Below are 56,409 nucleotides of genomic sequence, written 5' to 3'. Positions count from 1 at the left end.
AGCGCACGCCACTGCGGGGGGTCTCGGTCAGGACGGCACGCTGGTGGCTGAAGGTGCGGAAGCCGTGCTCGCCGTGGTACGCCCCCTGCCCACTGGTCCCCACCCCACCGAACGGCAGGTACGGATTGGTCAGGTGAATGATCGTACCGTTCACTACCATGCCGCCGCTGGTGGTCTCACGCTGCACCCGCTCGATGACCGCCTGGTCCTCGGCAAACAGGTACAGCGCCAGCGGGGGGTCCAGCCGCCGGATCAGATCGAGGGCCTCGTCCAGCGAGTCGTAGGCCAGCACCGGCAGCACCGGTCCAAACAGCTCTTCCTGCATCAGGGGCATGCCGGGCTTCACGTTCGTGACGATGGTGGGCGAGATGAAACGCGCAGCCGCATCGAAGTCTCCACCCACTGCCACCTGCGCACCCTGCGCCACACTCTGCCGGGTCAGCTGCTCCAGTCGCCCGACGCTGCCGGCGTCCACGATGCGGCCATAGTCTGTGCCGAAGCGCAGCCGGGCCGCGTCGCCAAAGCGGCGCGTAATGACTCGCCCGATTTCTGCAACCAGTTCCTCCTGCAGGGCGCGCGGCACCAGGGCGTAGTCCGGGGCCACACAGGTCTGCCCGGCATTCAGGAACTTGCCCCAGGCCAGCCGCTCGGCGCTGTGGGTCAGGTGCGCGCTGGAGTGCAGCAGGGCCGGGCTTTTGCCGCCCAGTTCCAGCGTAACGCCGGTCAGGTTCTGTGCGGCGGCCGTCATGACCTGCCGGCCCACGGCAGTGCTGCCGGTAAAGAAGATGTGGTCGAATGGCATGGAGGTCAGCGTGCGGGCAACCTGGGCATCACCTTCTACCACGGCGACCAGCTTGGGCTCGAACACGCTTTCCAGCAGCATTTTCAGTGCGCAGGCGACGTGGGGGGCTTTCTCGCTGGGCTTGAGCACCACGGTGTTTCCAGCCGCCAGACTGGCCACCAGCGGGGCCAGAGCCAGGTTCACCGGGTAGTTCCAGGGGCTCAGAATCAGCGTAACCCCACGGGCCTGCAATTGGATCTCGCTGTGCGAGCCGACCAGCATCAGCGGCGTAGGAACCCGCCGGGTGGCCATCCAGCGTGGCAGGTTCCCAATGGCGTGCCGCAACTCTTCCAGGATGGGATGAATCTCGGCGATCTCGGACTCGGCGCGGCTTTTGCCCAGATCCAGAGCCAGCGCCCCGGCCAGTGCTTCACGGTGGGCGCGCACTGCGTCGTGCAGCCGGCGCAGGATGATCCGCCGCTGGGAAGCGGTGGTCTGGGCCGCGCGCCAGCGCCAGGCCCGCTGCGTGTCGAGCAGAGCCTGTAGATCAGCTGAGGTAGGGAAGAGGGGCGGGCTTGAATCGGCAGTCATGGACAACCTCGCTGGGCCTGGAGTGGCGAAAAGGAAATTGAACCCAGTCTAAGTCAGCCGAGGTGCAGCGATCGCAGGTTCCGTGCCTGATCTGAGGTCTCCGGGATGAATTGGTGGGCGCGTGGAGACTGAGTGCTTTCCTCCCATGCCATGGTTGACCCTGTATTCGTACCTACTTCCAACGCCCCAGGTGGCACTGGAACAGCCCACTCTGGTCGTGCCTGCTCTGTGGCCTGGGATGTGCCGGCCAGCCTTTACGCTCCGTTGTGTTTACCTATCCAAGCAAGGCAACGACGGGAAGCTGGAGATTCGACGCCGTGGCGTTTCGCCGAACCTGGACCTCAAGAAGCTCACCGGGGACACCGCAAAGAGCTTCGACCGCGGACGTCAGATCCGTTCCATCAAGACGGTATCCACCGACTGCAACAACCTCATCTCCAGGTTGAACCTGTGTTCGAGTGGTGGTGTGCGCAGCCTTGCTGACTGCGGTTACGAAACACTGCGGGCCCTGAGTGTGCAGGCACAGGCCAAGCGCCTTCAAGTCCTGCCCGCAGTCCGTCTGCTCCGGTCGAACATGCAGACGTTGCCGCTGATAGTCAATAGTCAGGCACAGGTGCCGCAGCACGTTTCCCGCAAGTGCTCCGACGATCGGTGCCGTCATCATCGAGGACATGTACCGTTCAAACACACCTTCGGGCCGAGTGACAAACCCCGGGTTGCTTAACCGGATATCACCCAGGGTTGCCTCCGGCACACGAATCATGCCCAGTTCACCCTCGTCGGCACTGCCTGTCATCTGGGCATATCCATAAGCCCCACGGGTGGTGGGCCAGTGGGAATGGGCTGCATGCCAACGCTGCCACACGGCTTCAGAGATCATGCTGTACGACGCGCCGGTGTCGAGCAGAAAGCCCAGGCGCTCGCCCATAATCTCGAGTTCGACCCGCACGAAAGCGGTGGACGGATAAATGGCCGCCCCGATACCTCCAGCCGCATCAGGCATGCCTTCGGGAGCCTCCAGACGCAGGCGACGTCCTGGGTAATCGAAGGTCACGGTGAATTGACGGAAGAATCGGGCGGGCAGGAACGCCGGTGCCTGGAGCGCGGCTGGGCCAACGCAGGGCCGGTCGACCACTATGGCCGGAGCGTCACTGAGCGGGAGTTCTATGTCGTTCGCAACGAGAGTGGGAGCGCGAACGGGTGTGTACCGTGCGCCTTCTTCAGCAAAGGGTTCGCCCGTTGGTTCGAGATGCAGGGCCCGTGCCAGCTGATTGCCGAAGATGACGGAGCCACCTCCAGTGTCCAGCCAGGTCCAGGCCGACAAGGGCCCATGTGCACCGTAGCGATACTGCAGCTCAATGAACGGCCGGCCATGAACGACATGAAGAGGGAGTTCCATGGTGACCATGGCTTCAGCATAGAGAGATGCGGCACGGCTTCAGGGCAAAGTTGCTGGTAAGGCCCCTGCATTGATGCGGCCCAGTGTGAGGTGTCGCGCAGGTCGTGCTCCGGCCACACGTCCTAAAACCCGAGCATCGTGCGGTAACTGCGGATGATCTCGTCGCCCCATATCAGCGCCACGAGCGCGCCCAGGGCCAGATACGGCCCGAATTTCACGCGGTTTTCGCGCTTCATGGCCATCTGAACGACGCCCAGAATGGCGCCGGCAAACACCGCCACCACCAGGGCCACCAGCAGCCGTTCCCAGCCCAGGAAGGCACCGATTACGGCGGCCAGCTTCACGTCCCCGAAGCCCATGGCGCTGGCATCCACGTTCTCGTCGTTGGCAGAGGTGTCGTCTTCGCGGTGCCGGCGCCAGTGAATCCACCAGTAGACCCCGCACACCAGACTGACTGCGCCCGCTGCCGCCAGCGCGCCCTGAACCATCAGGATCATGCCGGGACCCATACCGGCGCTGCCCAGCATGACGCTGACCAGCAGGCCGCCCAGCGTCAGCAGTTCTGGAATACGCACCACTCGGCGGGCCAGCAGATTGACCGCTGCAGACGCCAAACCCACGCCCGCGCCCCACCAGGGTCCCAGCCACGCACCGGCCAGCAGGCCCAGGCTGATCTGCTGGTAGCCCAGCGGGAATTCCGGGAAACGCCGCTCACGGAAGCGCCGCAGCACCCAGGCTCCCAGGTTGTTGATGGTCACCAGCAGCCCCGCACCCAGCAGCGCGCCCTGAACCGCCTGCGCGAAAGTCGGCAGGCCCGAATCCGGCGCGTTGCCCAGCGCGAACAGCAGCCCCAGCACCACCCCGGGCAGGGTCAACTCGTCTGGGATGGTGTAGGTATCGAGGTCGATGGCGCTGCTGACCAGTAGCAGCGTGAACAGCACCATGAGCCCCAGCGTGCCCCAGCCGAAAGCCAGCGGCGGAAACAGCAGCGCGATCAGGACATAGCCGGCGCCGGTCAGCAACTCCACCAGCGGGTAGCGGCTCTTGATCGGGGCGCGGCAGTAGCGGCATTTCCCGCGTAGCCCCACCCATGAGAACACCGGCACCAGATCGCGCGGTGCTAGGCGGTGATCACAGTGCGGGCAGTGACTCGGCGGAAAGGCGATGTTCTCTCCGCGTGGCAGCCGCCAGATCAGAACATTGGAAAATGAGCCCACCAGCAGGCCAAGCACGCCAGCCATCACCACAAGCAGCACGTCAGGAATCACCCAGGGAGTGTATGTCGGGGCGTGTCACTGCACTCTGGCGGCCAGGCCCGATGCACGCCGGGCTTTGCACTGCGTTCAGATTCGGACGTTGTGAAGCCGACATGCGGGAGACTGGGAACCCATTCTGGCCCTTCCTCTTTTCTGCTCTGGCCACCGGCCACGCTTCACACAGGACCTTTCCATGACCATATCCACCACCACACACCACGATCCGATTCCCGTCACCACCCCGCTGCCGCGCATCATCCAGGGCGGCATGGGCGTCGCCATTTCCGACTGGCGGCTGGCCAAGGCGGTGTCCAGTATCGGGCAACTGGGCGTGGTGTCCGGCACCGGCATCGACAACCTGATCGTGCGCCGATTGCAGGACGGTGACCCCGAAGGGCACACCCGCAGGGCCCTGGCTCACTTCCCGGATCAGGAGCGCGCCCAGAAGGCCATTCAGGACTATTTCCTGGAAGGCGGCCGCGCCCCGGGCCAGGCCTACAAACGCGTGCCCCTGCCTACCCTGACCCGTCAGGACCCCGCCTGGGGGCTGGCCATCCTGGGTGCCTTCGTCGAAGTCTGGCTGGCCCGTGAAGGCCATGACCACCCGGTGGGCCTGAACCTGCTGACCAAGCTGCAGCTCCATACCATGCCTGCCATGTACGGCGCCATGCTGGCTGGGGTGGACACCGTGATCATGGGCGCCGGCATTCCGCGTGAGGTGCCCGGTGCGCTCGACGCCTTCAGCCAGGGCCAGCCCTACACCTTCCGCGTGGACGTCAAAGGGGACGGCCCGCCAACCGCGCCGCTGACGCTGGACCCGGCCGACTACGGATTCGGCGGCGTGCCACTGCGGCGCCCCAACTTCTACCCGATCATTTCCTCGCACGTGCTGGCCGGCGTGTTGACCCGCAAGTCCACCGGCAGCATCCAGGGTTTCGTGATCGAGGGGCCCACCGCCGGCGGTCACAACGCTCCGCCGCGTGGTCAGGTGGCCTACGACGAGAGCGGACAGCCCATCTACACCGAGCGTGACGTGGCAGACCTCAGTGAGATGCGCAAGATCGGCCTGCCGTTCTGGCTGGCTGGAGGCTCGGGCAGTCCCGAAGCGTTGCAGACGGCCCTGGCTGAAGGTGCGACCGGGATTCAGGTGGGCACCCTGTTTGCCTACTGCGCAGAGAGCGGCATGCGCGACGACACCAAGGCCCGCACCCTGGATGCAATCCGCGAGGGGCAGGCCAGCGTGTTTACCGATCCTCTGGCCTCGCCCACCGGGTTTCCGTTCAAGGTCGTACAGCTCGACAACACCCTGTCTGAGCCCGAGCTGTACGCCGAGCGCATGCGCATCTGCGACATCGGCTACCTGCGCGAGTTCTACTGGACCGGTGAAGGGAAGACGGCCCTGCGCTGCGCCGCCGAGCCCGAAACCGACTACGTCCGCAAGGGCGGCAAGATTGAAGATACCGTGGGCCGCAAGTGCCTGTGCAACGCCTTGATGGCCGACGCCGGTTACCCCCAGATCCAGAAGAACGGTCAGATCGAGCAGCCGCTGATCACCAGCGGGGACGACGTGGTCAAGCTGTCCACCTGGAAGCGTGGCTACACCGCGCAGGACGTGGTGCAGTACCTGCTGGGCGAGTAAAGCAGTAACAGCAGGCGGGCGAGGCTGTGATGGCCTCGCCCGCCTGCTGTTACTGCTCAGTGCTTACCGAAGTGGCCGAGCTGTGGCACGTTGGGTCTCCACTCGGGCTTTTCGACAACCTCACCGAACAGGTCGTACTCGTCGCTGTCCTCGATGCGGGCGCGGACAATATCGCCGATCTTGATCTGCCCGGCGAAGTCGCCGGCGTACAGGTAGACCTGACCGTCGATGCCCGGCGCGTCGCCCTTGGTCCGGCCGATCAGACGGGTGCCGGGCTGGTCGTCCTCGTCATCGTTGAACTCGTCGATGATCACGTCCATCACGCGCCCGACCTTCTCGGCCAGCTTCTCGGTGCTGATGCGCTGGGCGACCTCCATGAAGCGTGAGAGACGCCCCTGTTTGACCTCTTCGGGTACGTGACCCGGCAGGGCGCGGGCGTCTGCCTCGTCGACGTCGGAGTAGGCAAAGGCACCCACGCGGTCCAGCCGGGCCTCTTCCAGAAAGGTCAGCAGTTCCTGGAACTCTTCTTCCGTCTCGCCGGGGAAGCCCACAATGAAGGTCGAGCGGATCACCAGTTCCGGGCACAGCTCGCGCCAGCGCCGGATGGTGTCGAGCTGCCTGCCTGCGCCAGGGCGGCGCATCAGCTTCAGGATGCGCGGCGAGGCGTGCTGCAACGGCACATCCAGGTAGGGCAGAATCTTGCCCTGACCCATCAGTTCCACCAGTTTCTCTACATGTGGGTACGGATAGACGTAGTGCATGCGCACCCAGGCTCCCATCTCGCCGAGCTTGACGGCCAGATCGGTCAGGTGGGCGCGGACCTGCTCGCCCTGAAACTCGGACTCGCGGTAACGGATGTCCACCCCGTAGGCACTGGTGTCCTGCGAAATGATCATCAGTTCCTTGGTGCCGCCCGCAATCAGGCGGAAAGACTCGTACAGCACCGAGCCAGCGTCACGCGAGACCTGCCGGCCACGCAGCTTGGGAATGATGCAGAAGGCGCAGGTGTGGTTGCAGCCTTCGGCGATCTTCACGTAGGCGTAGTGGCGCGGCGTCAGCTTGACGCTGGGGGCCAGCACATCGCCATGTCGTGAGGTGGTTTCCGGCTGCTCTGCATCGGCGCGCATCCCGGGCGCCGCGACTGGCAGCAGGCCCGTAAACGCGTCGGTCTCGATGGGCAGCAGCTCGCGGACGTGCATCATCACGTCGTCCACCGCCTCAGAACCGGTGATGGCCGCCACCTTGGGGTGACGCTCCAGGATCTTCTCGGGGCGCTCGCCCAGGCAGCCGGTCACGATCACCTTGCCGGTCGCGTCCAGCGCCTCCCCGATGGCCGTCAGCGACTCCTCCACCGCCGGGGTGATAAAGCCGCAGGTGTTCACGATGACCGCGTGGGCGTCCTCGTAGCTGGGGGCCACCTCATAACCTTCAAAGCGCAGCTGGGTCAGAATCCGCTCGCTGTCGACCAGCGCCTTCGGGCAGCCCAGGCTGATAAATCCCACCTTCTTTACGTCTGCCGTGCCGGTGCCGGCCGGCCGTTCCATCATTTCCGTCATCCTTGCTCCCCTGGCCCCCCTGCAGCAGGGCCGTTCCAGCGTTGCTCACGCGCCGCGCCCGCTTGTGCGGGGGCGCGAGGCTCACAGCCAGGCAGTCTACAGGGGCGGGGTGGGGGAAAGGTAGGGGAGAGGTTTCGTTTTGGGGGAGGCTGGGGGATGGGGATTTCTTGTTTGTCTTTCTTATTTGCTCCGGTTGCCCCGCCCCCCAGCCCCCTACCCCGGAGGGGCAGGGGGAGCTTTCGTTGGCACTGGGCAAGGAGGGAGGATAAGTAGCAGGGATGCTCGTTTCGTCAACCGTTCCTGCTTCGACGCCATGCTCTGGGATCACTTAATGACCCGCGCGCTGCGCGCACGACGGCCCGGGTTGCCATGACAGTAAACGGGCTGGATATCTTGGTGAATACGGCAGGATTCTACTGAAAAAGAAGGAAAAGCTTTTGCTCTTCATTTCCTGCCTTGCCCGGATTCAGGACCAGCCATGGAAGCCGTCGTGCGCGCAGCGCCCGGGCTCTTCCAACGGGCAGGGATGATGGCGTCCAGGCCAGACATGTTGACTGGACCAGCAGCCATATCGCGCCAGTCAAATCTCTTGCCAAGTGCAACGTAAGCTCCCCCTGCCCCTCCGGGGTAGGGGGCTGGGGGGTGGGGCAATCGGAGCAAACAAGGCAGAACCCCACCCTCATCAAAGAACAGAATCCCGCCCACCGCCCCTCACTCCCGCGCGCTACACTGCCCCCTACATGGATGCCAAGGTCATCGTCGTCACTTCGGGCAAGGGTGGCGTGGGAAAAACCACCACCACAGCGAACATTGGCGCCGCGCTCGCCAAACTCGGGGAAAAGGTCGCGGTTATTGACGTGGACGTCGGTCTGCGTAACCTCGATGTGGTCATGGGCCTGGAATCCCGCGTGGTGTTCGATCTGATCGACGTGCTGGAAGGCAAGTGCCGCATGAACCAGGCGCTGATCCGCGACAAGCGTGTAGAGAACCTGTTCCTGCTGCCCGCCTCGCAGACCCGCGACAAGGACGCCCTGGACCCGGAGGTCTTCAAAGGTGTGATCCGCGGCCTGATCGAGGACGAGGGCTTTGACCGCATCCTGATCGATTCGCCGGCCGGGATCGAGTCGGGCTTCAAGACGGCAGCTGCGCCTGCTGAGGGCGCCCTGGTGGTCGTGAACCCCGAGGTGTCCAGCGTGCGTGACGCGGACCGCATCATTGGTCTGCTTGAGGCGCAGCAGGTCAGTGAGATCCGGCTGGTCATCAACCGCCTGCGTCCCAAGATGGTCGCCAGCGGCAACATGCTCAGCGAAGGCGACATCCTGGACATTCTGGGCGTCAAGCCCATCGGGATCGTTCCGGAGGACGAGGGCATCATCGTGAGCACCAACGTCGGTGAGCCGGCGGTGCTGGGCAAGACCAAGGCCGGCGAGGCCTTTATGGCCACCGCGCGGCGCCTGAAGGGCGAGGACGTCCCGTACCCGAAATTCGAGGAAGAAGGCGGGTTCCTCTCGGCCCTGCGCCGTCTGTTCGGGGGTGCCTGAGATGTTTTCCTGGATGAAGCGCGGGCGCACCAAGGAGACCCTGAAAGACCGCCTGGAACTGGTGCTGGCCTACGACCGGGCCCAGATTCCGCCCGGGAAGGTGGACGCCCTGCGCAACGACCTGCTGGAAGTCGTCAAGCGGTACTTCCCCACCGGCAACAGCAGTGTGGAGATCGAGCAGCGCGGGGACATGGTCGTGCTGATGGCCAACATTCCCATCGACGACACCCCGCCCGCGCGCAAGTCCTGACCTTCACGCGTTTCACCCCGGCAGCTTTTAGGCTGTGGGGGTGATGTCTTTGTGCGGTGAGCTCTTTTGAAGTACGACCTGCGTTTCCCGGTGGTGGTGGCGGCATTGCTGGTGGTGGGCCTGATGACGGTCAGCACGGCGGCGTTGTCGCCCCGCGCGTCCAGCGGCATTTTTACCAAGCAGATGGTGGGTGTGCTGCTGGCAGTGGTGCCAGTGGCGGCCCTGTGGTGGGCTGGGCGTGACCGCATGTACAAGGCCGCGCCGTGGTTCTTTCTCCTGGCCCTGCTGCTGCAGCTCAGCACCTTTGTCATCGGCAAGGAGGTCAACGGGCAGCGCAACTGGATCATGCTGGGGCCCCTGCAGTTCCAGCCGCTGGAAATCCTGAAGTTCGCCATGATCCTGATGCTGCCGGTGGTGCTGCGCGGCGGCTACCGCGGGGTCATGACCTACGTCAAGGCCCTGGTGATTTTCCTGCCGGCGCTGGCCGTGGTGGTGTTACAGGACTTCGGCGGGGCCATGGTCCTGAGCGTCATGTTTGGCGTGATGCTGCTCGCCGCGCGCATTCCGTGGTGGCATGCCCTGGTGGCTCTGCTGCTGGTCGGTGCCGCCGTCCCGACCCTGCTGTATCCACGGCTGGAGCCCTACCAGCAAAAACGCCTGACCATCTTCCTGAACCCCTATGAGGACCCCAGAGGAGCCGGGTATCAGGTGATCCAGAGCACCATTGCCATCGGGTCCGGCGGGGTGCAGGGCAAGGGGTACAAGCAGGGCTCGCAGTCGCACAACGGTTTCCTGCCGGAGGCTCACACCGATTTCGCCTTCAGCACCTGGGCGGAGGAACAGGGGCTGGTGGGCGCGCTGGCCGTGCTGGTGCTATACGGCTTTCTGTTCTGGGGTCTCGCCGGTATGGCCGCCGAGTCGCCCCGCCTGCAGGATCAGATCCTTTTTGCCGGAGTACTGGGGCAGATTGGGTTTCAGGTACTGGAGAATATCGGCGCGGCGCTGTCGCTGCTGCCCCTGACCGGCATCACGCTGCCGCTGATCAGCTACGGCCTGAGCAGTCTGGTCAGCACCCTCGCCACCCTGGGGCTGGCGTACGTGGTCTACCGCGACCGTTACGACGGAACGATCTAGAGCACAAACGGTCAGGCGGGACTTGCCAGGGCGCCGTACGCTGAGGAGGCATGACCGACCGGGTGGATCTCCTGCTGCGCCTGCTGCTGACCGAACTTGGCGAACCTCGCCGGGGAAAGGACCTGGCAGAGGAGGCACATCTGAGCCGTGCGCATGCGGCGCGGGCCTTCCGCCGGCGCTTCGGTGAGTCACCGGCCGCCTTCCGGCGCCGCCTGCGGCTTGAACGTGCCGCCTGGGCGCTCCGGCGGACCAGCCAGAGTGTGACGGACACGGCGCTGGATGCTGGCTTCGACTCGCTGGAGGGCTTCACGCGGGCCTTTGCCCGGGCATTCGGTGTCTCGCCCAGCCTGTACCGCCGCAGCGGTCTGCGTTCGCACCTGCTGCCGGCCGCCAACGGCATTCACTTCCAGCCCACCGGTCAGGCCATGCCCACGGAGGTACGAATGGATATCCTCAGTCACCTGCTGGCGTTCGACGAGGCGTTTGTCCGCCAGGCCATCACCCAGGCTCGCGGCCTGCCGGAGGCGACGCTGGATCAGCCGCTCGGCGAAACCCAGCCCCTGAGCTTCGATTCGCCAGACCGGACGCTGCGGGACCTGCTGGACAAGCTGATCTTCAACAAGGAAGTCTGGCTGGGGGCGGTGCGCGGGCTTCCCTTGCCGGCTGAACCGCGCGACCGCAGCCTGGACGCGCTGGAAGGCCGGATGAATGCGGCTTTCCCCGCTTTCGCGCAGCTGGCCCGTGAGGTGCAGCAGGAGGCGAAATGGCAGCAGACCTTCGTGGACGCCCTGTGTGAGCCGGCCGAGGTGTTTCCCTACGGCGGCATGCTGGCGCATGTGCTGACCGTGGACGCCCACCGCCGTCACGTGCTGAGCAGCTGGTTGTGGCTTCTGGGCGTCCGGCTGGAGGCTGACCCGATGCATTTCGGGATGCAGCCGGAAGGAAACCCGCTGGGCCCCCGTTCCGGTACGGGTGTGGGCCTGTGACCGGCAGGCTTGCAGGCAAGGTGGCGCTGGTCACAGGCGCGTCCCGCGGGCTGGGCCGTGCGGCGTCCCTGGAATTCGCACAGGCCGGCGCATGGGTCATCTGCACGGCCCGCAGCACACGCGGCCACAGCACGCAGCCACGGCTGCCGACGGCCACCATCGAAGACACGCTGGACGCCATCCGGGCCGCCGGGGGGCAGGGTGAGGCGGTGGCCTGCGACCACACCGAAGAGGTGCAGGTGCGCACCCTGCTGGAGGGCATCGCAGCGCGTCATGGGCGGCTGGACGTGCTGGTCAACAACGCCTGGGGCGGCCATGACCCGGTGGAGGGAACCCCGCGCCGGCCGGTGATCTGGGACGAGCCGCCCGGACAGCTGCGCAACATGCTGCTGGCCGGAGCGTACGGGGACTACGTGACCAGCCTGCTGGCACTGAAGCACCTTATGGGTCCGGCGGGCCGGGGCGTGATCCTGAGTACCACCTGGCACACCGACGAACCGCCCGGCTGGCTGCCGTACGAGGTCAGCAAGGCGGCCAAGAACCGGCTGGTGTACGCCCTGGGTACCCAGCTGCGTGAGCAGGGGATTGCGGTAGTGGGCCTAGCCCCCGGCTGGATGCACACCGAGCTGATGGAGCTGTACCACACGCCCGAGGAACTCTCCGGGCACACCGAGACGCCTCATTACGCCGCGCGGGTCCTGGTCGCTCTGGCAAGTGACCCGGATGTGTTGCGCCATACCGGGCAGGTTCTGGATGTCGGGCCGCTGGCCCGGCTGTACGGCTGCACGGATCTGGACGGGCGTCAGCCGGACTGGAATGCCCAGCGGCGTGCGGCGCAGGGTGCATAGACCCTCCGTTCAGTAACGGTAGCGTTCGTCGTACTCGTCCTGAGCGGCCTGCTCGGCCAATCGCACGAAGGGCGTGAGTTCAGCGTCGATCTGCGCGGCGCGGGCGGCGCTCAGGGTGATCCTGGCCGCAGCCGGATAGGCGCGAATGACCGCCAGCCGGTCGGCCGTGGGCGGGTGAGTGGCATCGAGCTGTGCGCGCTCCTGCAGGTAGGCCTCGCGGGCCTGCGCGCGCTGGCCGGGCAGTTGACCCAGCCACAGCCGCCGCAGTTCCAGAAACGTGTGTGCTGCCTGGGGGAGGTGCTTTTGCCGTTGAAGTGCAGTCTCCAGCATGGAGGAATGGTTCAGGAGGTGCACCGTATCCAGAGCGCTGAGGGTCGCGTCGTGTCCGGCCACCTGCGCGGCCAGCAGGTCCGCGCGGAATTCGGCCCGCTGGTGTTCGGCGCCCACCAGCTGCAGGAGCAGGGTGTACAGCCCCACAGGCCCCAGGGCCAGGCCCCTCATCACCAGATTGGACAGCGCTGCCATACCACCCTCTTCGTGCTCACGGGCCTGCATGATCGCGTCAGGGGTCAGCAGATCAATCACCTGCCCCAGCACGTTCAGGGCGGTGGCGATCAGGCGTCCGCGCACCGGATCACGGTTTTTCTGGTGGGCCAGCTCATGGGCGATGATGGCCACCCGCTCCTGTGGAGCCAGGGTGTACCACAGCCCCAATCCCAGACCCAGGGCTGGTCGGGGCGGAAAGCCGCTCTGACCCATGAAGGCATTCACGTCATGAATAACGGTTACTCGCTGCGGTCGCGCCGCTTCCATCGTTGTGGCGATCTCTGCGATCAGGGCGTGGAGCTGTGGTGCATCGGTCTGGGTGACGACCTGCCCAGGAGTCTGCGGGAACACCGGGCGGGCAATCCAGGCGAAGGCCAGCAGTGCCGCACCGACCAGTCCGGGCATAAACCGCTGCGATGGACCCTGGTCCCCCAGCAGACCCAGTGCTCCGGCCAGCAGCCAGATTCCGCCCAGCACCAGGGCGACGTATCCCAGCAAAATCAGCCCGGCGAGCACCGCAGCAATCAGCGACCTTGGCCTGGGACGGGTACTGTGGTCCGCGATAAAGCCCTCGCGCAGCTGCTGTGCTTCCCGGTCGGCCATACGCTGCCACGCTGTACCAAGCCGACCAGCAGGTGAGAGAGACATGAGCATTAGCATAGCGAACCGTGCAGACCTGAGCGAACAGGTCTGCACCCGATGCTTTGGGATTTAAAGCAGGCTGGAGTAGATTGGGCCGCATGGAATACCGGAATCTCGGCAGGAGTGGTTTGAAAGTCAGCGAAGTGGCCCTGGGTGGCTGGGTCACCTTCGGGCACAGCGTGCACGACGAGACGATGGTCCACGACATCGTGAAAAAGGCCTACGACGAGGGCGTGAACTTTTTCGACCAGGCTGACGTGTACGCCCGTGGCCGCAGCGAGGAGCTGATGGGCGCGGTGCTGCGTGACCTTCCACGCCACACCCTGGTGATTTCCAGCAAAGTGTACTGGCCCATGAGCGACGACGTGAACGACCGTGGGCTGTCGCGTAAACACATCCTGGAAAGCGTGGGCAAGAGTCTGCAGCGTCTGGGGACCGACTACCTCGACATCTACTTCGCGCACCGCTATGACGAGACCGTCCCGATGGAAGAGATCGTGATGGCTTTCGATCAGGTCATCCGCGACGGCAAGGCCCTGTACTGGGGCACCAGCATGTGGCCGGCCGCGCGCATTGCCCAGGCAGTCGAGTTTGCCAGGGCGAACGGGCTGCACGCCCCGGTCACCGAGCAGCCGGAGTACTCGATGCTGCGCCGTGAGCGGGTAGAAAAGGAGATTCTGCCCTACACCGAGGGGGCGGGCGTGGGCCTGGTCGTGTGGAGCCCGCTGGCCATGGGCCTGCTGACCGGCAAGTACGACGCCGGCATGCCCGAGGGCGCGCGCCTGACCGAAAACGAGAACTGGGGCAAGAATTTCCTGACGGAAGAAAACATCCAGAAGGTCCGCGACCTGAAGCCTGTCGCCGACGACCTGGGCATCACGCGCGCGCAGCTGGCCCTGGCGTGGCTGCTGCGGCAGAAGGGCGTGAGCAGCGTAATTACCGGCGCGACCAAGGTCGGTCAGATCGAGGACACCGTCAAGGCCGCCGGCGTGCGCCTGACCGACGACATCCAGAGCCGCATCGAGGACATTCTCAACCCAGCCTGAGGCTCTGACCTGGACGCGCCCGGCCCACCTGCAGGTGGGCCGGGCGCGTGCAAGTTCCCTGCAACTTTCCGCTCACGACGCAGGGGCGGCATGGTCCCTATGCTGGCTGGGTGAACACTCAGCACTCAGGCCCTGAGCCCGCAGAGACAGGAGCGGCCATCGAGACGCACGAGCTCCGGAAGCTGTACCGGGGCCGGGCGGTGGTAGACGGCCTGAGCCTTCACGTGCCGCGTGGCGAGGTGTTCGGGTTTCTGGGGCCCAATGGAGCCGGCAAGAGCACCACTGTGAAAATGCTGCTGGGGCTGGTGCTGCCCAGCGGAGGAGAGGCCCGGGTGTTGGGCGGGCGGCCCGCCGACCCGAAAGTGCGGGCCCGAATGGGCTTCCTGCCCGAGCAGTTCCGCTTCCAGACCTGGATGACCGCCGAGGAGTTCCTGCGCTTTCACGGCCGTCTGGCCGGTCTGGCCGGCACCGAGCTCCGCGTGCGTATTCCACAGGTGCTGGAGACCGTCGGCCTGGGCGGGCGTGGCCGGGAGACGCTCAGCGGCTACAGCAAGGGCATGCTGCAGCGCTGTGGGCTGGCCGGGGCCCTTCTGGCGCACCCGGAACTGGTGTTTCTGGACGAACCAACCAGTGCCCTCGATCCCATCGGACGGGTGGAAGTCCGCGAGATCATCGAGGGCCTGCGCGCCCAGGGGGTCAGCGTGTTTCTGAATTCGCACCTGCTGTCGGAAGTGGAGCAGGTCTGCGACCGGGTGGCGTTCGTGAAGGCCGGCCGGGTGTTGATGCAAGGCAGCATGCGCGAGCTGATGGGCGGGGTGGTGCCGGTGACCTTGCGCCTGGACAGCCTGCCGGCCGGCCTGCTGGACACCCTCGCCCGCCTGGGTGAAGTGCGGCACACCGACCTGCAGACGCCTGGCCGCGCCGAGGTGGAACTGTGGCTGGCCCAGGAGGACCAGGTGCCGGCGGTGGCGGACGCCGTGCATGCCAGTGGAGCACGGCTCTACGCCCTGACGCCGCGCCGCCCGGATCTGGAAACCCTGTTTCTGGAGCTGAACGAGACCCCGGAGGTTTCCCGTGCGTAATGCCCTTCTGATTGCCGAACTGTCACTGCGCGAGGCCGTGCGCAAGCGCCTGATGTCGGTGCTGCTGGTACTCAGTGCCCTGTTCGTCGGGTTTTTTCTGTTCGGGATCTATAAACTGGATTCCGAGCTGGACGCCCGCGCCGTCAATGCCGGGCTGGAAGGGCGCAGCTCCACGGGCGCGGCGAACCTGCCGGTCATGTGGGCCACAGCCCTGGGGATGTACCTCGTGTTTTTTCTGGGCGTGATGATGTCGGTGCTGTCTACGGTCGGTTCGGTCAGCGCGGACATCGAGAACGGGGTCATGCAGAGCGTCGTTGCCCGGCCGGTGTCACGCGCGCAGCTGGTGCTGGGGCGCTGGATGGGTTTTGCCGCTGTAAATATGGCGTACATGGCCCTGCTCAGCGCCGCCCTGCTGGGGGGCATCTGGGCCATCACCGGGTACCTGCCGCCGGCACCGCTGCCGGCCGTCGCCCTGATTATCCTGGCGGTCATGCTGCTCACGGCCCTGACGGTGCTGGGCAGTACCTTGTTTACCACTCTGGCCAACGGGATCGGGGTATTCGTGCTGTATGGCCTGGGCTTTATGGGCGGCATTCTGAGCTTTATCGGCACGCTGTCGGACAACCAGACCCTGACCACGCTGGGCCGGGTGGCCAACGTGGTGATGCCCACCAACAGCCTGTGGCTGGGGGCCAGTTACCATCTTCAGTCGCCACTGATGCTGGAAGTCGGCCGTGTTTCGCGCGGTGCCAACCCGCTGTTCGGCACGGAGCCGGCCAGCACTGGCCTGATCCTGTGGGCCGCGCTGCTCAGCGTGCTGGCGGTGGCAGGAGGCATGTGGCGCCTCACCCGGCGCGACCTGTGAGGCCGGCGCTCTTGGGGACCTGGCCGACAGACCCTGCCCAGCCAAAACCGCTATAAGAACGGCACTAGGAGGCCGCATGAAGCTTAGAACCCTGATCCGCGTGGCGCAGGCCATCCGTACCCCAGAGCCTGAAGGTGATCACAGTACCCAGGGCAGCCCGGCCCAGGACCCTGTCCGTGGTGTGGCCGGAGCCCTGCGCAGCGACGTGCGCGTGCAACAGGTCACCAGCGGTTTGCGTGACCGGGCGCGCGACTGGCGCAGCGCCGCTTCTGCCCGCGCCGACGAGCATCTGGAACGCCTAATTCAGGAGAGCCACGCCAGACGCGGCACGGCGGCCTCCGGGCAGGTCACGGCATTGCTGGAGACCCGCCGCCATGAGCGCGAAGCCCAGGTTCGGGCCGAGCAGGCCCGCCGCGATCTGCTGGCCCAGGCAAGTACCCCCGAGCAGCGCCGGGTGCTGAGTCTGGTCGCCGGTCACACCCCCTGGGCCGGAGGCACCGCCACGCAGGAACTGCGCTACACGGCCCTGCTAGACCTGCTGGCTCCCTCAGGCCGCCCGGCCGAGGAGATGGCCGTGCACCGGGCCCTGTGGACCCTGGCGGAAGCGCGGGTGCTGGCGGTCTCACCGCATGGCGTGGTCACGGCCTGTGAGCTGCCCGTTCGCCGGACTGTCCTGAGCCTGCCGCCTCCAGCGGATTCCGAACCCACCGGGTTCTGAGGCTGCTTTCGACAGTTCTGGATTGAGTGCCCCAACGACAGGGCCGTCCGCTGAGGAGTTGCCGGCCTCCGGCCTGAGGCCATGGATTCGCTGGCGACGTTTCGCGCTGCGACAGGAACGCAGCGCAAGTTGTCTCAGGCCAGGGTGCCTGAGGACGCACTGATCCGGGCAGCCATGGTGCGAAAAGTTCGCACGATCAGGCGCTGGGCCAGACTGTCCAGCTGCCGCCCCCCGACCCGGGTAACGGTTCCGCCCAGCACGGCGCTGCCCTGCCAGTCCAGCAGGGTGGCGCCGTTTCCCTGATCCACCACGACAGCCTGAGCATTCAGTTCCACCGTGCTGCCCAGCCCACCACCCTGAACCCGCACCCGGACCAACCCCTGCGCCTGATCAGGGTCTAGTTCCAGACGGAACCTGAACTGCCCACGCAGCAGCCCCAGGCCTACCTGTACGCTGGCGTCTGCCGTGCGCTGGTCGATCACCCGGACTTCGCGCACTTCCGGCAGGCAGCGGGCCACCTGCTCCGGGTCCTGCACAAAGGCCCATACGGCCGCTGGAGGCGCTGAAACCTGTTCCTGTCCCGAATAGCTGAGGTTCATGCCCTGTGCATATCAGTTCCGCCGCAGCTGGAAAGGGCCATGCCTTACCGGCTGAAGAGAGGCTCAGGCCCTGCACCGGCCAGTCAGAAGCGTGGAGACGAACTCGGTAACTGTTCAGCCTGTGCGGCCAGCGGCTCACCGAAACGGGAGTAGCGGCCCCCCAGCTCGGGCCGCCCCGGACCACACAGGACCGTCACCTTGGGCAGGGCCTTCACATTGAGCTCCACAACCGCCAGACGCCCGGTCTCGTAGGCCCCCAGGTCCACGTACAGATGCCGGCCCAGCCGGGTGGGAACAGGCACGGGGGTATGTCCATGCAGGCTGTAGCTCACGCCCTCAGGCAGGGGAAAGGGCCCTTCGAAGGGCCGCAGCCATAGCGCCGCAGACAGCGGATTGGGATGCCGGGCATGCTTGACCGGCGGGGCTGCGTGCGACACGAGAATGCTGGGCTCAGGCGGCAGATCGTCGTGTATATGACCGTCATCGGTGACATACACCACCCGGCGCAGCACCGCCAGGTACGCTTCCAGCAGTGGTGGAAAGGCCTCCAGCGTCAGGGGACTGACCTCCCGGCGCACGGTCTCGCCACCGGCGCGCATCCACCACTGAAACCCCTCCATGCCGCGGCGGTAGTCGGCCATGTCCCCGGTGGCCTGGTACTGCCGGTACCACCGCAGGCCTTCTTGCATCATGCGCTCGTGGTTGCCCATCAGCAGCGTGGCACGGCCCTCGGCATGCAGGTCCATCAGCTGCTGCACGGTCTCCAGGCTGCGGGGCCCACGGTCGATGGCGTCGCCGAGGCCCAGAAAGTGCGCCTCCGGGTAACGGTGCACGGCCGCGCGTAGCAGGTCCGCACGGCCGTGCAGGTCGGGCAGTACCACCACGGCGCGGCCGGTCAGACCGCCAGTCATGGCTGGTCCTGTTCCGGGCCTGAAGACCCGGTCTGGTCCTGAAAGTCCAGTAGGGTCTGCTTGCTGCGCTCACGCAGGGCCCGGGCGCCACCGGGTTCAGGCGTAAAGATCACCCCGCCCTCCTGAACCGTCACCCGGTAGGCGGCGCCGTCGGCCACCCCCGGCAGCCACTCGGCTGGAAGCTGGTAGGTGCGTCCCTGGCTGTCCTCCACATCGGCGAGGCCGGCGTCCTCGTCCAGCACATCCACCACGAGGACTGCTGCGGCGTGCAGGTCGGTCTGGGACATCATGCGCGGCAGTCTAGAGCATCCGTGGCTTCTGCCTCTGGCTGGATAAAGGGCTTCACAGGCCGGGGACGGGCGGGAACCACCCGGCCTGCATCTTCCGGTGGACGCCTGCCCGGAGGCCGGTCGCCTACCCTGCACCCATGACGCCGCCCTTTGCATCGCACGCCCCCCGGCTGACCCGCCGGCAGTTCCTGCGGGGGCTGCTGGGCCTGGGGGTGAGCGGTGCCGTGCTGGGCGGTGCGGGAGCTGCGCAGGCCTACCGGTTCGGGGTGATTCGGGAACAGCAGGGCCTGCGGGGTCTGGCCACGCCTCTGCGCGCTGCGTTCCTGACCGACCTGCACTACGGGCCACTGATCGGAACCGGCAGTGTCCGGGCCTGGGTGCAGGCGGCCAACGCTCTGCGGCCGGATCTGGTGCTGCTGGGTGGAGATTATCTGGACGTGGGGCCTGGGGGAGACGCCACACCCCTGCTGCGGGAACTGGCCCGGCTGCGCGCGCCGCTGGGGGTGTACGGCGTGTGGGGAAATCACGATTACGGAAGCTTTGGACGCTCCTGGGCCGATCCGGGGTGGATGAGCCGGCGAGATGAACTGCACCGGCTCTTTGCAGAGGCCGGCATTACCATGCTGCGCAACGAGGGCCGCGTGGTGCGCGACGATCTGTACCTGGGCGGTGTGGATGACCTCACCACCGGCGACCCCGACCTGCTGGCCAGTCTGCGCGGCGCGGACGGGCGGGCCACGCTGCTGCTCAGCCATAACCCCGACCTGCTGCCGGACCTGCCGGGGCCCGTGGGGCTGGTCCTGTCGGGCCACACCCACGGCGGGCAGATCCGGCTGCCCTGGCTGGGTGCCCTGGTGGTCCCCAGCAGCTACGGACAGCGCTACGCGATGGGCTGGGTGCAGGGCGCATTCGAAACGCCCGCCTACGTGAGTCGTGGTCTGGGCGTGACCGGTGTGCCTCTGCGCATGCTCTGCGAGCCCGAACTCACCCTGCTGACGCTGACGCCTGCCTGAAAGCTGGGCAAGGTTCCCAGCAGGCATGGGGCCCATTGGCAGCGCAGGTCTTCGTTCCTGGGGCCCGGGGCACGGCAGTAGGGGCAGGACAGCACCGTGCCCTATGGCCCCCCATTCAGGAAGGTGGGTGGCAGGTGGGCAGGAGGAGGTGCTGTGCAGGCGCGGACGACCTCGCAGCCTGAACCGGGACCAGGTGAATTTGTAGTCCACGGCTGGGACGTTATAAACAACGATCCTGCATAGACATGCATCAGTGGGTAAGGTGGTTGAAGCAGCCTGCCGCGCCGCGGGGGCCAGCGAGTCACAGTCCACAGGAGTGTCGTCATGGAGAGAACAGAGCAGCGGGTGACTCCGGCTCAGAGCAGGGCCGTCCCCCCGACCGTGCATGAAATTACCCAGGCCACCGGGCAGGGCCTCTATTCGGCTGCGGAACATGACGCCTGCGGGGTGGGCTTCGTGGCCCATATCAAGGGTAGGAAGAGCCACGCCATCATCGAGCAGGGCCTGAAGATCTTGGAAAACCTGGACCACCGCGGCGCCGTGGGTGCCGATCCCCTGATGGGCGACGGCGCCGGCATCCTGATCCAGATTCCCGACGAGTTCTATCGCCTGGACATGGCGAGAGCGGGCGTCACCCTGCCACCTCCCGGTGACTACGGGGTGGGCATGATCTTCCTGCCCAAGGAAATCGCCTCGCGCCGCGCCTGCGAGCAGGAACTCGAGCGGGCCGTTCAGGCCGAGGGTCAGGTCGTGCTGGGCTGGCGCGACGTGCCGGTCAACCACGAGATGCCCATGAGCCCGGCCGTGAAGGACAAGGAGCCGGTGATCCGCCAGATCTTTATCGGCGCCGGACCCGACACCCTGGTGCCCGACGCGCTGGAGCGCAAGCTGTACGTGATCCGCCGCCGGGCGTCGAACGCCATCCTGGGCCTGAACTTCACGCACGGCGCCGAGTACTACGTGCCCAGCATGTCGTGCCGCACGGTGATCTACAAGGGCCTGCTGCTGGCCACCCAGGTCGGCGAGTACTACCCGGACCTCCAGCAGCCCGGCGTGGTCTCGGCCCTGGCGCTGGTGCACCAGCGCTTTTCCACCAACACCTTCCCGGAGTGGCGCCTGGCGCACCCCTACCGTATGGTGGCGCACAACGGCGAGATCAACACCGTCAAAGGCAACTTCAACTGGATGCGCGCCCGCGAGGGCATCATGCAGAGCCCGGTGCTGGGCGAGGACCTGAAGAAGCTCTACCCGATCTCCTTCGAGGGGGAGTCCGATACCGCCACCTTCGACAACGCGCTGGAACTGCTGGTCATGTCCGGCTACCGCATGGCCCACGCCGCCATGATGCTGATTCCCGAGGCCTGGGAGCAGAATCCCGAACTCGACCCCCGCCGGCGCGCCTTTTACGAGTACCACGCCAGCATGATGGAGCCCTGGGATGGCCCGGCCGCCATGGTCTTCACCGACGGCCGGCAGCTGGGCGCCACGCTGGACCGCAACGGCCTGCGCCCGGCGCGCTACATCCAGACCCGCGACGACCTGGTGATCCTGGCCTCGGAAACCGGCGTGCTGCCCATTCCCGAGAGCCAGATCACCAAGAAATGGAGGTTGCAGCCCGGCAAGATGTTCCTGATCGACCTGGAGCAGGGCCGCATCGTCGAGGACGACGACCTGAAGATGCACTTTGCCTCCGGCCAGCCCTACGAGCAGTGGGTGAAGAACACCCACGTGACCCTGGGCTCCGTGCCGGCCGCCGGCAAGCCCGGCCCCGAGAGCTTCCCGGACTCGCGCCTGCGCCGCCAGCAGGCCTTCGGGTACACCCAGGAAGACCTGAAGTTCCTGATGGGCCCCATGGCCCTGACCGGCGAGGAAGGCATCGGCTCGATGGGCAACGACTCGCCGCTGGCGGTGCTGTCCTCGCGCAACAAGCCGCTGTACAGCTACTTCCGGCAGCTGTTCGCGCAGGTCACCAACCCGCCCATAGACCCCATCCGCGAGTCGGTGGTCATGTCGCTGCTGTCCTACATTGGGCCCAAGCCGAACGTGCTGGACGTCAATGCGGTCAACCCGCAGATGCGCCTGGAGGTCAAGCAGCCCATCCTGGACTTCGCGGACATGGCAAAGCTGCGCGCCATCGAGGAACACACCCGCGGCAAGTTCAAGCCGGTCGACCTGGACATCACCTACCCGGCCGAATGGGGCGCGCGCGGTATCGAAGCCAAGCTGGCGACCATCAACGCCCGCGCCGTGGACGCCATCCACAACGGCCACAACATCCTGATCATCACCGACCGCCGCCTTGACCGCGAGCGGGTGGGCATCCCGGCGCTGCTGGCCCTGAGCAGCATTCATCACCATCTGGTCCGTGCCGGGCTGCGCATGAAAGTCGGCTTGGTCGTTGAGACCGGCGACGCCCGCGAGGTGCATCACTTCGCCGCCCTGGCCGGCTACGGTGCCGAGGCCATTCACCCTTACCTGGCGCTGGAGACGCTGTGCGAACTGCACGGCGGGGTGCCGGGTTTGACCGGCCTGGAGCGCATCGGCAGCGAGAAGGCGATCTCCAACTACATCAAGGCGGTCGGCAAGGGCCTGAGCAAGATCATGTCCAAGATGGGGGTCAGCACTTACCTCAGCTACTGCGGCGCGCAGCTGTTCGAGGCGGTGGGCCTGAAAAGCGACGTGGTAGACAAGTACTTCCGCGGCACGTCCAGTCAGGTGGGCGGCATCGGCCTGTTCGAGATCGCCGAGGAAGCCCTGCGCATGCACGCGGCGGCCTTTGGGGACGATCCGCTGGCCGGAAATGCCCTGCACGACGGCGGCGAGTACGCCTGGCGGGTGCGCGGCGAGGAGCACATGTGGACGCCCGACGCCATCGCGAAACTGCAGCATGGCGTGCGCAGCGGCTCGTACAGCACCTACGAGGAATACGCCCGGATCATCAACGACCAGAGCCAGCGCCACCTGACCCTGCGTGGCCTGTTCGAGTTCCGTACCGAGGGCACCGGGCCTGTGCCGCTGGAGGAGGTGGAGAGCGCCGCCGACATCGTTAAGCGCTTCGCCACCGGCGCCATGAGCCTGGGCAGCATTTCCACCGAGGCACATACCACACTGGCGGTGGCCATGAACCGCATCGGCGGCAAGTCCAACACCGGCGAAGGTGGCGAGGACCCCGCCCGCTACGAGCGCGAGATGCGCGGCGAGCAGATTGGGGAAGGCGAGTCGCTGGCCAGCATCCTGGGCGGACGCCGCGTGGAGGTGGACTACCCGCTGCAAAGTGGTGACTCGCTGCGCAGCAAGATCAAGCAGGTGGCCTCTGGGCGCTTTGGGGTCACGACCGGCTACCTTGTGTCGGCCGACCAGATCCAGATCAAGATGGCACAGGGCGCCAAACCCGGCGAGGGCGGACAGCTGCCCGGCGGCAAGGTCAGCGAGTACATCGGCTACCTGCGCCACAGCGTGCCGGGCGTGGGGCTCATCAGCCCGCCGCCGCACCACGATATTTACTCCATCGAGGACCTGGCGCAGCTCATTCACGACCTCAAGAACGTCAACCCGGGCGCGGACATCTCGGTCAAGCTGGTCTCGGAAGTGGGTGTGGGCACCATCGCCGCCGGCGTGGCCAAGGCCAAGGCCGACCACCTGGTGATTGCCGGGCACGACGGCGGCACCGGTGCAAGCCCCTGGAGCAGCATCAAGCACGCCGGCACTCCCTGGGAACTGGGGCTGGCCGAAACGCAGCAGACGCTGGTGCTCAACCGCCTGCGTGACCGCGTGCGGGTGCAGACCGACGGACAGCTCAAGACCGGGCGCGATGTGATCGTCGCCGCGCTGCTGGGTGCCGACGAGTTCGGCTTCGCCACCGCGCCGCTGGTCGCGCAGGGCTGCATCATGATGCGCAAGTGCCACCTGAACACCTGCCCCGTAGGCGTGGCGACCCAGGACCCGGTGCTGCGCGCCCGCTTCCAGGGCAAGCCCGAACACGTCATCAACTACTTCTTCTTCGTGGCCGAGGAAGCCCGGCAGATCATGGCCCAGCTCGGCATCCGCCACTTCGAGGACCTGATCGGCCGCGCCGACCTGCTCGACACCCGCGCCGGCGTGGAGCACTGGAAGGCGCGCGGTCTGGACTTCAGCCGCGTGTTCTACAGCCCCGAGGTGCCGGCCACGGTGGGCAAGCGTCACCTCGCCACGCAGGACCATGGCCTGAGCCGCGCGCTGGACCTGAAGCTGATCGAGAAGTGCCGCCCGGCCTTCGAAACCGGCGAGAAGATGCATTTTCTGCAGGACGTGCGCAACGTCAACCGCACGGTGGGCGCCATGCTGTCGGGCGAACTGGTCCGCCAGCGCCCGGAGGGGCTGGCGGACAACACCGTGTTTATCCAGATGGAAGGTACCGGCGGGCAGTCCTTCGGCGCGTTCCTGGCCCCGGGCCTGACCCTGTACCTGATCGGCGACGCCAACGACTACACCGGCAAGGGCCTGTCCGGCGGGCGCGTGGTCGTGCGGCCCACCATCGAGTTCCGGGGCAAGGCCGAGGACAACATCATCGTGGGCAACACCGCGCTGTACGGCGCGACCAGCGGGGAGGCCTTCTTCCGTGGCGTGGCCGGCGAGCGCTTCGCGGTGCGCCTGTCGGGCGCCTCGGCGGTCGTGGAAGGCACCGGTGATCACGGCTGCGAATACATGACCGGCGGCACCGTGGTCGTGCTGGGCAAGACAGGACGCAACTTCGCGGCCGGAATGTCGGGCGGCGTGGCGTACGTGCTCGACGAGGACGGCACCTTCGCCCGGCGCTGCAACACCGCCATGGTCAGCCTGGAAAAGGTGCTGCCCGAGGACCAGCAGCTGGCCCACAGCCCTGTCCACACCCTGCACCGCGGTCTGTCCGACGAGGCGCAGCTACGCGCCCTGATCGAGTCGCACCACCGCTGGACCGGTTCGGCCCGTGCCAGCGACCTGCTTGACGACTGGGAAGGTGCCCTGCAGCGGTTCGTGAAGGTCATGCCGCTCGAATACGCCCGTGCCCTGCGCGAGCACACCCTGCCGGATGAGGAGCACTTCCACAGTGGCCAGGAGCAGAGTACAGACGGGCAGGCGACCGGCAGCACCAGCATGCAGGCCGGCTCCCGCCAGAGCGGGCAGGGCACCCTGACCAAGTAACCCCCGGGTGGCGGGCGCTGCGCGAGCGTACGACCCGCCACTTTGCACTTCCACGGAGACCTCCATGAGCAAAGTCACCGGTTTTCTGGACCAGGAGCGCGTCAAAGAAACCTACGCGCCGGTCGAGGCCCGTCTCAAGCACTACCACGAGTTCCTGCTGCCGCTGGCGGCCGGCCCGGCAAGGGTGCAGGCCAGCCGCTGCATGGACTGCGGCATTCCGTTTTGCAACAACGGCTGCCCGGTCAACAACATCATTCCGGACTTCAACAATCTGGTGTATCAGGACGACTGGAAAGCGGCGCTGGACAACCTGCACAGCACCAACAACTTTCCCGAGTTCACCGGCCGCATCTGCCCGGCGCCCTGCGAGGCGGCCTGCACCCTGAACATCAACGACGACCCGGTGGGCATCAAATCGCTGGAGCTGTCCATCATCGAGCGCGGCTGGCAGGAGGGCTGGGTGACGCCGCTGCCGCCCAAGACGAAGACCGGGCACAAGGTCGCCGTGGTGGGTGCCGGCCCGGCCGGGATGGCTGCCGCCCAGCAACTGGCCCGCGCGGGCCACGACGTGACCGTGTTTGAGAAGAATGACCGGGTCGGCGGCCTGCTGCGCTACGGCATTCCAGACTTCAAGATGGACAAGGTGCACATCGACCGCCGCGTGGCGCAGATGGAGGCCGAGGGCGTCACCTTCCGCACCGGCGTGCTGGTGGGTGCCATGCCTGAAGGCAGCCGCGTGACCAACCTGGCCAAAGAGACCATCAGCCCGGAGCAGCTGCGCGCCGGGTTCGACGCCGTGCTGCTCTCGGGCGGCGCCGAGCAGCCGCGTGACCTGCCGGTGCCGGGCCGTGAACTCGACGGCGTGCACTTCGCCATGGAGTTCCTGCCGCAGCAGAACCGCGTCGTGGCCGGTGACAAACTCAAAAAGCAGCTGCGGGCTGATGGCAAAAATGTGGTCGTGATCGGCGGGGGAGACACCGGCAGCGACTGCGTGGGCACCAGCCACCGTCACGGCGCCAAATCGGTGACCCAGTTCGAGGTGATGCCCCAGCCGCCCGAGCAGGAGAACAAGCCGCTGGTGTGGCCCTACTGGCCCCTGAAGCTGCGCACCAGCACCAGCCACGAGGAAGGCGGCGTGCGCGAGTTCGCCATTGCCACCAAGGAGTTCATTGGTAAGGGCGGCAAGGTAACCGGGGTCAGGACCGTACGGGTGGAGTTCCGGAACGGTCAGCTTCAGGAAACCGAGGGCAGCGAGGAAGTGTACGCGGCCGACCTGGTGCTGCTGGCCATGGGCTTTGTCAGCCCGGTGGGAACCATCCTGGAAGCCTTCGGGGTAGAGCGTGACGCACGCGGTAATGCGCATGCCACCACCGACGAGCAGGGCGGTTACGCGACCAGCCTGGAGGGTGTTTTCGCAGCCGGTGACATGCGCCGCGGCCAGAGCTTGGTGGTCTGGGCCATCCGTGAGGGCCGGCAGGCGGCGCGCGCCATCGACGAATACCTGATGGGCGAGACGGTGCTGCCACGCTGAAAGGGTAAAAATCAGGGCCCCAGATTCCGACTGGGGCCCTGATCTTATTTGACTCGACTCCTGCTCAGGGCAAAGGGAAGCGGCTGGCGAAGTCATGCACTTCAGCCTTCACGTCCTCGCCCTTCAGCGCCCGGTCGATCAGGCCGGCGATGACCTGCATGTGTTCCTCGGTCATGCCGCGGGTGGTTAGCGCTGGGGTCCCCAGGCGGATACCGCCGCCGTGCAGGATCTTCTCGGTATCGTAAGGCAGGGTGGACTTGGAAATGGTGATGTGGTTGGCGTCCAGGCGCTTGGTGGCCTTGGTGCCGTTCAGACCCTGGGCCCGCAGGTCCAGCACCAGCAGGTGGTTGTCAGTGCCGCCCGAGACCACGCGGTAGCCCCGCTGCTGAAAGGCCAGGGCCAGGGCCTGGGCGTTGCGGATGACCTGCCGGGCGTAGTCCCTGAACTCGGGGCGCAGCGCCTCGCCAAAGGCCACGGCCTTGGCAGCGATCACGTGCTCCAGAGGGCCACCCTGGTAGCCAGGAAAGACGGCACGGTCAATCCTGGCCCCCAGTTCGGGATCGTTGCTCAGGATGATCCCCCCGCGCGGTCCGCGCAGCGTCTTGTGGGTGGTGCTGGCCACCACGTGGGCGTGGGGCAGGGCGTTGGGGTGCTCGCCAGCGGCGATCAGACCGGCGATGTGCGCGATGTCCGCGAACAGGATTGCACCGACCTCATCGGCAATTTCACGGAAGGCCGCGAAGTCGATGGTGCGCGAGTAGGCGCTGGCCCCGGCGATGATCATCTTGGGACGGTGCTCGTGTGCCAGACGCCGGACCACGTTCATGTCGATCAGTTCGGTCTCGGGGTTCACCTGATAGCCGACGATCTTATAGCGCAGCCCCGAGAAGTTCACCGGGTTGCCGTGCGTCAGGTGTCCGCCGTGCGAGAGGTCCATGCCCAGCACCGTGTCGCCGGGCTCGATCAGCGCGTTGTACACCGCGAGGTTGGCACTGGAGCCCGAGTGCGGCTGCACGTTCGCCCAGGCGGCCCCGAACAGCTCCTTGACGCGCTCGATGGCCAGCTGCTCCACCTGATCCACCACCTCACAGCCGCCGTACCAGCGCTTGCCGGGGTAACCCTCGGCGTATTTGTTGGTCAGCACGCTGCCCTGCGCCTCGCGCACCGCGGCGCTGGTGAAGTTCTCCGAGGCGATCAGTTCCAGCCCTGAGCGCTGTCGCTCGGCTTCCTGGCGGATCAGGTCGAATATGGCCGTGTCGCGCGTGGAGGGGGATTCGGCAGTCGTCATACAGGTACGGTAACACCCCCGCCTGAGGGTGCTGGCGGGGGTGTCTTTGCAAGGGAGACGACGTTTACACGAACCCTGCGGTGGGTAACAGACGCGACTGGGCAGAGCAGGTGATCAGGCAAGACCAAACGCCAGTGATGCAACAGTTCTGAAGGAGCGTTCCAGTCCCCGGCGTGTTGACGGGAGGTTGCCTGGAGATATGCAGCCCGTCTTACAGGTCGCCGGCCAGCCAGCGCACCACGTTCTTGCCCAGCGTGGCGTTGCTCAGGTTGGGCCAGTTGTTGTAGCTGCCCGAGGTGCCGTCCGAGTAGGTGTTGTCCCCGAAGGTGCTGCTGTCACCCCACATGGCGACCCGTCCCTTGCCGACGCTGCTTACGCCCAGATAGGTCTTGCCCCCGCTGCCCATCAGAGCCGAGCCGTTCAGCACGTCCACGCTGGTGCCGACATAGACGCCCGCGCTGCTGACTCCATTCAGGATCGGGTGGGTGGTCACCGGGGTGGCCGTATATACCGGATCACTGAAGCTGGAGTTGAACGACGCTTTCAATCCAAAGATCACATCGCTGTTCAGGCTGGCCTGCAGGCTGGTGCTGACGTTGGCCGGGGTGCTGCCGTCCCAGCCGTTGAAGACTTCCGGGCTGTCCCAGCCGTTGTTGTTGCGGTCGCTGACGCGGTGATCCGTGATCATGAAGACCCCACCGCCGTTCTGCACGAAGTTCTGGATGGCCGAGCGCTCAGTGTCGCTCAGCGGGTTCTGGGGTTCGGGAATCACCAGCACCGACACGCCGGACAGCGCGGTCGAGGTGATGGCCGTGCCGCTCAGGGTGCCCACGGTATAGCCCAGCCCGCGCAGCGCCGAGGCGTAATCGCTGTAGGCCCCGTCGATGCGCCAGTCGGCGTTGCCGGCATCCTCGGCCTTGGTCAGGTCGAACAGCACTTTCTTGGCGGTCGAGGTGCTACCGCCATTGTTCAGCCCGGGCGTGCTGCTCTGGACCTTGAAGTCCACGCTGTTGGCGTTCGTATCTGAACCGTCCGGCACGCGGGCCAGGGCACTCCCGGCGCCTGTGGGGGCTGCCGGGCTGCCCTCGCCCCAGCTGACGCTGGGGGTGCCATAGGCCACGGCGTCGATGACGGTCGAACTTTTCAGCAGGCGCAGGCTGGCGCTGCCGTTGTACAGGTCCGCGCCGGAGTTCACCAGCGTGCGGTTGGGCACGCTGGAGTCCTGCGCCACCACGAAATACCCACTGGCAGGAATGGTGCCTGAAAGCGTGATGGTGCGGTACTGGGTCCCAGCCGAATCGTAGGCTGCCAGGGTATAGCCGCTGAGGCTCTTGCCGGCTGGGCCCTTCAATTCAATGAAGGTGCCCGCGTCGGTACCGGCCGAGTCGTAGAACAGCTCGTTGAGCACCGGCTCACCGGCCAGCGCCTGGGCATTCAGCGGGGTGTGGCTGGCCGGCACCTGACCACAGGCAGCCAGTAACAGGGAAACGGAGGCAAGCAGCGCGCGGCTGCGGCGAACCGGAGTGATCAGAGGCATCGGCTTCGCATTCTCCTCAGCAATGTAAGGAGCATGTCATTTATGTTCTTAAGGTTTTGCCGATGCAACGCCGGTGCCTGCTGCCTACCGGCAGTTGTTCACGGCTTTCAGCGCCTGGGTAAAGCCCCTGACCGGGAACATATAGGTCAGTTCCCTTCCGCCGCTGCGGGTCACGCGCAGCGCTACGCGGGTCTGTGCGTTGCGGAAGACACTGAGCATCAGGGCATCGTTTCTGTCGGTGACCGCGAGGCTGGTTAGGTGCGTGTCGTCGTCCATGTCCTCAGCTTCCTCCAGCGATGCGGCAGGGACCACCCGGGCCGTCTGGCTGTCGACGCGGTAGGTCAGGGCAGGGATCTTGTCCTGATCATATTCGGCCTGGGTCATCAGCAGATTGCCCGTGTGCAGGTAGAACACCGGGATCCCGTCGGTGCAGACGAACTCGACATAGGTGTCACTGCTCTGCTCGTCCAGGTAGATGCTGCTGGTGTTGCGGTCGGAGATGGGGTCCTTGGTGACCTCGTACGACACCCTGGTGTTGGGAATGGTCACCTCGGCAGCAGACACAGAGATGGGCAGGGTGCTCAGGACCAGCAGGGACAGGAGGCGGCGCATGGCGCGAGTGTAGGTGACCCCCGGTTCAGCTGCGCGCAGATATGACCAGAACTGAGGGCTGCGCTGACCCCGGGCCGGTCTGCTACCCTGGGCGGCATGACGCCCCGCGCTGGTACACCTTCGCCGTTTCCCCGCAGTGGGGTTTCGCTCGCCTGAAGACAGGCTGAGCGCGTCGCCCCGCCTGTTCCAGGGCGGGGTTTTTCTTGTTTCAGGAGGACACATGCAGCAGCAAGCCATCAGTGAAATACAGGCGGCCGAGACCCTCGACACCCTTCAGGCCGTCAAGACGAAGTATGTTGGCAAGAGCGGGCTGGTGACCCGTGAACTGGGTAGCCTGGGCAAACTCCCGCCCGAGGAACGCAAGGTCCGTGGCGCCGAGATCAACGCCGTGCGTCAGGCCATAGACGCCGCTCTGACCGAGCGCGAAGGTACGCTGAAACGCGCTGCGCTGGACGCCAGACTGGCCGGCGAGGCCATCGACGTGACCCTGCCGGGCCTGCCTCTGCCTGCCGGTGGCCTGCACCCGATCAACCGGGTCTATGAGGACCTGACCGGCATCTATGAGCGCATGGGCTACACGGTCATCGAGGGCCCCGAGGTCGAGGACGAACACCATAACTTCGAGGCTCTCAACGTGCCCTGGTACCACCCCGCCCGGGACCTGCAGGACACCTTCTGGCTGGAGGACGGGCGGCTGCTGCGCACCCATACTTCACCGATGCAGATCCGCTACATGGTGGACCACGAGCCCCCGCTGAAAATTGTGGTGCGCGGCAAGGTCTACCGCTACGAGGCTACCGATGCCACCCACGAGGCCATGTTCCACCAGCTCGAAGGCCTGGTGGTGGGTGACGGCATCAGCATGGCGGACCTGAAAGGCACCATCGCCGAAATGGCGCGTGGTCTGTACGGCGCCTCGGCCAGGGTGCGCTTCCAGCCCAGCTATTACCCGTTCGTGGAGCCCGGCGCTGACTTCGCGGTGTGGTGGGACAACCCCCGTGGCGAAAGCAAGTGGCTGGAACTGGGCGGCTGTGGCATGGTGCACCCCAACGTGTTCCGGGCGGTGGACGATCTGCGCGAGGCCCAGGGCAAGCCACGGATCTACGAGGGCAAGACCGGCTTCGCCTTCGGTCTGGGGCCGGAACGCATCGCCATGCTCAAGTACGGCATCCCCGACATCCGCTACTTCTATGCCAACGACCCGCGTGTGATCGGACAGTTCAGGGGTGAGCTGGGGTGAGGGCCCGCGCCGTCGGCATTCTGTTCAACGAGCAGCAGGACGTGCTGCTGATGCGCCGCCGCAAGGAGGGCCGCGTCTACGCCACCCTGCCCGGCGGTGGGATTGAGGAGGGCGAAACGCCCGCCCAGGCCTGCGCCCGGGAACTGCTGGAGGAAGTCAACCTGGAGGTGGACGTCCTGGAAGAAGTGCTGACCCTGGAAAATCAGGGCAACCAGGAACATTACTTCCGGGTGGTGTGGCGCAGCGGTGAGATGCGCCTGGGCGACGGCCCCGAGGGCGTGCGCCACAGCGAACAGAACTGGTACAACCCCGAGTGGGTAAGCGTGGACGACCTGGACGGGGTGAACCTTGTGCCCGCCGAACTGCACCCCCTGATCCGCACAATGCTGGAGAACGCATGAAACTTCCCTATTCCTGGCTTCAAGACCTGATTCCTGCCCTGCCCCCCGTAACCGAGCTGGAGCCGGTATTTGCGCAGCTGGGCCTGCCGCTGGAAGGCATCGAAGAGGTCGCTGCCCCGTCTGAAGGCGTGTTGCTGGTGGCTGTGACAGCAGCTGAGCCCATTGAGGGCACGGCACTGACCAAACTGACCCTGGACGTGGGCCCTCACGGCGAGAAGACGATTGCCAGCGGCGCCCCCAACGCCGTGGACCTCCCGGCCGGCACCATGGTCGCGCTGGTCGCGCCGGGAACCACACTGGGCGACATGACCTACGGGGTCCGGGAACTGCAGGGCGTGGAGTCCTGGGGAATGGCGGCCAGTGCCAAGGAACTGGGACTGGGCGAAAGCAGCGCCGGACTGATGCTGTTCCCGGCCGGCACCGCCGCGCCCGGCACGCCCATGCACAACCTGTGGGCCGCCGATCAGGTGCTGGATGTCGAGATCACGCCCAACCGCGCCGACGTGCTCAGCGCCCTGGGGCTGGCGCGCGACCTGGCCGCCTTTCTGAAGCTGGAACTGCGTGAGCCGCCAGCCGGACCAGCAGCCACTGGACAAGGGGAGATCCGCGTGTCGCTACCCACGCGCGGCCTGACGCTGGAACGCGATCCCTCCCGCAAGCTTCGCTTCGGGTGTGACCACTTCGCGGCCCGCACGGTGGGCGGACTGACCAACGGCCCCGCGCCGCTGTGGATGCAGCGCCGCGTGACCCTGGCCGGCATGCGCCCCATTGATCTGATCGTGGATACCAGCAACTACGTGATGCTGGAACTGGGCCAGCCGACCGCGCTGTATGACCGCCGCGACGTGCAGGATGACCAGATCCTGGTGTCGTTCGGTCTGCGCCAGGGTGAGGTGGTGCGCGACCTGCTGGGCAACGAGCACACCGTGGGACCCGAGGACCTGCTGATTCTGGACGGCCGTGGGCGGGCCATTCCCAGTGTGGCTGAGGCGTTCACGACTGCCCGGCAGCCGCAGCAGGGCTCAGGCGTGCTGGGCATTGCCGGCATCATGGGCGGCGACCACGGCCATGTGCGGGCCGACACCCGTGACGTGGTGATCGAGTCGGCGCATTTCGACCCGGTTCTACTGCGACGCACGAGTACCCGCCTGGGCCTCAAGACCGACGCCGTGTACCGCTACGAGCGCGGTGTGGACCCGCTGCTCTCTCCCCGCGCCGCTGACCGGGTCGCGGACCTGCTAGCCGAGCATGGCCAGGGCGTAGCCCACCCTGGCGTAACCCTGGTCGGGGAGCCGGAAGTGCCCGGCCCCATCGAGGCCACCGGCGAGCAGATCCGCACGCTGCTGGGTATGCATGTCGACACCGCCGAGATGCGCGCCATCCTGACCCGCCTGGGCTGCCGAGTAGAAGGTGAGGAGGACATGCTGCGCGTTACGCCGCCTTCCTGGCGGGTGGACATGAGCATCTGGCAGGATCTGGCCGAGGAGGTCGCCCGCCTGCATGGCTTCGGGGCGCTGCCCGAGACTCTGCCGACCCTGCGCGTGCACGAGAGCAATCTTGGTGCGGCGGCCGAGAGCACGGCGCGGGCCACCCTGCGCCGCACGCTGGCTGGTTTGGGCTTCCAGGAGGTGGTGACCTACACCTTCACGAGCGACGAGGAGGCCGCCCGAGGCCGCACCGAAATGCCGGGTGTGCGTCTGCGCAACCCGCTGAGCGCCGACCGCACCGGCCTGCGCACCGCCCTGTACCCCAGTCTGCTCAAGGCGGCTCAGGCGCACCCGAAAGGCGAGCGGGCGCTGCTGTTCGAGATCGGTCGTATCTTCCCGGCTGCTGGTGAGACCGAGCGTCTGGGCCTGCTGATGCGGGGTCCATTCGCCGCCAGCACACATCAGCCAGGGGTGGCCGGCGGCTTCAGCGTATTCAAGGGACTGGTCGAGAGCCTCGCGGGTACGCTGGGTGACCGCTTTGAACTGCGTCAGCTGCGTGGTGAGGCCGTGCCGGGTGCGCTGCATCCTGGCATCGCCGGCGAGATCGTCTGGAACGGGCATCCGGTGGGCTGGCTGGGTGCCCTGCATCCGGAAATAGCGCAGGAGTTCGGGCTGAAGGGTGACACCTTCTTGCTGGAGGCGGCGCTGCCCCTGCCGGGCAGAACGTGGAGCTTCCGCGATCCCAGCCGTGCACCGGCGGCATGGCGTGACCTCGCGGTGATCGCGCCGCAAGGTGTCAGTTACGGTGAGATCGCCGGGGTGCTCAAGCAGGCCGCGGGTGAGCTGCTTGAAAGTGTCGAGCCCTTCGATGTGTATGTCGGTGCGCCCATTCCGGAAGGCCAGCGGTCCATCGCCGTTCGCCTGATCTTCCGGGGGGTCCGGACCCTCACCGATGAGGAAGTCGATCCGGTCATGACCCGCCTGATGGACACGGTGCGCGCTCAGGGCTGGAGTATTCGCGAGAAGTGAAGCGAAGGTAGGCTCCGGCTCGAATCATTCAGCAGATTCCAGGCGCAGAGCTCCTTTCGAGATGTCATTCTAGGCATCAATGAAGCTGACGCAGTCCGCTGGAATTTGAAGAGCCAACTCGGCCGGGAGCAATGCCTTCCGGCCGTGCCCTGTGATGAGCAAAATCTCTGAGCAGCCACAAACGGTCGGTGCAACAGGGACGTTCTACGGTCCGGCGAAGGTTCTCAGGTCAGTGGCGGGAACGTCGACACAGGTGGCAGCGTCCCCACCTTCTGTGGCCAGAAAACGCCGTACCAGTTCAAAGCCCAGCGCATACCCCGCCCAGCGTGGAAGGTGCTGCGCGGCAGAGCCATAGAACCAGGCATTGTGGTCGTAGTCCTCGCGGTCAAGCAGCGGCTCTGCTCTGGTCCAGAGCGAATCCAGGTCCCCTGGAACGGTCGTGTAGGGTGCAAGGACGCCGCCACGCTCCGGCAACTCATGGTGCAGTGCCAGACCTTCGCTGACCATCACTTCCAGCAGGGTCTGCCCGTAGCCCACTCCCTGCCAGCGACGGGCATGGTGCAGTTCGTGCGCCAGTGTCGCCGGAACTTCCTGTTTCCAGCAGGCGGCGAAGCTGGGATGGTTCGGAGTGAGCGTGACCTGCACCCAATGTCCCAGCGGCGCGTACCCGCCCACACCCGTCTCGGCAAGGGTCCAGGGTGAGACATACACCGCCACATCGACGCCACCCAGGTCCAGCAGCCCAGCCTGCCGGTCGAGCTGGTGCTGAAGCAGGTGACGCAACTCCGCTGCCAGCTCAGGCGGGATCTTTGCGGCGGCATTCATCAGGTGCAGTTGGTTGGTCTTCGACATGGCCCTGATCTTCGGGGGTCACTTCAGGTGCGGGTATCAGCCAGCTGGCGCATTCGCCCCAGCAGCCGGTCCAGATAGTCTCGGCCCGTGCCTCCTGCAGCGCTCCCTGAAATCCCTCACTCCCGCGAGTGGTACGCCCGCCTGGCCCATGAGCTGGGCGGGTATCGTCATCCCTGGACCCGGGTGCTGTCGGGCCCCGACCCGGAACTGACCTTCGACATCACCCTGGACAGTCTGCTGACCCCGCACACACGGGTGCTGGAAGCCGGCTGCGGTCACGGACCAGATGCCGCGCGTTTTGGCCCACGCGCCGCACGCTGGACGGCCTATGACCGCCAGCCTGAGCTGCTGGAACTGGCGAAAAGTCATGCTCCTCAGGCCGAGTTTCATCTCTGGGACGGACGCGGGGAGGTCCCTGACGCCTTGCAGGGTCCCTTTGATCTGATCGTCTCGCGGCGCGGCCCCACGTCTGTGATTCCGCACCTTCCTGTCCTGGCCGCTCCAGAAGCGCAGTTTCTGTACGTCGGCCCACACCTGGACGTCCCGCAGGTGCCCCAGCGCCTGCGAGCAGCCGGGTGGCAGCTGGTGTCCGAATGGCGGATTTCGGTGCTGGCCCACGCGCCCACCTGGGGAGACTGGCTGACCCGCTGTGAATTCCAGGGCCAGGAGGCGCGCCAGGAGGACTGGGACGCCCACGCCGGGCCGCTGGGCATGCCGTACCGCGAGGCACGTTACGTGGTGATGGCACAGCGCGACACTGAGAGCTGATCCATAAGCCAGATGTCCACTGCTCGCTGCGTATAGAGCCCCAGCAGCCTGAGCCGGCCGACCTCCTGTGCATCACACCAGCGTGCCTCTGCAATTTCGTCTGGAGCCGCGCTTACCCTGCCCGTGACCTCACCGGCCTCAAACACCACACCTACGCTGTCCCACACACCGGTCCCGTCCTTATAGCGGAACTCGGGCCCGGCCAGCAGCACCCTGGGTTCCAGTGAGGCGGCATCCAGTCCCGTTTCTTCCAGCAGTTCGCGTCGAGCACAGGCCTCAAAGGACTCGCCGGGCTCCATCTTTCCGCCGGGCAGTACCCAGTGGTCAGTGGCTGCATGCCTGAGCAGCAGCAGGCAGCCAGAAGAATCCGTGACCAGAACGCTGGCCCCGGGAACAAACAGGGGGGCTGGGCCCGCCGCGCGCCGCAGGTCGGTCCAGTAAGGGGTGGCTTCTTCAGGACTGGTTACCGGAAGCAGCGCCAGAGGCGCAAGACCGGCCCGCCCTCGCAGCACATTCAGGTTGGCGTGGTTGATATTGCTGCTCAGGGCCGGCAGATCCTCCAGGGTGAACCAGCGCAATTCCAGCGTCTCGCCGCTGCCGTCGGGCTGCGCGTTCTCCAGGGCGGAGGCCGGCAGATGCCCCAGCATGCGGGTCCCCACCTGAAAGACCTCATGCCCGTTGGGATAGCAGTGCCGGAACCCGGGACCACTCACCAGACCGTCGTGCACGCCCAGCCACGTGAGGTCCGGGCAGTTCAGACCGGTTTCCTCGTGCAGCTCGCGGCGGGCAGCAGCAAGAAAGTCTTCTCCGGGGTCAAGGCCGCCGCCCGGTGTGCCCCACAGCCTATCGTCGCCCCGTCGCTGTAGCAGCACCCGCCCCGCCTCGTCCTGAATCAGGATGCTGACGCCGACGCTCAGCAGTGGGCGCGGGCCCCATATGGCGCGCAGATTCACGGCACTCATCCCGCCCACTCTAGCCCGGGTCTGGACGGCGTCATTCCCCAAATGGTGCGGTACCTGACTGGCCGCGGGGCACGCTAACGTGGGCCGGATGACCCGGCCTGTCCCCGTCCCCATCCGCGTGCTGTTCGTGACTGATGCCCCGGCGGTAGGCGGCAGCGAGGTCTACATGCGTGAGATCATTCCGTCCATGCGCCCATTTGGCGTGCAGTCCGAGGTCGCCATGCCAGCGGCGGCCGGTACCGCCGATTTCCGTGCTCAGCTGTCGGAGCGCAGCATTCCCGTGCATGCCTACCGGGACCTGAAGCAGGTGGTGTCGGCCGAGCGCACAGGAGACTTTGACCTGACGGTCCTGAGCAGCTGGAACGCACTGGGCTACCGCAAGTACTACGCGGCGCTGCAGGGGCCGTTCGTGTCCCTGGTTCACGACCAGTTGATGCTGCACATTCCAGGCCTGCCACAGGCGGTGTACCGGGCCTTCTACGAAGTTCTGCAGGCCCGGGACATTCGCGGCGCGCAGCATGTCGTGACGGTGTCACACTGGGCGGCCGCCTACCTCAGGCGTCACCACCGTATGTCGCAGGTTCATGCCGTTCCCAATGGTGTGGACGTCAATAAATTCTGTCCGGCGTCAGATGCAGAGCGGCGGACCCTGCGCAAGGCGTACGACTTTCGACGCTTCACGGTCCTGGTCCCTGCCCGTATGAGCATCGAGAAGAACCACCCGGCTGTCATGGCCGTGGCCCGCGCTGTTCCGCATCTGGACTTCGTGCTGGTCGGCACCGGGTATCTAGAAGGCGTTTTGCGGCGCGTGGCGACTCCCAACGTGCGCTTCTTCGGCAAGCGGGATGACATGCCTGAGCTGTACCGCGCTGCGGACGTGGTTCTGCAACCGACCATCGCGGAGAATCAGTCGCTGGCAACCCTGGAGGCGCTGAGCAGCGGGACGCCGGTGGTCACCAACGACATTCCGGCGCAGCGTGAACTGGTCACCTTTGGACAGGAGGGGCTGCTGGTGGGCAGTGGCGTGTCTGGATACGCCACTGCCCTGCGCAGCCTTGCAGCGCATCCAGAGCATCTGGGGCGCATGGGTAAGGCCGCCCGCGAGCGTGTGCTTGGCGGGCACACGCTGGAGCAGAACGCGGCCGGTCTGGCCGGTCTGCTGCGCCAACTGTCCGGCCGACCATAAAAATAGAGCCACACCGCCTGAACAGTGTGGCCCTGCAGGTATCGACTGACTTCAGGGAGCAATCAGGGCTTCGAGCGTGGTGGTCACCAGGGCGCCGCCCTTGATGTACTCCACCTTCACCTGATCGCCGGGCAGCGGGTTGACGTTGTTGCTGGCCAGTTCACCAAAGGCACTCAGGGCCACCTTGCCCTGGTGGCTGAGGCTGGCGTTAAGCCGGCCGCTGACCGTCTTGAACGGCTGCTCGGCCCTCAGCGCGCTGTCACTGATCACCACGTTCTTCAGGTCGCGCAGGTACAGCGTGGCCTGGGCGTTGTGCCCAGGCACATTCACCTGGGCGCTGACGTCCGCACGGGTGGGTGTGAAGCTGTGGGTCTGGGGCGCGCAGCGCTCGCTGGTGGTCCCGGCGACATTGACATCGAACGCTGCAGTGGCCACCTGTGACCGGGTGTGGTAGGACACATCACCCTTCAGGTGCACACCACTTTCGGTCCAGGTGTAGTTCAGGCTGGCCCTGGCGGGTGGGGTGTTCTCGCGGCCGGCCCAGCCGGTCAGGGCCAGGGCATCCGGGCCGCCATAGCTCAGGCAGGCGCCAGGCGTCATGGCATGGGCCACCTGAGCAACCACCTTGTCGCCGTGGTTCATGGTGGCGGTAGCGCGGGTGGGCAGTTCTGTGCGGTAGGTGCGGTAGTCCTCTTTCTGTTCCAGCCAGACGGTCGCGGCGCCCTCGACCTTCCAGTTCACGCTGAGCTTCACGCCGGTCTTCTGGTTGTCGACTACCCATCCGGTGCTGGGTTCCGGGCTGATGGTCACCTGTCCGGTGGTCGAGAACGTCATGGTGCCGATAGGCAGGGGGCTGTTCATGACTGGCGTGGTGGTCTGCGTCTGCAGCTTCCCGGGGGTGGCCAGACCAAAAGCGCCCAGCAGTGGCCGGGTGACCGTCTGCGCGGACTGACCCAGGCTCTGCATGCCGGAGCTGGGAAACAGAGCCAGAAGCGCACGCAGGTCAGGGTCAAAGTCGGTGCTCCGCGGATCCAGCATGGTCTGCAGCACGGTGGCGGCAGCGGTGGCTGCTGCAGGGAGCGCGGCAGCCTCGGTGGACTGACCTGCAACCGGGGTGGCGGGAGCCGTGGCGGCTGGGTCAGCGGCAGTCGGGGGCTGCGTGCCATTGCGTTGCGGGTCGCAGGAGGCCATCAGCAGAGCGGTGGCTGTCAGGGCTGTCAGGGCGGGAAGACGCTTGAGTATCATTCATTTAATTTATTGCGTCCTCATAGTGCTGTCATGCGAAGTTGACCAGGGGAAGAGCCACCCGCAGGTTCCATCAGTCCGGACAGGGCCCCTTTCAGATCCCTCTCTGGCGCCTACCATGCAGAGCATGACTTCTGACCCACCACACTACGAGACTCAGGCCGTTCAGACCGGCATTCCGCGCGGGCTGGGCCAGACGGTGGGTATTCCCATTCACGCCGCTGCCGGCTTTCAGTTCGAGACGCTGGAACAGGCCCAGAGTGAATTCCAGCAGAACACCGGTCTCAGCTATGCCCGGTTACAGAACCCCACCGTGCGCGCCCTGGAAGAACGGCTGAGCACTCTGGAAGGCGGCGCGGCCACGGTGGCGCTGGCCAGTGGTCAGGCCGCGACGCTGACCGCCATGCTGAGTGTGTGCCGGGCTGGCGATCATGTGGTGTCCTCCAGCAGTCTGTTCGGGGGAACCGCCGGGCTCCTGAACAACATCCTGCCTCTGATGGGCATCGGCGCCACCCTGGTGCCCAACACGCCCGAAGCGGTGCGGGGCGCCATGCAGGACAATACCCGGCTGGTGTGGGCCGAGATTATCGGCAACCCCGCCGGAGACGTCCCGGACCTGCGTGGGCTGGCCGACGTCGCTCATGCTGGAGGCGCGCTGCTGGCCATCGACAGCACCTGGGCTGGAGTCGGCTTCCTGTGCCGGCCCTTGGAGCACGGCGCGGACATCGTGACCCACAGCCTGACCAAGTGGGCTGGAGGGCACGGCAGCGTCATGGGTGGCAGTGTCACCGTAGGCACCGCACATGACCTCAGCCGCAACCCCATCTACACCGAGGGCGCCGAGCAGAGCATCCTGAACCTACGCGGCGAGCAGGCTCTGGCCTGGCGCCAGCGCTGGTTCGGCGCCCATCAGCTGGGCATGACGCTGGCCCCTCACAGCGCCTTCCTGCTGGCCCAGGGCCTGGAAACGCTGTCGCTGCGTCTGACCCGCCAGTCCGAGACGGCGCTCTCTCTGGCAGGGTGGCTGGAGACCCATCCCAGGGTGGGTAAGGTGGGCTATCCCGGCCTCTCCAGCAGCCCCTGGCACGCCCAGGCACAGCAGTACCTGCGTGGAGGTGCAGGCGCGGTGCTGACCTTCGAGGTGGATAACCCAGCTGCGTTTCTGGGCCGCCTGCAGATTCTGCGCATCGTTCCCAACCTGGGCGACAGCCGCACCCTGGTCGTGCACCCCTGGACCACCACCCATGGCCGTCTGCCTGAGCCAACCCGGCTCGCGGCTGGCGTGACATCGCGCACCATCCGCATGAGCGTGGGCCTGGAAGCGGTGGCGGACCTCCAGGCCGATATCGAGCAGGCCCTGGGCTGACCAGGGCAGCGCAAGGCCGCTTCCTTATGGCGCAGGAAGCGGCCTCGGTGCGTTCAGTTGCCAGCCGCGTTACAGCCAGGGCTTCTTGCCAATCAGATAGTCCCGTTCAAAATCTGCGTCGGATTTGGTGAGGTACAGGATGCCCTCGATCAGACCCAGGACTCCCACTGCAGAACTGACCAGGGCGGCCAGGGGGAGTGTCAGTGCCAGACCGACAATAAGCATCAGCAGGCCCAGGATGATCGCCACGATCCATACGCCTACCTGTACGCCCAGCATGGTCAGCCCGGCACCGGTCATGCCGAGGTAGAACTTGTGGGCGCCCAGCCAGCCGAGAAAGATGCCCAGCAGGCCGGCAATGAGTTTGCGCTGAGCCACGTCGCCAGAGGTCTGTCCGGCACCCTGGTTATATGGGGTCATCGGTTGCTGCTGGACATAGGCCTGGGCCTGCCGGATTGCGTCGCCCCAGGGGTCCACCCTGGCCTGGGCTGGCGGCTCAGCAGGGGCACCCTGTGGAATCAATGGTGATTTGGCGCTTCCACCTGTGGCGCGGGCAATCCAGTCGTCCGAGTCGAATGGCTCCTGCACGGCGGTGCGGGATGCTGCAGAGGGGGGCGGGGTCAGCGGCGCACGCTGGGGAGCAGCCTCTGGCAGGCGCAGATTGTCGGCGCCAGTGAGTTCTGGTGACTCCTGTGGCCAGGGAGCAGGCTGCGCCACTGGGGACTGTGCCGGAGGAGCCTGCGGGGCAGGTGCCGCGCGTGAGGCGTTCAGGACGTCATCTACCCATGACGGTGCGTTGCCTTGCGGCGTCAGGTCAGGTGCCTGACCAGCGCTGGTCTTGTCATCCGGGTTCGTCATGTTTCCATTACGTCTCAAAAGGCCATGAAGTTGCATCCCCCGAAAGTTCTGGAGGCTGGCCCAAACTGCTGGACTGAACTTCCAGGACTGATATTTGTACTTCACCGCACTGCGATCGCCACAATCACTGGCACCGGCACAGTCAGCGGCCATGAAGGCACGGCCTCACGCAGCCGGCTTAGATGTGCGCGACGCAGCCGTGCCAGTGCCTCAGCCGACAGAGCACTTACCGGATCGCCTTCCAGCCCCGCGGTGATGTCAGCCCAGCGGGCTTCAGGTGAAGACAGGGTATAGGACAGAGGCTCAAGACTGACCTGGGCATCCTGGAACGAGACCTGCTGCAACAGTTCCCGTGCGGCCTCCACGCTGGGCAGGCGACCCAGCGGCGGTGGCGCCGGTTTCAGGCCCGACGCGGTTAGCTCCTCACGCCAGAGGGCAGGCAGCTCGCCCAGCAGGCCGGGACCGAACGACGAGAACGCCACCAGCCCACCAGGCCGCACGACGCGCCGCCATTCACGCAGCGCCTGCACCATGTCGGGCATAAAAAAGAGGCCTGAGGCGCAGATTACCCGGTCAAAGGTGGCGTCCGGAAAGGGGAGGGCAGAGGCGTCGGCCAGCTCGAAACTCAGCTGAGGAATCCCCTGTGCCTTGCTGCGTGCCTGGGCCACCATCCGCGGCGCGAGATCGGTGCCCACCACACGTCCGGAGGTGCCCACCCGGCTGGCCAGTTCAAGGGCCACCGTTCCAGTTCCACTGGCCACGTCCAGCACAGCCTGCCCCGGCTCGACGCGCAGTTGCCTGGCCAGTTCACGGGCGGCCAGGGCCAGAAATCCCAGCTGGTCATAGGTCGTGGCCAGCCGGTCAAATCGTGCCGCGTTGTGCCGGGCCTGGTCTTCCGGAAGCATAGGCGTAGCGTAAGTCTTCAGTGGCCTGCGGCTGGCATTCCCGGGCAGCCCCTTGATCAGGTGGTCATTGAGCGGCCTGCTGCTATATAGCTGCTGTTCGCGCAGGTCTGGAACATTCGTCAGCCGGAATGCAGCCCGTCAGCCTGTAGTATGCCTGGCATTCTTCAGAAGCTGTCCGGCGCGCTGTGTACCGCCCTGATCTACAATTGCCCGCGATGACTCCCCATGCGCGCGGCATCCTGCTTCTGGTCCTGGTTACAGCGCTGTGGGGAAGCACCTTCGCCGTGGTCAAGGAGCTGGGTGAGCTGTTGCCACCCAGCGTGCTGATCGCTTGGCGCTTCACGCTGGCCACGGTAGCGCTGCTTCCCGTTCTGGCGCTGATGCCGCGCAGGGCCGCGCCACGGGCGGCCCGTGCTGGTCCTTCAGCCTGGAAGGAGAGCCTTACCCGCGACGGTCTGATCCTGGGTGCCTGGCTGATCGCTGGCTACGGAACCCAGACCATCGCCCTGCAGACCACCAGTGCCAACCGCGCCGCTTTCTTTACGGCGCTGAGCGTGGTGCTGGTCCCGGTATGGCTCACCTTCGCGCAGCGCCGGCGCATGCCCCTGGCGCTGTGGGTCGCCCTGCCCCTGGCGGTGCTGGGCTTAGGGCTGCTGTCCTGGGAGGGCGGTGCCCTGGTGGCTGGTGACGCCTGGGCCCTGGCCTGCGCTGTGACTTACGCGGGATTTATCGTGGCCCTGGAAGGCACAGCCACCCGCCACCAACCCCTGGCGTTCACGTTCGCGCAGGTGCTCTCGGTCACGGTGATGGCCTGGATCTGGGCAGCCCTGAGTGCGCCGGCGCAACTGTGGCCCCCCGAGGCCGCCTGGGGGCCCCTGCTCTACCTGGGCGTCCTGGCGACCGCCGTCACCACCCTGCTGCAGACCATCGGCCAGCGTACGGTAAGTGCCGCCGAAGCCAGTCTGATCTACGCCCTGGAACCTGTTACCGCCAGCTTCTTCAGCTTTCTGCTGATTCAGGAGAGGGTCGGCTTGCGGGGCGCGGTAGGCGGGTTTCTGGTGGTGGTGGCTACCGTCCTCAGCCAGCGCACGCAGCCGGAGCCGCAGCCTGAGTTGCCTGTTCCCCACGGCCTGTCGGCTGAGCCGCCTTCAGAGGCAACTCCCACCGCAGCCGATCAACGCAGCCGGGCCTGATCAGGAATCAGCAGGGTGCGCAGCGCCGGGCTGGCCTTCCAGACCCTCAACAGTTCGTTCTTGATCAGAGAGTGCGCCACGGCGTCATAAATTTTGGGAGGCAGGCTGACAGACGGGTAGGTGGCGACCCGTCCCTTGGGCGTGACCCGGACATCCAGCGGAAAACTCAGCGCCAGGGTGCTGACCAGCAATGCGCCCAGAACAAAGCCGCCCAGGGCGCCCGCAGCCAGATGCCAGGGCGTTTCCACCGGGGCGCGGATCATGCGGCGGGTCAGCACGGCCAATCCAAACCCCAGTGCCACAACAGTCAGCACCGAGACCACTGGCGAGGAGCTCAGGCTGTTGGCCAGAAAGCACACCACGACGCCGCCCAGGCCCCAGCTCAGGCCCGCCAGGCCGCGCCGCACGCCGAGGGCCGTAACCACCGCCCAGAGAGTCACGAGCAGCGCGTCAAACCAGGTCATCACGGGCCCCAGTGTACCGGTTGAGTGCTTCGTGAAGCCCCTGCCCCCAGAGTGGGGTGCAATCGGCAGAAACGTTGCCTTGTGCCTGCGTGCGGAGGCCTACACTGAGTCCATGATTCGAGTGCTGCTTGTCGATGACCATGCCCTGTTCCGTCAGGGGCTCAGAAGCCTGCTGGAGTCCGAGGGCATGCGTGTGATCGGCGAGGCCTCCAACGGCCGTGAGGCGATCCGCTACGCCGCCGACACCCACCCGGACGTGATCCTGATGGACATCCAGATGCCCGAGCTCGACGGTGTGAAGGCCACCCAGAGCATCCTGGAAATCGACCCGAATGCGCGGGTCATCATGATCACCATGTACCGTCAGGACCGCTATGTGTTCGAGGCGGTCAAGGCTGGCGCCCGCGGCTACATCCTCAAGGACGCCGACGCAGCCACCCTGATAGACGCGATTACCCGGGTTGCTGGCGGCGAAGCCCTGCTCGATGCGGACATGGCCCAGAACGTCCTTGACGACTTCCGTGACAAGCGCGAGGAACTGCCCAGCGAGAAGCACGCAGACCTCAACGAGCGTGAGACCATGATCCTCAAGCTGCTGGCCCAGGGGTTTTCCAACCAGGACATCGCCCTGCGGCTGGACATCAGTGAGAAGACTGTGCGCAATCGGCTCTCGGAGATCTTCACCAAGCTGCAGCTCAATAACCGCACACAGGCGGCGCTGTATGCCATTCGGGAGGGCATCGCCAACCTTGAGTAAAACCATGAGTAAGAAAGGTCGTCCTGAAGCCAGGGGAAGCGCGCCGCAGCCGGTGACGTTCCGTGCTGGCTGTGGGCGTGAGTGGTCCATGACCAGTGCCGAACCGGACCTCGCTTACACCGAGCAGGCCTTCCCGGAATGCCCGGCATGTATGCACCGGGTCGAGCCCGAGGGTGCACCGCCTTTCTGTACGCTGCGCCCGGCAGGCACCGCGCATCCCTTTGCAGCCCTGGCGGGTCTGGTTCTGCCCGAGTGACAACAGCGTTTCTGGACTGTGCCCGCCAGCACGGATTTGCGGGTGAGGTCGGGCTGCGCATCTGTGCCCTGGACGGCACCGAGCTCTATGCCCTGAACGCTACCCGGACGTTTCCATCCGCCAGCACCATCAAGGTGCCTCTGCTGGTGCAGGCATTGCAGGAGGCGCAGGCCGGCCGGCTGGATCTCTCTGAAAGGGTGACTCTAGACGCATCCGATCATGTGCCTGGATCTGGTGTACTTCATGAGCTGGGGCCGGGACTGCAACCAACCTGGCTGGACGTCCTGACCCTGATGGTGATCGTCAGTGACAACACCGCCACCAACCTGGTGATCGAACACTTGGGGGCAGAGGCAGTGAATGCCTGGCTGGAGCGTGGCGGCTGGAGTTCTACCAGACTGATCGGCAAGTTGCAGCTGCCACGCGAACAGCAGAACGAGGCCCAGCGTCGTGGAGAGTGCAACCACACTTCTGCCCATGACCAGGTGGATCTCCTGCTACGGCTGGTCGGCGGAAGTCTGTTAGAACCCGCGCACACGGATCTTGCGCTGTCTATCCTTCAACGCCAGCAACTGCGGGACATAATCGGAAGGCGGGTGCCGCGCGACCTGCATGGTGAACCCCTGTACCGTCTCGCCAGCAAAAGCGGTGAACTGACCGGCGTTCACCACGATGTCGGCGTGTTGTATACGCCCCGGCCGCTGGTGATCGCATTGCTCTCACAGGGAGGCCAGGACCCGAGCGAGCACCCTGAGAACCGCGACATCCTGGCTCTGGCTGACGCCCTGTGGCCTCTGCTGGCCGAGTTGGGTCAGACAGGCCCGGTGGGGGACATTTAACCGCCCGGTAAGGCGCACGATAGAGGCTGCGGAAAGACTTGCAGCGGACCGGAAAGGACGCGCTGGGCGCAGGTCCGGTGCGTGCTATCCTGACCGGGATTAGGCCGTTTGTGACCCCAAGCCGCGAGGCAAGAACACAGGCCACTTCACGCATGAGGGAGAGGGAACGTGGAAAGAAACGACGCTGTCATGCCCTGGGTCGCCATAGTGTGCGCGGCCATTATGTGGATCATTCTGCTGTTCCTGTTCAACAAGGAAACAGCCCCCGAACCCGTGGTGGTGGATCCAGCGGTCGTGGCCAACATCAGCAAGGAAGTCCCCACGGTCGGAAAGTCGGTCTATGAGGCCAACTGCGCCGGCTGTCACGGGCTGCAAGGACAGGGCGGTGCCGGTCCGGCGCTCGCTGCCAACGAGGACATCACCAAGGACCCGGTTTACGTTCATTCCACGATCGTCAAGGGCAAGGGTTCCATGCCGGCCTTCGGCGACCAGCTCAAGGAAAACGAGATCTACGCCGTGGCCAACTACGTGCTGAACTCGTGGGGCAACAGGATTGAAGAACCGCTGACTCCTGCCACTGTGGCTGCCGGTCAGGCGAAGGTCGATCCGGAAGTGCTGAAAAACCGCAGCCGCTTCGTGCCTGACCACATACAGCTGCCCGAGATCTTCCTGGCCACCTTTGTCATGGTGCTCCTGACCTACGGTCTGATCGGTCTGTACAGCGTCTGGACCGAAGGCGTGGAACTGCACCCCGGCATCCACAAGGTCCGCTCCTCGCCGATGGCGATGCTGGCCATGATCACCACCCTGGCTCTGACCCTGCTCTTCAGCGTGCTGTTTGTCCGGCAAATGGTCACCGACTATGCCGGCTGGGGAGCTGCTGAACAGGTAACGCCGAATGTGTCAGCTGAGGGCTTCTACGCAGCTATGATCCTGCTGCTGCTGGCGCTGGCCACGGGCCTGTACAAAAAATTCTTCATGGACGGCGAAGTGCTCGTCGAGGACGCCAGCGGTGAGTTCCCCTGGTGATTTGGAGAGATTGAAATGACCCGCTACAGACGACAAGATCCCGAAATTACACGCCGCAAATTCATCAACGTGGCCGTTGGTACGACCGCGACGGTGGGCGTGGTCAGCCTGGTCAGTGCGCTGGGCACCGCCAACCCGGTGTTCCGGCTGACACGCGACAAGATGCCTCCTGTCAAGGGCGATATCCTGGTTCACGCCCTGGAAACCAAGGAAGGCCAGCCCATCCGCCCCAGCGAACTCAGCGACGAGCTGGTCCGCGCCTGGCCCATGGGCAAGGACGAGAACGGCAACAACGTTATCCGCAAGGGTGATCCCAACAACATTCTGGCGATCTACCGCTTCCCGAAAGGACAGCTCCAGGAGCCCACCAATATGGAGGCCACGGTGGACGGCGAGATCGTCGTATACAGCGACGTCTGTACCCACGCCGGCTGCTCGGTCAGTGATAACGACAAGCGTCCTGGGACGATGAATTGTCCCTGCCATTCTGGCCAATATGATCCAAAACAAGGTTGCAAGGTCATCGGCGGGCCGCCCCCCCGTCCGCTGGCGCAGCTGCCGGTCCGGCTTGAAGGCGAGAATCTGGTCGTGGGCGACTTCTTCCTGCAGCACCCCTACCCCTTCAGTGAAGAGGCCTGGGAAGCACGCAAGGAAGAGGTGGAGGAGCAACTCGGATGAACCAGTGGCTTGACGAGCGTCTGCACATCTCGCGCCTGAACGACAAGTTCCTGCGCAAAGCCTTCCCCGTTCACCACAGCTTCTTCCTGGGTGAAATCACCCTGTTCAGCCTGATCGTCCTGATCATCACAGGTATCGTACTGGCGCTGTCCTACGAGCCCAGTAACAGCATGGTGGTCAACTCCTTTGACCCAGGGACAGCCGACAAGCCCAACCTGCTGCCAGCTGCCTACCACTCGACGCTCAAGATCAACGCCATGCCGTTTGGGGACATGCTGCGGCGCATTCACCACTGGATGGCCAACATCATGATCGCGGCGGCCGTCATTCACATGATGCGCATCTACTTCACGGGTGCGTTCAAGAAGCCCCGCGAGATCAACTGGTGGATCGGCATGCTGCTGCTGATTTTCGCAGCGCTTACCGCCGTGACCGGCTACATCCTTCCCTACGATAACTACGCCTACAACACGGCCAAGGTCGTTTACGGCATTGCGGCTTCCATTCCCTGGGTCGGCACCTGGGTGGCGCAGGCAGCATTTGCAGGGAACTTCCCTGGTGAAGGCATCATTCCGCGTATCTACGGCTACCACATCATGCTGCTGCCCGGCATTCTGCTGGCCACCACGGCCGCGCACATGCTGATCATGGTCAAGCAGAAGCACACCCAGCCGCAGTACGCCAAGCGCATCGCCTACAAGAAGATCGTCGGCGTGCCGCTCAGCACCCAGCAGACGCCCATCATGATCATGCTGACCCTGCTGTTTACCGGCATCGTGGTTCTGTTCAGCGCCTTTATCCCGGTGCACCCGGTGGAGTACTTCGGGCCTCCGAGCACCACCCCGATCAACAACATCAAACCCGACTGGTACCTGCTGTGGGTCTTCGGTGCCCTGGCCATCATTCCGAGCTTCGAGTTCCACATTCTGGGCGGAGCCATCGGTTCCGAGTTCGTCGGTGCCATTCTGCTGCCGACCGTCGTCATCGGTCTGATGTTCGCCGTGCCGATGCTTGACCGCAGCAAGGACAACATGTACTACGCCGAAAACCCCACCAACCACCCGGTGAGGCTGGCAGCGGGCGTGGCGTTCATGGCCATGATGGTCGTGATGTCAGTGGCCGGTTACAAGCCGGAGCTGATCAGCTCCGGGCTGCTGAACAGTGCCAACGCCAATACCATCCTGTGGATCCTGACCTTCCTGATCCCAGCCCTGAGCTACTTCGGCACCCTGGCGATTGTTCGCGGCATTGCCAAGCTACGTGAGGCCGACGAGCGTGAACGTCTGGCCCACAGCCAGGGCGGCGCTTTACCGTCACACGACTGAGGTCTGAAACCCGACCGCCCCGGCTGCTTGCCGGGGCGATTCTTTTTGTGATCGGTCCAGGCGAAAAGCTCTCCAAATTTTCTGGCTGATGTCCCTTGTCGAAGGCTTTGCTGAACTGCGTCCCTTTGGGTACGGCGCGTCCTTGGCATAGAACTTCAGCCATCCCGCGATGGCCTGAACACAAACAACCCGGACTTCATCGGATGCGCTGCAGCCCCAATGACCGACGTGCCGAAATCCTGACAGCCAGCACTGTTGACGCCTGTCTGCCTTATCAGCGCGGTGCCGTGGCATAGCTGACCCAGCTACAGGGCAGTGCAGGAAATACATTAGGCTCACCAGATGAATGACCTGGCCCTTGAACTTGCCCGGCAGGCGCGGGCCTTACGTCTGGACGCCCGCCAATCTTCAGCACCTGACTCAGAAGCTCTGCAGGCTTTTGCCATGTCGGTGCTCGCAGAACTGGCAGCCCGGGGTCTTGTTGCTGGGGACGAAGAAATCGGGTGCTATGCCGCACCGCGCTTCCAGGGTCACTGAGGACTCGTGAAATGCGCGGGGTTGAACTAAGGGTAGCGACCTACCGATGTGGGAAAAAACCGCCACCTATCTACGGGTGACGGTGAACTTTGCGCGGGTTGAGGTTCAGGCCTGAACGCGGCCTGTTCGTGGGGAAGGGGTGGGGGCTGCGCCCTGACGGCTACCGGCAGCATAACCAACCTGCGCGCCGAACTGCCAGGCCAGCTTGATCATGAACTGAATGGCCTCTTCGTCGTGCTGGTCAATCAGGGCCCGCAGGTGTTCCGGCAGCCCTTCGGGCAATGGCATGGACCCGAGCTGCTCACCATACTCGGCGCGAAGCTGCTCGAACCACTCGGCATAGGGGTTCGTCATGTCTTTTATCTTAACACGAACACACTCAAGGAATGTAACAGTGTCTCAAAGACGCTGACTGAACAGGGGCCCATGCCATGCGGCAAAAGTGCCAAAAAGGCACGATTGTGTTGCGCCAATGGTGTTAGGCTTCACGCATGACTGCGACCTTTCCCACCGACAACAGCGGCGAGGCCCTGCACAAGGACATCCGCATCAGTGAATTTGGCGCTCAGAAGGCTCTGGGCATTCTGCAAAGCAGCGGCAAGGAAAATGCCGGCGTGCGCGTGTTTATTAAAAGTGGCGGCTGCAGCGGTTACCAGTACGGCATGGCCATCGACGACCGCGAACTTGAAGGCGATACCATCGTGATGGACCGTGGCGTCAAGCTGCTGGTCGACCGTATGAGCATCGACCTGCTGCGAGGTTGCGAAGTGGATTTTGTCGAGAACATGATGGGCGGCGGCTTTACCGTGAACAATCCCAATGCGACCTCTTCGTGTGGCTGTGGCCACTCGTTCCGCACCGACGGCGCCCAGTCGCCTGATGGTGAGGGCAGCGGCGGTTGCGCCAGCCACTGATCTTTTTATCCATGTCTGTCCAGAGGTCGAGTCCAACTCGGCCTTTTTTCTTGTGTAATCCAGCGCTGGTGCATAAGGCTGCTCTTGTGCTGCTGGATGCTGAACAGGCGCCATTATGGCTGCCTGTTGCTGCACTCTGTGCTGAACTCCCTGTCGTCGTCCGAATGGCTCAGTGCAACGGCACTGATTTCATGACGGTGCGAGAACCGTTCAGAGGGGGTGTTGGTACACCCATTCGTGAAAATGTGTTGACGGAATTCCGGCAGGCCTTATACTGACCTTCATCAAAAAAGGTAATGGGGAGCAGCATTGCCCATCATTTTGGAGGCTCATGTGAAGAAGACCTTGGCCCTGACCGCATTCATGCTTGGCGCAGCTCTGGCTGGCCCATCCAACAACAGTCTGGTGATTGGCACCTCGCAGGAGCCGCCAAACATCTACGATCCGTGGAACACGAACAACCTGGCCATTACCAGCGAGATCAACGGCTACATGGGCGCTAGCCTGATCGGCCTGGATGACGACGGTGAACCCTACGCCGACATTGCCACCCGGGTGCCCAGCATTGCCAACGGCGACTACAAGGTCGTGAAAAACGCTGCGGGCGACGTGGTACGCAATTCGGTGACCTACTCGATCCGCAAGGAAGCCAAGTGGAGCGACGGCGCGCCCATCAAGGTGGCGGACTTTCAGTTCTGGCTCAGACTGGTCAATGACGACCGTGTTCCGGTGCCGGACCGCTCGCCCTGGAACCGCGCCAAGATCACCGCCAGCGACGCCGACACCTTCACCATCACCTATGAGCCGCCCTACCTCTTTGCCGATCAGAACAGCCCGGGACTGGCGCCCAGCCATGTCATGGGCGCGGCCTGGAACGCCTTTGACGCCAAGACGAAAAACGACAAAGACGCCAAGGTCGTCAACGAAGAGTGGAAGAAATTCATTGGTGCCTACACCACGGCGCGCAACCTGCCCAAAGTCGTGGCCGGGCCCTTCAAGGCCACGGCGTGGCGCAGCGGCAACAGACTGACCCTGACCCGCAACCCCAATTACTGGCTGCACCCCAAGAATCAGGACAGGTATATCCAGAACGTTACCTACCGTTTTATTCCCAACACCAATACCCTGAAGGTAAATATTCTGTCCGGTCAGCTTGACGCCGTCAGTGCGGTGGGCCTGACCTTTGATCAGGGCGTGGACCTCACCAGGACGGAACGAGGCAAGTACAAGACCTACTTTGTGCCCGGCGCGGTGTGGGAGCACATCGACATCAATACGCGCGGTCAGAAGGCCAAGGACATGGACATGGACGACCCCCGCATGCGCCAGGCGCTGCTGTACGCCATTGACCGCGGCGCCCTGACCAAGGCACTGTTCCAAGGCCGTCAGGCAGTGTCCAACAGCTGGGTCAACCCCATCAGCAAGCTGTACAAGAAGGACGTCAACGACTACAACCACAACCCCGCCCGTGCCAGGCAGCTGTTCGCGGCCCTGGGCTGGACCCCCGGTCCTGATGGCATTCTGCAGAAGGGGGGCAAGAAGCTCAGCCTGAATTTCTCGACCACGGCTGGCAACACGGTGCGCGAGCGCGTGCAGCAGATTCTGCAGGCCCAGTGGAAACAGGTCGGCGTGCAGGTGAACATTCAGAACTTCCCCTCCAGCGTGCTGTTCGGGCCAGACTTCCTGAGCAAAGGCGAGAGTGGCAAGTGGGACATGGCCATGTATGCCTGGACCGGCAACCCCATTTTTGAAGAGGGCAATCTGTTCAAGGGTGAGGGCATCCCCACTGCCGCCAACGGCTACGCCGGCCAGAACAACGCGGGCTGGAATAACGCCGAGTTCAACAGGCTGCACAAGCAGGCCCAGGTGGAATTCAACCTCGGTGACCGGATCAAGCTTTTTGACCGCATGCAGACCATCTGGAACAGCGAAGTGCCCGCGCTGCCGCTGTATTACCGCGTGAACGTGTACACCAAGGTGCCAGGTCTGATGAACTACACCTTCAGCGCCTACACTCTGTACCCCAGCTGGAACGCGGCCAAGATCGGCTGGGCCAGCCGTGGGGCGGCCGAGGAGTACAAGCAGAAGTAATCCGGTAGAGCCGGGTCAGGCGCTTCTGGCGTCCCCGGCCCACCAGAGCGGGAAGCGCTGCCACTCTGGCGATGCTTCCCGTTTCGTTTTTGGGCTGCGGCCCTTACCCCCGAGGAACGTTATGGGAACCTACGCCTTGCGCCGCGTCATTCAGATGATTCCGCTGCTGTTCATCATCAGCCTGCTGATTTTCATGCTTACCGCCATGCAACCCGGCGACCCCGTGGACCAGCTGGCATTCGGCAACAGCAACATCACTCCCGAAGATATTGCCCGTCTGAAGGCCGCCTATGGCCTGGACCAGCCCTGGTACACCCGCTATTTTTTCTGGCTGAAAGAAGCCCTGACCGGAAACTTCGGGTATTCGCAGGACCATGGCATCCCGGCGCTCGACTTTGTCTTTCAGAACCGCCTGCCCAACACCCTGCTACTGACGGTGCCCGCCCTGATTCTCAGCACCCTGATTGCCGTGCCGCTGGGGATCTTCAGCGCTGTGCGCCAGTATTCCGTGCTGGATTACGCACTGACCTTTTTTGCCTTTGTGGCCGTCAGCGCTCCTGTGTTCTGGATTGGCGCACTGGCGATGTATTTCTTCGCCATCTTCCTTCCCCAAGCCACTGGTGGGCTGGTGGGGCTGCCGCCGGGCGGTCTGGGCGGCGACCTGCCCGCCGACGCCGGATGGTGGGCCGTCACGCTGGACAAGATCAAATACCTGCTGCTTCCGCTGCTGATTCTGATGCTGCGCGAGATTGCGGTGACCTTGCGCTTCATGCGGGCCAATATGCTCGAAACCCTGACGCAGGATTACGTACGCACCGCGCGCGCCAAGGGTCTGGCCGACCGCCGGGTGCTGTACAAACACGCCCTGCGCAACGCTGTGACTCCCATTGTCACCCTGATGGGCCTGGCAATTCCCGGCCTGTTCGGCGGGGCCGTGATTACCGAGAACGTCTTTTCCTGGCCGGGGATGGGCAAGGCCATTCTGGACGCCCTGGTCAGTAAGGACTTCAATGTGGTGATGGTCTGTCTGATGCTGCTGGCGCTGCTGACCGTGATGTTTCAACTGCTGACCGACCTGGCTTACGGTCTGATTGACCCGCGCGTGCGGTACTCGTGAGGACCTGTTTATGACCACTGTTATCACCGCTCTTCCCAAACCCGCCCGGAGCCGTTCGACCATTCATATTGCCGCTCGCCGCCTGCGCAGGCACAAGGCTGCCATGGTGAGCCTCGTGGTCATCGTGCTGCTGGTGATCATGGCAGTCTTTGCACCGTGGATTGCTCCCTACGATCCCAACAAGCAGGACATGCTGGGGTTTTACAGCCCCCCCAGCGCAAAGCACCTGCTGGGCCAGGATGAATTGGGCCGCGACCTGCTGTCGCGCATCGTCTATGGCAGCCGGGTCAGCCTGATCGTGGGCTTCATCGTCGCTCTTTTCAGCATCGCGTTGGGCACCCTGATGGGCCTGCTGGCCGGGTTTCTGAGTGGGCGCGTCGATACCGTGATCAGCCGCTTTATCGAGATCATGCTGTCGATTCCGGAGCTGCCCATGCTGCTCACGATCAGTGGACTGCTGCTGGCCAGCGACGCGCCCGCCATCACGGCCCTGCGCCAGAACCCGAATGCCAGTGTCTTTATTGTGGTAGGCCTGTTTACCTTCTTCGGCTGGATGGGCACGGCCCGGCTGGTCCGCGGCGAGGTGCTGAAGCTCAAGAACCTGGAATACGTGGACGCTGCCCGCGCCCTGGGGGCGCGCAGTGGCCGCATCATGTTCCGTCACCTCGCCCCCAACATCATGGGTGTGATCATCGTCAACGGGACCCTGGCGGTGGGTGGTGCGATTCTTGGGGAGGCAGCGTTGTCATTCCTGGGTTTCGGCATTCAGCCGCCTGTGTCCACCTGGGGCAACATGCTGTCCAGAGCAAATGAGGTGGTGCTGGAGCACCCCTATCTGGCCCTATACCCTGGTCTAGCCATTCTGATTACTGTGCTGGCCTTCAATTTCCTGGGTGACGGGCTGCGTGACGCCTTCGATCCCAAGAGTCGCCTGTAAAAGAAAGTATGTAAAGGGTTGGGAAGCTGCGGAACCGGCCCTCCAGTTCCGCAGCTTTTTTTCTGTGGGGTCACTGCTGTCCTGCATGGCTCGCGTATGCTGACGGCATGATTGTGCTTGGCATTGATCCTGGCCTGGCAAACCTGGGCCTGGGCTTGGTAGACGGAGATATCCGCAAGGCCCGGCACCTGCATCATGTCTGTCTGACCACTGAAAGCGCCTGGGTGATGCCCCGCCGCCTGCAATATATCCATGAGGAAGTGACCCGGCTGATTGCCGAATATCAGCCTGACGCCGTGGCCATCGAGGACCAGATTCTTCGCCGTCAGGCCGACGTGGCCTTCAAGGTGGGCCAGGCGTTTGGCGTGGTGCAGCTGGCCTGCGCGCAGGCTGGCGTGCCCATTCATTCCTATGGTCCCATGCAGGTCAAAAAGGCCCTGGTGGGCACCGGCCGGGCGGAGAAGGAGCAGGTGATCTATATGGTCAAGGCCAGCCTGGGGGTGCGCGAGCTGTTCAACAACCACGCCGCCGATGCGCTGGCGCTGGCGCTGACCCATCTGGCCCACCAGCCGATGCAAACGGCCGCACGTCTGGCGCGCGTCTGAGATGCCGCTGCTGGTTCCGCTACTGATCACCGTCACGCTGACCTTCGGGTGGCTGTGGTTTTTCGTCCGGCGCGACCGTCACCCTGAACCGCTCTGGCTGCTGGCGCGTACCTTCGCCTGGGGCGCCTTTGCATGGCTGGTCGCTGCGGCCTTCGAAGCCAGCCTGGGCCGGGTGCTGCATTCCCCGCTTCCCCTGGTGATCCTGCTGCTGGCTCTTCTGACGGCTGTGATCGAGGAGGGCAGCAAATTCCTGGCAGCTACGACTGCGGTCACCGAAGTGTCGTTTGATGAGCCGATGGACGGACTGGTGTACGCCGTCACCGCTGCGCTGGGCTTCGCTCTGATGGAAAACGTCACCTACACGCTGGGTTTCGGAACACCGGCTGCCACCTGGCACGCCCTGTTCACCACACTGGCGCATGCCCTGTTCAGTGCTCCACAGGGGTACGCCCTGGGTGGTCTGCACTGGGCGAGGGGTCGGTGGTGGGTGGTCCAGGGTGTAGTGCTCAGCATCATCCTTCATTTCGTCTTCAACGGCATTCTCAGTGGTGCCGAAGGTCTGCCAATGCTGCTGGCTCTGGGTACAGTAGTTACCCTGATGATCATTCTGGCCGGCCGGTACTATCTGGCTTTCGAAGCACACGCTCGTCAGCATGGTCCACCCACCAATTACACCCTGTTAAAAGAGCAGCGCGGCCGTTAGCAGCTGGTGGCAAGCCCCGACTTGGGTGGAGAGCCAGACACCGGGCTTTGTCCTGGTGTGCATCGGGTGCGAGCGCGCCCTACAGGGTGGGGTGAGCGGTCTGGCCGTCTACCCAGTGTTCGCCATCCTCGTCCTTTTCGTATTTCCAGACCGGCACGTGAACTTTCAGATGCTCTATCAGAAAGTCGCAGGCTTCCAAGGCAGCTCGGCGGTGTGCGCTTGCCACACCAATCAGGATGCTGGCCTTTCCAGGGCCAAGCCGGCCGACGCGGTGCTCGATATAGATACGTAGAGCTCCGTGTCTTCGTCGGGCTGCCTGCGCCGCATCGTGCATGACCTTATGGGCCAAGGCCTCATAGCCCTCATAGTCGATGTACGCCACCTCACGGCCCTGGTTCGGACTCCGTACGGTTCCCACAAAGTAGGCCTGCGCCCCGCACTCAGGGCGGACAAGAAACGCGTCGGCGTCGTTCAACTGCAGGGGAGTCGCGACGAGAGCACAGTGCGTATCGGAACCGGCGTCAGCGGCACCGCCTGCAACTGGAGGAAGAAAGGCCACTTCATCTCCTTCCTTCAAGAGTTGCTCGGGCGTCGCGTAAGTCTCGTTTACGGCCACCATGCAGCCCTTCAGACTGAGGCCGCACTGTTCCTCGACCACCCGGGCAAGAGCGCGGACATCCATTCCTTCCCGGACCTCCAGGCTCAAGTGCTCGGCGCCGATTTCCCGTTTGAGGCGGGCAAAAAACACCACATTCAGCTGCATGAGCGAGGCTACCATGTGGCTCTCCCACTTCCCCAACTCCGGGCCAAGTGCAGGGAGTTGACAGAATGGTTGTAGGCCTGTATCTTTTCTGAGCCTCGGTTGAGGCGCGACGCATGACAACGAGAGTGAAGAGCGAAGAGA

Annotated in this window: 52 protein-coding genes (1 of these 52 only partly in view); 33 read left to right on the top strand and 19 right to left on the bottom strand. The window is 64.9% G+C overall.

What is annotated here, in order from left to right; translation table 11 throughout:
• From IEY49_RS17075 to IEY49_RS17065, 3 genes are all read right to left on the bottom strand, one after another.
• Window positions 1-1,372, bottom strand: the 5' portion of a protein-coding gene (locus IEY49_RS17075) for an aldehyde dehydrogenase family protein (RefSeq protein WP_189010955.1). It extends 92 nt beyond the left edge of the window; the window shows 1,372 of its 1,464 coding nt (coding positions 1-1,372); the start codon lies at window positions 1,370-1,372; its stop codon lies off the left edge, out of view.
• 274 nt (window positions 1,373-1,646) lie between these two features.
• The gene (locus IEY49_RS17070; protein WP_189010953.1) at window positions 1,647-2,780 is read right to left on the bottom strand and encodes an aspartyl protease family protein; all 1,134 of its coding nucleotides are present in this window, start codon (window positions 2,778-2,780) and stop codon (window positions 1,647-1,649) included.
• A 113-nt stretch (window positions 2,781-2,893) separates the two neighbouring features.
• Window positions 2,894-4,039, bottom strand: a complete 1,146-nt coding sequence (locus IEY49_RS17065; protein ID WP_189010951.1) for a prepilin peptidase — start codon at window positions 4,037-4,039, stop codon at window positions 2,894-2,896.
• Between the two features lie 181 nt (window positions 4,040-4,220).
• Between IEY49_RS17065 and IEY49_RS17060 the strand changes: the two genes are divergently transcribed.
• A complete protein-coding gene (locus tag IEY49_RS17060) occupies window positions 4,221-5,666 on the top strand; it encodes a nitronate monooxygenase (RefSeq protein WP_189010949.1) in 1,446 nt (481 codons plus the stop codon).
• Between the two features lie 56 nt (window positions 5,667-5,722).
• Here the strand turns inward: IEY49_RS17060 and rimO are convergent, their stop codons facing one another.
• On the bottom strand, window positions 5,723-7,222 hold the full coding sequence (gene rimO, locus IEY49_RS17055) for a 30S ribosomal protein S12 methylthiotransferase RimO (protein WP_189010947.1): 1,500 nt from the start codon (window positions 7,220-7,222) through the stop codon (window positions 5,723-5,725).
• A gap of 740 nt (window positions 7,223-7,962) precedes the next feature.
• Here rimO and minD point away from each other — a divergent pair.
• The 5 genes from minD (at window position 7,963) to IEY49_RS17030 (ending at window position 11,981) form a co-directional block, all read left to right on the top strand.
• A complete protein-coding gene (gene minD, locus IEY49_RS17050) occupies window positions 7,963-8,763 on the top strand; it encodes a septum site-determining protein MinD (RefSeq protein ID WP_189010945.1) in 801 nt (266 codons plus the stop codon).
• Between the two features lies 1 nt (window position 8,764).
• Entirely contained in the window at window positions 8,765-9,013 is a 249-nt protein-coding gene (gene minE, locus IEY49_RS17045) for a cell division topological specificity factor MinE (protein ID WP_189010943.1), read from the top strand.
• 66 nt (window positions 9,014-9,079) lie between these two features.
• Window positions 9,080-10,147: an FtsW/RodA/SpoVE family cell cycle protein gene (locus tag IEY49_RS17040; protein ID WP_189010941.1), complete on the top strand. Its 1,068-nt coding sequence runs from the start codon at window positions 9,080-9,082 to the stop codon at window positions 10,145-10,147.
• A gap of 50 nt (window positions 10,148-10,197) precedes the next feature.
• Window positions 10,198-11,133, top strand: coding sequence for a helix-turn-helix domain-containing protein (locus tag IEY49_RS17035; RefSeq protein WP_189010939.1), 936 nt, complete (start codon window positions 10,198-10,200; stop codon window positions 11,131-11,133).
• Window positions 11,130-11,981 carry an SDR family NAD(P)-dependent oxidoreductase gene (locus IEY49_RS17030; RefSeq protein ID WP_189010937.1) on the top strand — a complete coding sequence of 284 codons (852 nt, stop codon included), beginning with the start codon at window positions 11,130-11,132 and terminating at the stop codon, window positions 11,979-11,981. Before IEY49_RS17035 ends, IEY49_RS17030 begins: the two co-directional genes overlap by 4 nt.
• 9 nt (window positions 11,982-11,990) lie before the next feature.
• On the opposite strand, the gene IEY49_RS17025 is transcribed toward IEY49_RS17030, so the two are convergent.
• Complete coding sequence (locus IEY49_RS17025; protein WP_229780882.1) at window positions 11,991-13,175, bottom strand: M48 family metallopeptidase; 1,185 nt, start codon at window positions 13,173-13,175, stop codon at window positions 11,991-11,993.
• Window positions 13,176-13,267: 92 nt separating this feature from the next.
• On the opposite strand from IEY49_RS17025, the gene IEY49_RS17020 reads away from it, so the two are divergent.
• The 4 genes from IEY49_RS17020 to IEY49_RS17005 all read left to right on the top strand — a co-directional run bounded on the left by IEY49_RS17020 (window position 13,268) and on the right by IEY49_RS17005 (window position 16,880).
• On the top strand, window positions 13,268-14,215 hold the full coding sequence (locus tag IEY49_RS17020) for an aldo/keto reductase family protein (protein ID WP_189010935.1): 948 nt from the start codon (window positions 13,268-13,270) through the stop codon (window positions 14,213-14,215).
• Window positions 14,216-14,325: 110 nt separating this feature from the next.
• Entirely contained in the window at window positions 14,326-15,297 is a 972-nt protein-coding gene (locus IEY49_RS17015; protein WP_229780881.1) for an ABC transporter ATP-binding protein, read from the top strand.
• Window positions 15,290-16,162, top strand: coding sequence for an ABC transporter permease subunit (locus IEY49_RS17010; RefSeq protein ID WP_189010933.1), 873 nt, complete (start codon window positions 15,290-15,292; stop codon window positions 16,160-16,162). The genes IEY49_RS17015 and IEY49_RS17010 overlap by 8 nt, the downstream gene beginning before the upstream one ends.
• 76 nt (window positions 16,163-16,238) lie before the next feature.
• Window positions 16,239-16,880, top strand: a complete 642-nt coding sequence (locus tag IEY49_RS17005; protein ID WP_189010932.1) for a hypothetical protein — start codon at window positions 16,239-16,241, stop codon at window positions 16,878-16,880.
• A 134-nt stretch (window positions 16,881-17,014) separates the two neighbouring features.
• On the opposite strand, the gene IEY49_RS17000 is transcribed toward IEY49_RS17005, so the two are convergent.
• The 3 genes from IEY49_RS17000 to IEY49_RS16990 all read right to left on the bottom strand — a co-directional run bounded on the left by IEY49_RS17000 (window position 17,015) and on the right by IEY49_RS16990 (window position 18,680).
• Window positions 17,015-17,479 carry an SRPBCC family protein gene (locus IEY49_RS17000; protein WP_189010930.1) on the bottom strand — a complete coding sequence of 155 codons (465 nt, stop codon included), beginning with the start codon at window positions 17,477-17,479 and terminating at the stop codon, window positions 17,015-17,017.
• An 83-nt stretch (window positions 17,480-17,562) separates the two neighbouring features.
• Window positions 17,563-18,390 (bottom strand): metallophosphoesterase, encoded by an 828-nt coding sequence (locus IEY49_RS16995; protein ID WP_189010928.1) that lies wholly within the window; start codon window positions 18,388-18,390, stop codon window positions 17,563-17,565.
• The gene (locus IEY49_RS16990; RefSeq protein ID WP_189010926.1) at window positions 18,387-18,680 is read right to left on the bottom strand and encodes a hypothetical protein; all 294 of its coding nucleotides are present in this window, start codon (window positions 18,678-18,680) and stop codon (window positions 18,387-18,389) included. Before IEY49_RS16990 ends, IEY49_RS16995 begins: the two co-directional genes overlap by 4 nt.
• Window positions 18,681-18,817: 137 nt before the next feature.
• Here IEY49_RS16990 and IEY49_RS16985 point away from each other — a divergent pair, with 137 nt between their 5' ends.
• The 3 genes from IEY49_RS16985 (at window position 18,818) to IEY49_RS16975 (ending at window position 26,384) form a co-directional block, all read left to right on the top strand.
• A complete protein-coding gene (locus tag IEY49_RS16985; protein WP_189010924.1) occupies window positions 18,818-19,693 on the top strand; it encodes a metallophosphoesterase in 876 nt (291 codons plus the stop codon).
• Between the two features lie 324 nt (window positions 19,694-20,017).
• The gene (locus IEY49_RS16980; protein ID WP_189010922.1) at window positions 20,018-24,853 is read left to right on the top strand and encodes a glutamate synthase-related protein; all 4,836 of its coding nucleotides are present in this window, start codon (window positions 20,018-20,020) and stop codon (window positions 24,851-24,853) included.
• A gap of 64 nt (window positions 24,854-24,917) precedes the next feature.
• Window positions 24,918-26,384 (top strand): glutamate synthase subunit beta, encoded by a 1,467-nt coding sequence (locus IEY49_RS16975; RefSeq protein WP_189010920.1) that lies wholly within the window; start codon window positions 24,918-24,920, stop codon window positions 26,382-26,384.
• A gap of 64 nt (window positions 26,385-26,448) precedes the next feature.
• On the opposite strand, the gene glyA is transcribed toward IEY49_RS16975, so the two are convergent.
• The 3 genes from glyA to IEY49_RS16960 all read right to left on the bottom strand — a co-directional run bounded on the left by glyA (window position 26,449) and on the right by IEY49_RS16960 (window position 29,821).
• Entirely contained in the window at window positions 26,449-27,672 is a 1,224-nt protein-coding gene (gene glyA, locus IEY49_RS16970) for a serine hydroxymethyltransferase (protein ID WP_189010918.1), read from the bottom strand.
• 211 nt (window positions 27,673-27,883) lie between these two features.
• The gene (locus tag IEY49_RS16965) at window positions 27,884-29,209 is read right to left on the bottom strand and encodes a Gldg family protein (protein WP_189010916.1); all 1,326 of its coding nucleotides are present in this window, start codon (window positions 29,207-29,209) and stop codon (window positions 27,884-27,886) included.
• A gap of 84 nt (window positions 29,210-29,293) precedes the next feature.
• On the bottom strand, window positions 29,294-29,821 hold the full coding sequence (locus IEY49_RS16960) for a hypothetical protein (protein WP_189010915.1): 528 nt from the start codon (window positions 29,819-29,821) through the stop codon (window positions 29,294-29,296).
• Between the two features lie 220 nt (window positions 29,822-30,041).
• Here IEY49_RS16960 and pheS point away from each other — a divergent pair, with 220 nt between their 5' ends.
• The 3 genes from pheS to IEY49_RS16945 are packed head-to-tail and all read left to right on the top strand — an operon-like array spanning window position 30,042 to window position 33,918.
• Window positions 30,042-31,061: a phenylalanine--tRNA ligase subunit alpha gene (gene pheS / locus IEY49_RS16955; RefSeq protein WP_189010913.1), complete on the top strand. Its 1,020-nt coding sequence runs from the start codon at window positions 30,042-30,044 to the stop codon at window positions 31,059-31,061.
• Window positions 31,058-31,462, top strand: coding sequence for an NUDIX hydrolase (locus IEY49_RS16950; protein WP_189010911.1), 405 nt, complete (start codon window positions 31,058-31,060; stop codon window positions 31,460-31,462). The genes pheS and IEY49_RS16950 overlap by 4 nt, the downstream gene beginning before the upstream one ends.
• A complete protein-coding gene (locus tag IEY49_RS16945) occupies window positions 31,459-33,918 on the top strand; it encodes a phenylalanine--tRNA ligase subunit beta (RefSeq protein WP_189010910.1) in 2,460 nt (819 codons plus the stop codon). The genes IEY49_RS16950 and IEY49_RS16945 overlap by 4 nt, the downstream gene beginning before the upstream one ends.
• Before the next feature lie 204 nt (window positions 33,919-34,122).
• On the opposite strand, the gene IEY49_RS16940 is transcribed toward IEY49_RS16945, so the two are convergent.
• The gene (locus IEY49_RS16940; protein ID WP_229780880.1) at window positions 34,123-34,770 is read right to left on the bottom strand and encodes a DUF2268 domain-containing putative Zn-dependent protease; all 648 of its coding nucleotides are present in this window, start codon (window positions 34,768-34,770) and stop codon (window positions 34,123-34,125) included.
• Between the two features lie 87 nt (window positions 34,771-34,857).
• Here IEY49_RS16940 and IEY49_RS16935 point away from each other — a divergent pair, with 87 nt between their 5' ends.
• Window positions 34,858-35,538 carry a class I SAM-dependent methyltransferase gene (locus IEY49_RS16935; protein WP_229780879.1) on the top strand — a complete coding sequence of 227 codons (681 nt, stop codon included), beginning with the start codon at window positions 34,858-34,860 and terminating at the stop codon, window positions 35,536-35,538.
• Here the strand turns inward: IEY49_RS16935 and IEY49_RS16930 are convergent.
• Complete coding sequence (locus IEY49_RS16930; RefSeq protein ID WP_189010909.1) at window positions 35,502-36,500, bottom strand: NUDIX domain-containing protein; 999 nt, start codon at window positions 36,498-36,500, stop codon at window positions 35,502-35,504. The genes IEY49_RS16935 and IEY49_RS16930 overlap by 37 nt on opposite strands.
• Window positions 36,501-36,588: 88 nt before the next feature.
• Here IEY49_RS16930 and IEY49_RS16925 point away from each other — a divergent pair, with 88 nt between their 5' ends.
• Window positions 36,589-37,686, top strand: coding sequence for a glycosyltransferase family 4 protein (locus IEY49_RS16925; RefSeq protein WP_229780878.1), 1,098 nt, complete (start codon window positions 36,589-36,591; stop codon window positions 37,684-37,686).
• Between the two features lie 51 nt (window positions 37,687-37,737).
• Here IEY49_RS16925 and IEY49_RS16920 read toward each other — a convergent pair whose 3' ends face one another.
• A complete protein-coding gene (locus IEY49_RS16920; RefSeq protein ID WP_189010908.1) occupies window positions 37,738-38,931 on the bottom strand; it encodes a hypothetical protein in 1,194 nt (397 codons plus the stop codon).
• Window positions 38,932-39,058: 127 nt separating this feature from the next.
• On the opposite strand from IEY49_RS16920, the gene IEY49_RS16915 reads away from it, so the two are divergent.
• Window positions 39,059-40,297, top strand: a complete 1,239-nt coding sequence (locus IEY49_RS16915; protein ID WP_189010907.1) for a PLP-dependent transferase — start codon at window positions 39,059-39,061, stop codon at window positions 40,295-40,297.
• Between the two features lie 69 nt (window positions 40,298-40,366).
• Here the strand turns inward: IEY49_RS16915 and IEY49_RS16910 are convergent, their stop codons facing one another.
• Both IEY49_RS16910 and IEY49_RS16905 read right to left on the bottom strand, forming a co-directional pair.
• Window positions 40,367-41,155 carry a TM2 domain-containing protein gene (locus IEY49_RS16910; protein ID WP_189010906.1) on the bottom strand — a complete coding sequence of 263 codons (789 nt, stop codon included), beginning with the start codon at window positions 41,153-41,155 and terminating at the stop codon, window positions 40,367-40,369.
• Window positions 41,156-41,256: 101 nt separating this feature from the next.
• Window positions 41,257-42,060 (bottom strand): class I SAM-dependent methyltransferase, encoded by an 804-nt coding sequence (locus IEY49_RS16905; protein ID WP_189010905.1) that lies wholly within the window; start codon window positions 42,058-42,060, stop codon window positions 41,257-41,259.
• A gap of 215 nt (window positions 42,061-42,275) precedes the next feature.
• On the opposite strand from IEY49_RS16905, the gene IEY49_RS16900 reads away from it, so the two are divergent.
• Window positions 42,276-43,253 (top strand): DMT family transporter, encoded by a 978-nt coding sequence (locus IEY49_RS16900; protein WP_189010904.1) that lies wholly within the window; start codon window positions 42,276-42,278, stop codon window positions 43,251-43,253.
• Here the strand turns inward: IEY49_RS16900 and IEY49_RS16895 are convergent.
• Window positions 43,235-43,717 carry a hypothetical protein gene (locus tag IEY49_RS16895; protein ID WP_189011037.1) on the bottom strand — a complete coding sequence of 161 codons (483 nt, stop codon included), beginning with the start codon at window positions 43,715-43,717 and terminating at the stop codon, window positions 43,235-43,237. The two genes, IEY49_RS16900 and IEY49_RS16895, sit on opposite strands and share 19 nt — an antisense overlap.
• Window positions 43,718-43,829: 112 nt before the next feature.
• On the opposite strand from IEY49_RS16895, the gene IEY49_RS16890 reads away from it, so the two are divergent.
• The 7 genes from IEY49_RS16890 (at window position 43,830) to IEY49_RS16860 (ending at window position 49,138) form a co-directional block, all read left to right on the top strand.
• A complete protein-coding gene (locus tag IEY49_RS16890; protein WP_189010903.1) occupies window positions 43,830-44,474 on the top strand; it encodes a response regulator transcription factor in 645 nt (214 codons plus the stop codon).
• Between the two features lie 88 nt (window positions 44,475-44,562).
• Window positions 44,563-44,730 carry a hypothetical protein gene (locus IEY49_RS16885; RefSeq protein ID WP_229780877.1) on the top strand — a complete coding sequence of 56 codons (168 nt, stop codon included), beginning with the start codon at window positions 44,563-44,565 and terminating at the stop codon, window positions 44,728-44,730.
• Window positions 44,727-45,569 carry a serine hydrolase gene (locus IEY49_RS16880; protein ID WP_229780876.1) on the top strand — a complete coding sequence of 281 codons (843 nt, stop codon included), beginning with the start codon at window positions 44,727-44,729 and terminating at the stop codon, window positions 45,567-45,569. Before IEY49_RS16885 ends, IEY49_RS16880 begins: the two co-directional genes overlap by 4 nt.
• 168 nt (window positions 45,570-45,737) lie before the next feature.
• The gene (locus tag IEY49_RS16875; protein ID WP_189010899.1) at window positions 45,738-46,598 is read left to right on the top strand and encodes a cytochrome c; all 861 of its coding nucleotides are present in this window, start codon (window positions 45,738-45,740) and stop codon (window positions 46,596-46,598) included.
• Between the two features lie 15 nt (window positions 46,599-46,613).
• Window positions 46,614-47,276, top strand: coding sequence for a QcrA and Rieske domain-containing protein (locus IEY49_RS16870; protein ID WP_189010897.1), 663 nt, complete (start codon window positions 46,614-46,616; stop codon window positions 47,274-47,276).
• On the top strand, window positions 47,273-48,601 hold the full coding sequence (locus IEY49_RS16865) for a cytochrome b (RefSeq protein ID WP_189010895.1): 1,329 nt from the start codon (window positions 47,273-47,275) through the stop codon (window positions 48,599-48,601). Before IEY49_RS16870 ends, IEY49_RS16865 begins: the two co-directional genes overlap by 4 nt.
• Window positions 48,602-48,943: 342 nt before the next feature.
• Window positions 48,944-49,138 (top strand): hypothetical protein, encoded by a 195-nt coding sequence (locus IEY49_RS16860; protein WP_189010893.1) that lies wholly within the window; start codon window positions 48,944-48,946, stop codon window positions 49,136-49,138.
• 105 nt (window positions 49,139-49,243) lie between these two features.
• Here the strand turns inward: IEY49_RS16860 and IEY49_RS16855 are convergent, their stop codons facing one another.
• A complete protein-coding gene (locus IEY49_RS16855) occupies window positions 49,244-49,492 on the bottom strand; it encodes a DdrH (protein ID WP_189010891.1) in 249 nt (82 codons plus the stop codon).
• 137 nt (window positions 49,493-49,629) lie between these two features.
• On the opposite strand from IEY49_RS16855, the gene IEY49_RS16850 reads away from it, so the two are divergent.
• From IEY49_RS16850 to IEY49_RS16825, 6 genes are all read left to right on the top strand, one after another.
• A complete protein-coding gene (locus IEY49_RS16850; protein WP_189010889.1) occupies window positions 49,630-50,052 on the top strand; it encodes a HesB/IscA family protein in 423 nt (140 codons plus the stop codon).
• Window positions 50,053-50,385: 333 nt separating this feature from the next.
• Window positions 50,386-52,143, top strand: a complete 1,758-nt coding sequence (locus IEY49_RS16845; protein WP_189010887.1) for a peptide ABC transporter substrate-binding protein — start codon at window positions 50,386-50,388, stop codon at window positions 52,141-52,143.
• A gap of 121 nt (window positions 52,144-52,264) precedes the next feature.
• Window positions 52,265-53,260 (top strand): ABC transporter permease, encoded by a 996-nt coding sequence (locus IEY49_RS16840; RefSeq protein WP_189010885.1) that lies wholly within the window; start codon window positions 52,265-52,267, stop codon window positions 53,258-53,260.
• A 10-nt stretch (window positions 53,261-53,270) separates the two neighbouring features.
• The gene (locus IEY49_RS16835; RefSeq protein ID WP_189010883.1) at window positions 53,271-54,197 is read left to right on the top strand and encodes an ABC transporter permease; all 927 of its coding nucleotides are present in this window, start codon (window positions 53,271-53,273) and stop codon (window positions 54,195-54,197) included.
• A gap of 107 nt (window positions 54,198-54,304) precedes the next feature.
• The gene (gene ruvC / locus IEY49_RS16830; protein WP_189010881.1) at window positions 54,305-54,802 is read left to right on the top strand and encodes a crossover junction endodeoxyribonuclease RuvC; all 498 of its coding nucleotides are present in this window, start codon (window positions 54,305-54,307) and stop codon (window positions 54,800-54,802) included.
• Between the two features lies 1 nt (window position 54,803).
• Window positions 54,804-55,505, top strand: coding sequence for a PrsW family intramembrane metalloprotease (locus IEY49_RS16825; protein ID WP_189010879.1), 702 nt, complete (start codon window positions 54,804-54,806; stop codon window positions 55,503-55,505).
• A 79-nt stretch (window positions 55,506-55,584) separates the two neighbouring features.
• Here IEY49_RS16825 and moaD read toward each other — a convergent pair whose 3' ends face one another.
• Complete coding sequence (moaD, locus tag IEY49_RS16820) at window positions 55,585-56,268, bottom strand: molybdopterin converting factor subunit 1 (RefSeq protein WP_189010878.1); 684 nt, start codon at window positions 56,266-56,268, stop codon at window positions 55,585-55,587.
• Window positions 56,269-56,409 lie beyond the last annotated feature (141 nt).

Origin of the sequence: Deinococcus malanensis, assembly GCF_014647655.1 — a bacterium.
In the GTDB taxonomy this organism is placed as follows: domain Bacteria; phylum Deinococcota; class Deinococci; order Deinococcales; family Deinococcaceae; genus Deinococcus; species Deinococcus malanensis.
The sequence above is the reverse complement of the archived record's forward strand: the minus strand, read 5'-3'. Positions and strand labels throughout refer to the sequence as shown.

Excerpts from the sequence above, each read along its gene's own strand:
- IEY49_RS16865 (WP_189010895.1), top strand. The coding sequence starts at position 47,273 with ATGAACCAGTGGCTTGACGAGCGTCTGCACATCTCGCGCCTGAACGAC.
- IEY49_RS17020 (WP_189010935.1), top strand. The coding sequence starts at position 13,268 with ATGGAATACCGGAATCTCGGCAGGAGTGGTTTGAAAGTCAGCGAAGTG.
- IEY49_RS17035 (WP_189010939.1), top strand. The coding sequence starts at position 10,198 with ATGACCGACCGGGTGGATCTCCTGCTGCGCCTGCTGCTGACCGAACTT.
- IEY49_RS16965 (WP_189010916.1), bottom strand. The coding sequence starts at position 29,209 with ATGCCTCTGATCACTCCGGTTCGCCGCAGCCGCGCGCTGCTTGCCTCC.
- glyA (WP_189010918.1), bottom strand. The coding sequence starts at position 27,672 with ATGACGACTGCCGAATCCCCCTCCACGCGCGACACGGCCATATTCGAC.
- IEY49_RS16910 (WP_189010906.1), bottom strand. The coding sequence starts at position 41,155 with ATGACGAACCCGGATGACAAGACCAGCGCTGGTCAGGCACCTGACCTG.
- IEY49_RS16905 (WP_189010905.1), bottom strand. The coding sequence starts at position 42,060 with ATGCTTCCGGAAGACCAGGCCCGGCACAACGCGGCACGATTTGACCGG.
- minE (WP_189010943.1), top strand. The coding sequence starts at position 8,765 with ATGTTTTCCTGGATGAAGCGCGGGCGCACCAAGGAGACCCTGAAAGAC.
- rimO (WP_189010947.1), bottom strand. The coding sequence starts at position 7,222 with ATGACGGAAATGATGGAACGGCCGGCCGGCACCGGCACGGCAGACGTA.
- IEY49_RS16985 (WP_189010924.1), top strand. The coding sequence starts at position 18,818 with ATGACGCCGCCCTTTGCATCGCACGCCCCCCGGCTGACCCGCCGGCAG.
- ruvC (WP_189010881.1), top strand. The coding sequence starts at position 54,305 with ATGATTGTGCTTGGCATTGATCCTGGCCTGGCAAACCTGGGCCTGGGC.
- IEY49_RS16850 (WP_189010889.1), top strand. The coding sequence starts at position 49,630 with ATGACTGCGACCTTTCCCACCGACAACAGCGGCGAGGCCCTGCACAAG.
- IEY49_RS16915 (WP_189010907.1), top strand. The coding sequence starts at position 39,059 with ATGACTTCTGACCCACCACACTACGAGACTCAGGCCGTTCAGACCGGC.
- IEY49_RS16980 (WP_189010922.1), top strand. The coding sequence starts at position 20,018 with ATGGAGAGAACAGAGCAGCGGGTGACTCCGGCTCAGAGCAGGGCCGTC.
- IEY49_RS16940 (WP_229780880.1), bottom strand. The coding sequence starts at position 34,770 with ATGTCGAAGACCAACCAACTGCACCTGATGAATGCCGCCGCAAAGATC.
- IEY49_RS17025 (WP_229780882.1), bottom strand. The coding sequence starts at position 13,175 with ATGTCTCTCTCACCTGCTGGTCGGCTTGGTACAGCGTGGCAGCGTATG.
- IEY49_RS16990 (WP_189010926.1), bottom strand. The coding sequence starts at position 18,680 with ATGATGTCCCAGACCGACCTGCACGCCGCAGCAGTCCTCGTGGTGGAT.
- IEY49_RS16860 (WP_189010893.1), top strand. The coding sequence starts at position 48,944 with ATGAATGACCTGGCCCTTGAACTTGCCCGGCAGGCGCGGGCCTTACGT.
- IEY49_RS16835 (WP_189010883.1), top strand. The coding sequence starts at position 53,271 with ATGACCACTGTTATCACCGCTCTTCCCAAACCCGCCCGGAGCCGTTCG.
- IEY49_RS16925 (WP_229780878.1), top strand. The coding sequence starts at position 36,589 with ATGACCCGGCCTGTCCCCGTCCCCATCCGCGTGCTGTTCGTGACTGAT.
- IEY49_RS16895 (WP_189011037.1), bottom strand. The coding sequence starts at position 43,717 with ATGACCTGGTTTGACGCGCTGCTCGTGACTCTCTGGGCGGTGGTTACG.
- IEY49_RS16920 (WP_189010908.1), bottom strand. The coding sequence starts at position 38,931 with ATGATACTCAAGCGTCTTCCCGCCCTGACAGCCCTGACAGCCACCGCT.
- IEY49_RS16885 (WP_229780877.1), top strand. The coding sequence starts at position 44,563 with ATGACCAGTGCCGAACCGGACCTCGCTTACACCGAGCAGGCCTTCCCG.
- IEY49_RS16825 (WP_189010879.1), top strand. The coding sequence starts at position 54,804 with ATGCCGCTGCTGGTTCCGCTACTGATCACCGTCACGCTGACCTTCGGG.
- pheS (WP_189010913.1), top strand. The coding sequence starts at position 30,042 with ATGCAGCAGCAAGCCATCAGTGAAATACAGGCGGCCGAGACCCTCGAC.
- IEY49_RS17060 (WP_189010949.1), top strand. The coding sequence starts at position 4,221 with ATGACCATATCCACCACCACACACCACGATCCGATTCCCGTCACCACC.
- IEY49_RS16945 (WP_189010910.1), top strand. The coding sequence starts at position 31,459 with ATGAAACTTCCCTATTCCTGGCTTCAAGACCTGATTCCTGCCCTGCCC.
- IEY49_RS17000 (WP_189010930.1), bottom strand. The coding sequence starts at position 17,479 with ATGAACCTCAGCTATTCGGGACAGGAACAGGTTTCAGCGCCTCCAGCG.
- IEY49_RS16870 (WP_189010897.1), top strand. The coding sequence starts at position 46,614 with ATGACCCGCTACAGACGACAAGATCCCGAAATTACACGCCGCAAATTC.
- IEY49_RS16900 (WP_189010904.1), top strand. The coding sequence starts at position 42,276 with ATGACTCCCCATGCGCGCGGCATCCTGCTTCTGGTCCTGGTTACAGCG.
- minD (WP_189010945.1), top strand. The coding sequence starts at position 7,963 with ATGGATGCCAAGGTCATCGTCGTCACTTCGGGCAAGGGTGGCGTGGGA.
- IEY49_RS16975 (WP_189010920.1), top strand. The coding sequence starts at position 24,918 with ATGAGCAAAGTCACCGGTTTTCTGGACCAGGAGCGCGTCAAAGAAACC.
- moaD (WP_189010878.1), bottom strand. The coding sequence starts at position 56,268 with ATGCAGCTGAATGTGGTGTTTTTTGCCCGCCTCAAACGGGAAATCGGC.
- IEY49_RS16960 (WP_189010915.1), bottom strand. The coding sequence starts at position 29,821 with ATGCGCCGCCTCCTGTCCCTGCTGGTCCTGAGCACCCTGCCCATCTCT.
- IEY49_RS17005 (WP_189010932.1), top strand. The coding sequence starts at position 16,239 with ATGAAGCTTAGAACCCTGATCCGCGTGGCGCAGGCCATCCGTACCCCA.
- IEY49_RS16995 (WP_189010928.1), bottom strand. The coding sequence starts at position 18,390 with ATGACTGGCGGTCTGACCGGCCGCGCCGTGGTGGTACTGCCCGACCTG.
- IEY49_RS16855 (WP_189010891.1), bottom strand. The coding sequence starts at position 49,492 with ATGACGAACCCCTATGCCGAGTGGTTCGAGCAGCTTCGCGCCGAGTAT.
- IEY49_RS17070 (WP_189010953.1), bottom strand. The coding sequence starts at position 2,780 with ATGGTCACCATGGAACTCCCTCTTCATGTCGTTCATGGCCGGCCGTTC.
- IEY49_RS16840 (WP_189010885.1), top strand. The coding sequence starts at position 52,265 with ATGGGAACCTACGCCTTGCGCCGCGTCATTCAGATGATTCCGCTGCTG.
- IEY49_RS16890 (WP_189010903.1), top strand. The coding sequence starts at position 43,830 with ATGATTCGAGTGCTGCTTGTCGATGACCATGCCCTGTTCCGTCAGGGG.
- IEY49_RS16930 (WP_189010909.1), bottom strand. The coding sequence starts at position 36,500 with ATGAGTGCCGTGAATCTGCGCGCCATATGGGGCCCGCGCCCACTGCTG.